The organism is Micromonospora sp. NPDC000207, from assembly GCF_040300925.1.
Lineage (GTDB): Bacteria > Actinomycetota > Actinomycetes > Mycobacteriales > Micromonosporaceae > Micromonospora.
On the sequence record NZ_JBEPEQ010000023.1, the window covers coordinates 1 to 57,671 of the forward strand.

Here is a 57,671-nt window from a genome sequence, read left to right on the forward strand (position 1 = left end):
ATCAGGAGGAGAGTGAGCAGGAGCGCCAGTGATCGGGTGAGGCGTAGCCGGAACAGGATCCAGGTGACCGTGGGCAGACCGGCCCTGGCCAGTGCTGCGATCAGCAGGACTCCACCGATCAGTGCGATCAGCTCCGTACTCATGATGGGGTCCCCCGCGCAGTCGGAGGTCGTGGCCTTCTGAGGGAGGGCGTTTCCTGGAGCGAGCCCGCGTCACTGCTTCGAGGGCGTGGACGAATTTCCGTGATCGAAATTGGGATCCGTGGTCGGTGTGCAGCACGCACCCGGCGATGTCACCACGGCGGGCTACGGCGTTGTGTAAGGCGTTGACGGCCAGCCTCGACTTCATCCGGGAGTCGATGGAGTAGCCGACGATCCGGTGGGACCACACGTCCTTGATCGCGCACAGGTAGAGCTTGCCCTCGGCGGTGCGGTGTTCGGTGATGTCGGCCAACCACAGCCGGTTCGGCCCGTCAGCGGTGAAGTCGCGGCGGACCAGATCGTCGTGCACCGGCGGACCGACCTTGCCGCCCTTGCCCCGACGCTTGCGCTTGCCGAAGGTGCTCCACCAGCCCATGCCGGAGCAGATCCGCCACGCGGTGCGCTCGCCCATCGGGTGTCCGGCGGCGCGGGCCTCGTCGGCCAGGAACCGGTAGCCGAACTCCGGATCATCCCGGTGCGCGTCGAACAACGCGTCCGCCCGATACGCCGCCACCAGGTCAGCGTCGGTGACACGGCGGGCGAGCCACCGGTAGTAGGGCTGACGAGCGATCCTCAACACCCGGCACGTCACCGCCACGGGGATCCCGTCGGCGGCCAGCTCGCTCACGAGCGGGTAGAGCCTTTTCCCGGCAGATGCGCCTGCGACAAGTACGCCGCAGCCCGACGCAGGACCTCGTTCTCCTGCTCCAGGAGCCTGATCCGCTTCCGGGCCTCCCGCAACTCGGCCGATTCGCTGCCACTGACGCCAGGCTTGGTCCCGCCGTCAACGTCGGCCTGGCGCAACCACTTGAACAAGGTCATCGGGTGGACACCGAAGTCCTTCGCGATCTGCTCGACCGTCACACCAGGGTCCCGATCACGGGCCACCCGCACGACGTCGTCGCGGAACTCTCGGGGGTAGGGCTTGGGCACAGCGACATCCTTCCAGCTCACCGCCGGGGCAAGCCATCTCAGATGTCACCTATCGGTGCAGCAGACCCATCCGATGCCGGCCTCATTCCTTACACCCTCGGCGAGGTCCGACGTCTGCTGGCACACCTGATCACCGCCGCCCGACCGTTCGACCACATCCATCGATGGTCACGATGGCGACGCCGACACCAGTACCGCGCCCGAACAGCCCACTACCAGCAAGACACCGACTCCACCAGGTGCGGCTGGAGTACTAACCCTGCGAACACAGGCGAGGGCGTCTTTCGGGTTCAGTAACCCCAGCGGCGCCGGAGGCGGAATTCCGGCACCGAAGCCCGGCGCAGGCTGCCCAGCGACCGGAGGCGAGCGCACCACCGCACCGGCGACCACCGGCGGACCCAGTTCGACAAACAGCGTTCCGTCAATGGGCCTTACGCTGCCATTGCCGCGTAGGGCGTTGGGGGTGGGTGAGGGTGTCACTGACCGGCACGGTACGTGCCGACCTGCAGGCGATGGCCGCAGGTGTGGCCCGCGCGCAGCAGGTGGCCACTACGGTCGATCAGCGTGTCGAGCAGACCGCCGCCCGCGCGGTGGCCTCCGGTTTCGCCGGCGTCGCGGCCGGTCTCGCCAGGATGCGACAGGTACTCGGGCACGCCCGCTCCCGGCTGGTCGAGGCCGCGGATGTCCTGGGCGCGGCCTGCCGGTTCGTCGACGCGGTGGCGCACCAGCCGGCGCCGCAGGAGATCATCGCCGCGCTCACACCTGTGGCGATGGCGGTGACTGCGGTACAGGGTCGGGTGACCGGCGCGGGATCGGCGGTCAACGAGGCGCGGCGGCTCGTCACAGCGGTGCTGCACGGAGGGCAGCCGGGCCCGATGCTGGCGGGCCTGGAACAGGTACTGGAACTCCTGGCAGCCGTTCTCAGGCGGAGCACCGAGGCCCGGGAGCACGTCGAGGAAGCGCTGGCACGGGCTCGTCAGATCGGCGGTACGGAGGGGCCGGTGACGGGAGGTGGAAGCCACATCAGCCGACCGCCCATCCCAGGCGACGCGCCCACGACCACGACCGATGGACCGGCATCCTCCGAGCCGCTACCCGCCTGGCTGCCGGAGGCCGCTCGTGACCTGCCTCGACGAGAGGCGAAGGACCCCACCTCCGGTGTCGCCTTGATCGACGGCCAACAGATAACGATGAGATCCGGCCGCGACCCGGCTGCCGCCGCCGACCTCAAACCGGCCTACCAGCTCATCGCCACCACGACCGACCACCTGGAGGCCAAGCTCGCCGCCCGGATGCGCCGCGAACACCTCACCGACGCGGCCGTCGTGACCAACAACCCGCCCTGCGACTACACCCCCTACGGCTGCGAGAAGATCCTCTCCCGGCTCCTCCCCGCCGGCGCACGACTGACCGTCTACGTACGCGACGATGACGGACAGGTACGCCACTGGCGCACCTACACCGGCAACGGAAAGGCGATCGCATGAAGGTGACCTGGACCTACGACCGAGGCGACCACCGCGACAACCACGAAGCCGACGTGACCGAACCCGCCGCCCTGGATACCCTCCTGGGCAAGATCCACCAGGCTGGCGAGCCCGTCGTGGTCACCATCTTCTCCGACACCACCGACGATCCCGACGACCTGCCGCCTGGCCTCCAGGTGGGGCTCGGCCATCCCACCCACGCCTTCGCGGTCCACATCGCCGACACCGGCGGCTACCTCACCGACCCCACCGCCACCGCTCCACAACAAGGTCTCCACTTCGACTTCGGCGGAGTACCCACCGAGTACCCCGCAGCACACCTCCGGCTACGTCCCGAGACTGCCATTCAGATCGCGGCCACCTTCGTCAGGAGTGGCGGTGCACCGCCACGCGTGCCCGCCACCAGCGAATAGCCATGGGCTCTACCAAGGCTGTTGGGGCGGTATTCGGCGGAGTCTCACAACCGGTACGGCATCAAGTTCTCGGGTCTTGATGGGCCGTGTCGTCCCGGGACAGATTCGTCCTCGGCTCAGAAAGGTGGTCGACATGGTTCGGGCTGCGATCATGCGGCGGATCGGTGCCGCCCGCACCACTGGGAGCACGGGGACCTGGGGGGCGGCGGCCTCCGCCGTCGGCGTACTGACCGCAGTGTTGATGCTGGGCATCCAGACCCGCCCGGTCGTGGCGGCGGCCGTCTGGTCCTGGCGCTTCGCCGAGCACGCCCCGACCACCGTCATCGGGGCGACCGGCTGGGCCCGCCTGGCCGGCTGGGCACTGGTGGTCGCAGCCCTGGCAGCCGGCTGGCGCAGGGCGGCCACGGGTGCGGCGTGCGCGGTAGCGGTGGCCGACCTGGCGGTACTGGCCATCGGCATCGGCACCCCCGACCCCGGGTGGCAGCTGCTCCTCGGCGTGGTCGTCGCGATCTTACTGGCCGGGTCGGCCCCGTCGCAGGGACGCCGGGGCCGGTTTCCCGGCCGAGTCTGGGTCCTGCTGTTCGCGATGGGGGCCAGCACGGCACTCGCCGCAGCGGGGGCACCGTTGGTCGCACACCGGTCCGGCAACATCCTGGCCGTGGACACCGGCACCCTGGCCGGCATCGGGCTCGGCACCATAGCGCTGGTGGCGCTACTCAGCGTCTCGGCCATGCTGCTCCTGCCCACGGCCGGCCGCCACCGGGTGCTGGTCCTCCTGGCCACGGTGGCGGTCCTCCTGGCCACCATGCAACTCGGCTACGACAACGCCTTCGCCTCCGCCGTACCCGGGCCCGCCTTGATCGGCTCACCCGCCCTGGCCCTGGTGATGGCCACGACGACGGCGACAACGGTGCTCACGATCGGTGCGTTCGCCATCCGCCACGAAGCACGGACCCGGGAATGAGACCCAGCCGGCCGCCAGCCCTACCTGAGCAGGTCCGCGGGGTCGATCCGCTCTCCCGTGTCCAAGGGCTTCAGGTAGGAGATGGCGGCAACGTCGGACCGTGTCTGCGGACGATTGCATATAGGGGCAGTAGAGATGGAACAGCCGCCTCGCTCTCGCAGCTTCAGTGGCGGGAAACTGAGCGGGGCTGACCGTCCCCCGACGGTCAGCCCCGGCCCCGAGAACGCCACGGGTTCTGCGGACCCGCGTTCCAACGCCGGTCGCACCGGTTCCACCACCAGCGCGGGGAGCATGCGATGGTCACGGCGTCCCACCGGTACACCGGGTGGAAAGCCCACCGGGTCCCGGACCAGGATCCGACCCTCCGCAGACGCCGCAGTGCAGCGGGCCCTGCAATTGGAGAACGAGTGCGCGGACACGCTTGCCGACGCGGCGTACCAGGTGCACCAGAACCCGACCCGTAAGGAGATCGGCCAGGCTCGGCACGACACCGGTGATACCGGAGAGCCGGACAAAGACCCGGACTACCTGGTCGAGGGACACGTCTTCGACTGCTACTCACCGACGGCCACCAGGGCCGTGCGCGGGGTCTGGACGGCCGTCGAGGAGAAGATCGTCCGGAAGCAGACCCAGCGAGTGGTGATCAACCTCCAGGACTGGACTGGCGACCTCGCCGCCTTGCGCAAGCAGTTCGACGACTGGCCCATCCCCAACCTCAAGGAGGTCGCGGCGGTGACCAGGAACGGTGAGATCATTCAAATCCTGCGGCGAGACTGAGAGCGAGCAGCACATGGGCATCGACTACCGACTGACACTGGCCGGGGACATCCCGCTGGAACAGGTGGCGGCGCTCGTCGTACCGGACGGCTTCCGGGACTCCACCGGAGCCGGCGGCCCCCGCCTGCTCACCGCCGACCTGACCACCCAGCGGGGCTTCAGCGTCAGCGTCTTCGCGGGCAGCAACGGCTACCTCGACGCCGAGGGCGACGACGGCACCCACTGGGAGTGGGAACCCGACAGGTACGTCAACGTCATCTTCGACATGGTCAAGAACGACCAGCCGGACACCGCCACCGCAGACATGGTGGCCGCCGTGGCCCGGGTCCTCGCCGACCGGCCGGAGGACGCCGCCCTGGTCCTGGGCAACAACTGGCTCCTGCTCACCCGAACCGCCGGCCGGCTACGCACACACCGACCACAATGGTGGGACAACTACGGGCTCGCCGAAACCTTCACCCAACAGCACTGTCCGACTGGCATTGTCGAGCATCGAAGAGATCACCGGTGAGCTGCGTACGCTCGCGGCCGGGGTCGAGCGGGCGCAGAGCCAGGGCAGGCCCCCGACACCGTGTTCCCGCCCTGGAGCAGGACACCCACGGGGGCCGGCAACGGCAGACCGACCGGGCCGCGTACCAGAATCGGACCCAAGACCGACGACAGCACGAGGCGAGCCCTCGAGTTGGAGAACGAGTGCGCCGACACGGTCGCTGACAACGGCTACCGGGTACACCAGAACCCCACCCGACAGGAAGTCGGCACCTCCCGGGAGCGCACCGGTGACAGCGGGTCCCCGGACAAGGACCCCGACTATCTCATCGAAGGCCACGTCTTCGACTGCTACTCCCCGCAGGCCACCACGTCGGCACGCAACATCTGGGCACAGGTCCAGGAGAAGATCGACGACGGGCAGACCCAACGCGTCACGCTGAACCTCACCGACTGGCGAGGCGACCCGACGGCCCTACACCGCCAGTTCGACAGCTGGCCCATCGACGGACTGAAGGAACTGGTCGCGGTGAGGGGCGACGGTACGACCGTCCAGATCCTCCGGCGAGACCGAGAAGGGAAGGCCTGATGGCCGTGGAATTCCGCCTGGTCCTGGCCGGTGATCCTCCCGTCGGCGAGGTCGCCGCGCTGACCGCCGCCGAACCCGCCGAGACGCCACAGCCGGCGTTCAAGCCGGGCCTGTTCACCGCCCGACTGTACGACCAACGCGGCTACGCCATCGCCGTCCGCTCCGGTGCCCACGGCTACTACGAGGCCGAGACAGACGGCGACGCCCGCTGGGAATGGGAACCGGACACCTACGTCAACGTCACCTTCTCCATGCGCGCCGACGACATCGTGGACAAGGGAATCCCCAACATGGTGACGGCCGTCGGCAGGATCCTGGCCGGCCGGGGCGAGGACGCCGCACTGATCCAAGACGGCAACTACCTCTACCTGACCCGCACCGACGGTGTCATCCGCAAACACCGCCCCAGCTGGTGGAACCACTACCACCTGGACCACCTCATCACCGGCTGACAGCTTTCGTCACGGGTCTGCTGCGCCCGATAGGTGATATCTGAGTTGGCTTGCCTGCGTGGCGGCACCCGGCAAGGATCTCGCCGAGGTCCACGACTATCACGACCCGGCCACACCCATCCTCGCCGCCTCACTTCCTCGCCGCATGCCCGGATACCGGGCCCTCGGCTTCACCAGAACATGTTCCATGTGACAGCTCGCGGGTCGGTCCTCGGTGACGGCACAGACCTTCGCCCGGCGCAGGACAGCGCCCTGCCTCCTTCGTTCGTTCAGGAGAAGGTGAGGCGGTCGGCGTGGTCGGGGATCCATGGGCTCGGCTCGACCATCCAGCCGGGGTCGTACCCGCGCACCGCGTCGATGAAGTCGGCCGGAGGCCGGTAGGAGTGGACGCTGACGTAGTGCGCAACGAGGGTCGGGACGGCGAACATCCCCCCGGGCCGCGAGGGGATCCGCAGCTCGGTACCCCCGGCCCACCGTCCAATCCAGGCACCCGAGGCGGGGTACGGCGTCGACCCGGTTCACCGGCCTCAGCCTGCGCGCCACGGCCACACGATGCACAGCAGCCGTACGACGACTGCGCCAGGTACCCCTCGGTGGACCCCTTCCATAGACACCTTGAGGGCCCGCAGTTCGAACACCTGACACCCCTCATTCAGAACATGACCGCCCCTCGGTGTCGGGGATGCTAACGGGGTAGGCCCTGGTAGTCGGCGGGTCCGGCGATCTGCCCGCCGTCGCCGGCCACTTCGCTGCCCGTGACGAAGGCAGAGTCGTCGCTGGCGAAGAAGAGGACGATCCGGGCGATGTCGTCGGGCTCGCCGACCCGGCCGAGTGCGACGTTGCTGGTGTCGAAGACGACGCCGTCGGTCATGGGGGTCCGGATCTGACCGGGGTGGACGGCGTTCACGCGGATCCCGTGCACGCCCAACTCCAGCGCGGCGGTCTTGGTCAGGCCGCGTACGCCCCACTTCGCCACCACGTATCCGGCCATTCTCGGCACTCCCTGGAGGGCGCCGACGGAGCCGATGTTGACGATCGATCCGCCACCGACGCGCTTCATCGCCGGGACCACTGCCTGGATGCCGTTGAAGACTCCGATCAGGTTGACGTCCAGCGTGCGCTGCAGCCGCGCGGCGTCCCACTGCTCCAGCGGGGCCGGGTCGGCGATGCCGGCGTTGTTGACCAGGATGTCCAGGGTGCCGAACCGCTCCTCGGTCCGTCCGACGAGGGTGGCCCACTCGTCGGCCGACCGGACGTCGAGCTGCTCGGCGACGGCCGACGGCCCGAGTTCGGCGGCGATCGCCGCTGCCTTCGGGAGGTTCACGTCGGCGACGACCACGTTCGCGCCCTCGGTCACGAACCGGCGCACGGTCGCGGCGCCCATTCCCATGGCGCCGCCGGTGACCAACGCCGTTTTTCCCGGTAACCGTGCCATGTCGTGGTTCCCTCCTGGCGTGCCGCCGCCCAGCCCGGGACTGACGACGAACCGGAGGGGCTACGGCGTGGGTGTCTCGAAGTCGAACAGGGGATCCAGGCTCAGCCAGTTCTCCCGGGCCGCCGCCGCGGCCCGGTCCGCGTCGCCGGCCGCGCAGAGTTCGATGATGCGTTCGTGCAGTGCCACGGAGTCGCGCCCGCTCAGGGAGGAGAAGCGGAGTCGTTCGAGCCGGCGCAGAAGCGGAGTGAACTGTTCCAGCACCGAGCGGATCGCCGGGTTGGCGGCGGCCGTCACCGTAACGCCGTGGAACTCGTCGTCGGAGGCGATCGCGGCGTCGACGTCGCCTGCTTGCAGGGCCGCCGCGAACCGCCGGTTGGCGACCCGCATGGCCTCGATCTCGTCTGCCGACAGGCGGGGGACCGCCTGGCGTACTGCCAGCTCGTGCATTGCTGCGGTGACCGACTGGGCCGCCCGGGCGGCCTGGACGTCCAGTGGGGTGACCATTGTGTACCGACCGGGCTTGGTCTGGACGAGGCCGGCCTCTTCCAGCCGGGCCAGCGCCTCACGCACGGGGGTTCGGCTGACCCCCAGCCACTGGGCGAGGTCGACGTCGTTGAGTCGCTCCCCCGGCACCAGGGTGCCGTCGACGATGGCGTCGCGGATCGACCGGTACGCGTTCTCCCGGAGCAGGGCCCGCGGAATCACACCCTGACGCTCGGGGATCGGCATGCAATATATTTCACCCTGCGTCAGCGCACCTGTCAACGCGTCACACGCCGCCGCCGAGGGCGCTCCGGGCAGCGGTGACGATCACGTCGGAGACGACGCCGGGCTGGGTCATGAACAGGGCGTGGCTGGCCGGGACGGTGGTGACCGTGGCGTTGCTCCGCTTGGCCATGTGGTGCAGCATCGCCTGGTCGAAGGCCCGGTCCTCGGTGGCGATCACGGCCCAGCTCGGCTTGTCGCGCCAGGCCGCGTGCTGCACCGGGGTCGCGAAGACCGCCATGTTGACGGGTACCTGCGAGTCACGGAGGAAGGCGGCGTCGGCGTCGCTGGTGTCCGCCGCGAACCCGGCCTTGAACGTGTCGGGGGCGAGGTGGCCGTACCCCTCGACGACGTCGATGACGAACTCCGGTGTGGGGGCGAACCCCTCGTACTGCTGGGCGGAGGTCTCGCCGACGTCGGGCACCAGCGCCGACACGTAGACCAGCCCGGCGACCTTCGGGTGCACTCCCGCCTCAGTGATCACGGTGCCGCCCCAGGAGTGGCCGACGAGGACGGTCGGGCCGTCCTGCCGGTCGAGCACCCGCCGGGTCGCCGCGACGTCGTCCGCCAGCGAGGTGAGCGGGTTCTGCACGACGGTGACCCGGTATCCCCGGGAGGTCAGGTTCTCGTACACGCCGCGCCAGCCGGAGCCGTCGGCGAACGCGCCGTGCACCAGTACGACGTTCTGGATCTCTCGATCGGCAGTGCTCATGGACTTGGTCCTTCCCTCGCCGCATCGGCTTCCCGGACGGATCCTCGGCGAGCCGACGATCCCACATCCAGAGTGCAGAATATTGCACGCACCATTATGGAGCAAGGGTCGAGCGCCCTCGGATCATCGAGCGACCCCAATGTCGCCACGACTCGGGGTGGTGCCCACCGGGGTGGGCGGGGGTGCTACGCCGGGGTGGGCGGGGGTGCTACGCCGGGGTGGTGGCGGCCGACTCGCCGTACGGGGCGAGGAAAACCTTGTCGGCGGTGCCGGAGCGCTGCTCGGCCAGGGCCGCCGGCAGCTCGTCGAGCCCGAAGAAGGCCGGGGTCAGCTGCTCCAGGGGCAGCGCGGAGAGCAGGCCCACCGCCCGGTGGTGGGTGTACGGGTTGATCAGGGCCCCGATGATGGTCAGCTCCCGGGAGAAGATCTCGTTCGGCCGGATGCTCGCCTCGTCCTCGGGGTGCGCGACCCCGAAGACCAGGATCCGTCCACCCCGCGACGCCATCGCCACCGCGTCGCGCAGGATCGACGACGATCCGACGGCGTCCACGACGTACGGGAAACCGAGGCCGCCGGTCAGCGCCCGGGCCGCCGACTCCGTCGCCGGGTCGGTCGGGTCGAGGGCCGCGTGCGCCCCCATCGCCAGGGCCAGGGTGCGTCGGTGCGGACGGGGGTCCATCGCCACGACCGGGGCGCAGCCGGCGGACCGGGCCAGCGCCACCATCATCGCGCCGGCCGGTCCGGTGCCGTAGACCAACGCCGGGAGGCCGGAGACCGGGGCCAACCGGTCCATCCCGTGGACGCAGCAGGCCAGCGGCTCGGTCAGCGCGCCGATCCAGGGTGGTGTCCCGGTCGGCAGCCGGTACGCGATCCGCGCCGGGACGACCTGCCGTCGGGTCATCCCGCCGTCGAGCCGTACCCCGTAGCCACGTCGGTGGTCGCAGAGGTGTTCCTGGCCGAGCCGACAGTACGTACAGGCGGTGCAGTAGTGGTGAGGCTCGACGGTGACCAGGTCCCCGACGTCGAGCCCGTCGACCTCCGCCCCCAGCTCGGTGACCCGGCCGCAGACCTCGTGGCCGAGCACGACCGGTGGGGCGGCGGGGAAGGAGCCCGCCACGATGTGCCCGTCGGTGCCGCAGACCCCGACAGCCAGCGGGGCGAGAGCCACCTCGTGCGGCATCAGGTCCCGGGCGGGCACCTGCTCCAACCGGACGTCGCCCGGCCCGTGGAACCGGACGGCGGCCGTACTCCCGGGACCGGTCGGCGGGCCGGGGTCAGCGGCCGGCATGGAGTTTCTCCTTGAGGCGGCGGATGTGCGCCAACGCCGCCTCGGCCGCGGCGTCCGGGTCACCGGCGCAGATGGCCTCGAAGATGGCCTGGTGCTCGTCGACGGCGAGCAGCATGCCCCCCTGCACGCTGGTGGAGCGCATCGCCAGCCGGACCCGCCCCTGCACCCCGTCGAGCATCTGGGCGAGCACCGGGCTCTGGGCGGCCAGCCGGATCTCCCGGTGGAACGCCGCGTCCAGCTCCAGGTGCTGGGCCAGGTCGCCGGCCTCGGCGGCGGCCCGGTGCGCTGTCAACAGCCCGAGCAGGGTACGCCGCAGGGCCGGGGTGTACCGCTGGGCGGCGAGCCGGGCGGCCGCCCACTCCAGCGCCTCCCGCGCCTCGTAGAGGCTGACCAGCTCGGCCCCGGAGATCCGGGCGACGACCGCGCCCCGGTTCATGTTCTCGCTGGCCAGGCCCTCCTGCACCAACCGGATGACGGCGTCCCGCACGGGGCTGCGGCTGACCGAGAACTCCTCGGCCAGCGCCGGGATGCTGAGTCGGGCCCCGGGCCGCAGCTCGCCGGAGATGATCCGGTCGCGGACCGCCTGGTAGATGGTCTCCCCGGCCCGGACCGCCTCCTCGGCGCGGGGCCGGACCGCGTCCCCGGCCCGGACCGCCTCCTCGGCGGGGGGCCGGGCGGACTCCTCGGTCGCGGTCCGCTGCTGCTGGGGGCTGATCGACGTGGGCGGCACAGGTGACCTCACTCGACAGACGTGCCGGCCGACCCGGTGCCGGCTGCGGCGGTGGACGCGGCGGCGAGGAAGCCGGTGGCGAACCTGCGGTAGGTGGCCGCCACCGAGGCGACCGCCTCCGGGCGGGTGACCTCGCCGGAGAGCAGTCCGCGCAGCGCGTCCCACCAGATGCTACGGCCGATGGCGAAGCCGGTGAAGCCACCGGCTGCCGCGGCGCGCAGCCGTCGGTCCACCGTCTCCGCCGGGGCGTTGGCGCCCAGCAGGATGCACTCACCGCCGGTGGCGGCGGCCAGGTCGGTGGCGGCCCGGTGGTGGTCGACCTCGGCGAGGTGCTCCAGCTTCCACACGTCGACGGGGAACGCCTGGGACAGCTCCGTCATCCCGCGCAGGATGAGTTCGGGGCGCAGCGTCCGGTCGAACGCGTCGGTGTCCCCGTCGACCGCCGCGAGCTGCCCAGGGGTCGGCGGTACCAGGAGTTCGACGAGGAACCGGCCGCCGCTGTCGCGGACCGCCGTGGCCACCTCGGCAAGCCGGTCCCGCTGCACGGCGTTGCCCGCCTGGTCGCCGTCCACGTTGTACCGGATGAGCACCTTCGGCAGTGCGGGCCCGTGGTGGCGCAGGAAGCCGGGCAGGTCGGCGGGCTCGGTCTCGTAGACGTCGAGGCCCCCGCGCTCCACCGGCATGCTCAGTGTGACCCGGTGGGCGTGGGCCCGCTCCGGCACCCCCGGCCCGAGCAGGTCGTCGACCAGTACGGCGGCATGTTCCCGCAGCTCGGGGGCGTCCGCCAGGGCGGCGAGGAGCCCGTCGAGGACCATGTGCTTGCCGTCGGCGATCGCGGCCCGCTCGGCGACGGCGGCGGTGCCGGTGTGCCCGTACAGGGCCTTGGTCAGCCAGGGGCGCTGGTCCATGGCGAGGATCAGCAGACTCATCGGGCTTCCTCCGTGACGATGCAGGGCTTGACGTGGTCTCCGGCGACGAACCGGGCGAACGCCCCGGGCAGCTCGGCCAGGGGCAGGGGGTGGGTCAGGGTGTCGCGCAGGGTGGTGCCGACCGCCCGGAGCAGGGCCCAGTTCTCCGGCACCTCGCTGATCGGGAAGTAGAAGGAGCGCACCGTGAAGCAGTCGGTGCGCCGCCACCGTGGGGTCGCGGGCATCGTGTACGGCTCGTTCGACTCGCCGAGCGCCACCACGGTGCCGCCGGGGGTGACCACCCGCTGGGCGGTCTCCCGGGCGGCGGTCGCCCCGGAGACCTCGACGACCAGGTCGTACCGGTTCTCCCGGGTCAGCTCCTCGGCGGTGACGGCGGCGGCGCCGAGCCGTGTGGCGGTGTCCAGCCGACCGGGGTGCGGGTCGTAGGCGTGCACCTCGCCGACCCCCAGCAGCGGGGCGACGGCGACGACGCCGAGCCCCAGCGGACCGGCCCCCACCACCAGGGCCCGGTCGACGTCGCCGGCCCGGGTGCGCCGGGCCAGCCGCAGCGCGTGCGCGGCGGTCCCGACGGTGTCCAGGCCGAGCACGGCGACGTCCAGCGGTACGTCGTCGGGGACCGGCAGCACGCAGCGGGCCGGTACGTCGACGTGCTCGGCGAACCCGCCGTCGCGTTGCCAGCCGATCAGCTCCCCCAGGGCCAGGCACTGGTTTGTCGCCCCGGACCGGCAGCGCACACACTCGCCGCAGTAGACGGGGATGTAGACGATGGCCCGGGTGCCGGTCGGCACTGTGACGCCCGCCCCCACCTCGACGACGGTGCCGCCGATCTCGTGACCGGGTACCACCGGCGAACCGGCGGCGAGCAACCGCTTGTCCGACCCGCAGAGGGCGCAGACGTCGACCCGCAGCCGGACCTCGCCCGGGGCGACCGGGCCGAGTGGCACCTGTTCGAAGTCGATCCGCCCGGCGCCGGGGAACCTGGCCCGGGAACTGGTCGTGCTCACTTGACCGCACCTCCGGTGATGCCCCGGACCAGCCAGCGCTGCGCGAAGACGGTGAGCAGCAGCGCGGGGGCCGAGATCAGTGTGCTGGCGGCCATCAGGCCACCGAAGTCGTTCGATCCCTGACCGATGAAGTTGAACGCGATGACCGTCAGGGGCAGCGTCTCGTTGTTCGCCAGGGCGAGCGCGAACAGGAAGTAGTTCCAGGAGAAGACGAAGCTGAGGGTCGTCGCCACCGACAGCCCCGGCAGGGCCAGCGGCAGGGCGATCCGGGTGAACCGCTGCCAGGCGTTCGCCCCGTCGATGAGGGTCGACTCCTCGATGCTGATCGGGATCTCCTCGAAGAAGGGGATCAGCAGCCAGATGCAGAGCGGCATCGTGATGATGAGGTGGGCGACGATCAGCAGGGCGTAGTTCAGCGCGGTGCTCGACGGGGCGTCGATGCGTACCGAGAGGACGAAGAGCGGCAGGACGAAGAGCACCCCGGGGGCCATCCGGGCCAGCAGGGTGAGGAAGCCCAGGCCGGGCAGGTTGCGGCGGACCACGACGTACGCCGCGGGTACCCCCAGCAGCAGGCCGAGCAGCGTCGAGCCGCCGGCCACGACGAAGCTGTTGAGGATGTACCGGCCGAAGTCGAACCGCTCGAAGAGGGCGGTGTAGTTCTCCAGGGTCAGCGCCGAGGTGACGGCGAAGATCGAGCCGGTGATGTCCACGTTGCGCCGCAGCGAGGACCAGAGCATGAACAGCACCGGGGCGAAGAAGATCACCGTGAAGACGGCGTACGCCGCGTAGACCCCGAGGCGACGGCGGCGGGACCGCCCTGCGGCGTCGACGCCGGCCGCGGTGCTCACTTCGCCTCCCGGGAGCGCAGCCAGGTGAAGAGCCCGGCGATGCCGATGACCAGGACGAGCAGCGTGATCTGCAACGCCGCCGCGTAGCTGGGGGCCTGGTCGATGAAGGCGGCCCGGTAGCCGTAGACGTTCAGGGTGTTCGTCGCGTTCACCGGACCCCCCTGGGTCATGATGTAGACGGTGTCGAAGAACCGGACCAGGTCGACGGTGCGCAGCAGGATCGCCACGGTCAGCACCGGGCGCAGCAGCGGCAGGCCGATGTGCCAGGCGGTACGCCACCCGCTCGCCCCGTCGATCGCGGCGGCCTCGAAGGGCTCCTCGGGCAGCGCCCGGATGCCCGCCGAGATGATCAGGGCCATGAACGGGGTCCACTGCCAGATGTCGACCAGGGCGATGGACCAGGGGGCGATGCTCGGGTCACCGAGCCAGATCACCGGGTCGATGCCGATCGCCCCGAGCAGCTGGTTGGCCGCGCCGAGGGTCGGATCCATGATGAGCAGCCAGAGCAGGCCGACCGCGACGCTCGCGGTGATCGCCGGGATGAGCATCATCCCCTGGAAGATCCGCCGACCGGGCACGTCGAGGCTCATCACGTACCCGAGCACCAGCCCGAGCAGCGTCTCGACCACGAGACAGACGACGAAGAGGAAGATCGTCACCCGCAGCGAGTTCCAGAACTCGGGGGTGGAGAGCATCTCCCGGTAGTTGCCGAAGCCGAGCAGGCCGGCGTTGGTGCCGTCCGGCCGCCGGTCGGTGATCGACAGCCACAGCGTGTAGAAGATCGGCACCAGCACCAGGGCGCCGGTGGCGAGCAGCGCCGGCAGGACGAACGGCAGGATGCCCCGCGCTGTCGGGTCGACCCGGCGTCGGCGGCGTCGCCGCTGTGCTGGGGGCGGCGCCCCCCGCTCCGGCTGCCCGGAGCGGGAGACGTCCGACTGACTCGTGGTGACCACTACGTCATCCCTCGTTCTTGGCCAACTGCGGGGCGAGACCGTCCTGGATCTGTTTGGCCGCCTCGGCGGCCGAGGCCCGGCCCAGGATCGCCAGGCCCACCGCGTCACCGATGATCTTTCGCATCTCCGGCGCCGCCACCCCGACCGGGCCGACCTCCGTGGAGCCGGTGGTCTGCGCGGAGGTCAGCACCTCGTTCCACTCCTTGAGCAGCTCGGTGTCGAGCGAGGAGGTGTACGCCTCCGACCCGGCCACCGAGGAACGCGGCGGGGCGATGCCCGACTCGGTCAGCTTCTGCTGCACCTCGGCGCCGGTCGCCCACTCGACGAACTTCCAGGCCGCGTCCTTCTTCTGCGAGAACGACGAGATCGCCAGCCCCCAGGAGAGGATCGTGGTGCGGGAACCGGCCTCCCCGGCGGGGAAGGAGACCACGCCCAGGTCGTCGGCGACCTTCGAGCTGCCCGGGTCGGTGAGGCTGCTGACCTCGTTGCTCGACTCCAGCATCATCGCCGCGTTCCCGGCCGCCATCAGGGCCGAGGACTGGGTGAAGGTGTTGTTGACCACGCCGTCCGGGCCGTACTCCCGGGCCAGGGTGGCGTACTGGTCGATCGCCTCGACGGCCCGCGGGTCGTCGAAGTTGGGGGTGACCTTGTCCTCCTTGGTCCACTCCACTCCCCGGGCGTGCAGGAAGGGGCCGAAGGTGAACGGCAGCGCGGTGGACTGCCCGCGCAGCGCGAGCGGGGTGACCTGGCCGTTCGAGCGGTCCTTGATCGCCGCCGCGGTGCTGGTCAGCTCCGCCAGGGTGGTCGGTGGGGTGAGGTTGTACTCCCGGAACAGGTCCTTGCGGTAGTAGAGCACCACGGCCTCGACGTTGATCGGCGCGGCGATCTGCTTGTCGTCGACGGTCATGCCGGTCCGGACCGCCTCGGGGAAGTCCTCGACGTCGTAGTCGGCGGCCCCGGAGACGTACGAGTCCAGCGGCTCGTAGTAGTTCGACCGGGCGAACTGCGGCCCCTCCCGGGAGGGCAGCGCCATGAACACGTCCATGGCGGAGCTACGGGACTGCAGGTTGAGCTGCACCTTGTCACGCATCTGCTGCTCGGCGAAGGTCTGCACCCGTACCTTCACCCCCGATTCCCGTTCGAAGTCGCCGATCAGCGGCTCGATCGCCCGCTGCCAGGGGTGGTTGGACATGATGAGGTTGATCTCGTTGGACGCTCCGGCGGAGTCGCCTCCGCCGCAGCCGACGAGGAGCCCGCCGGCCATGGCCAGAGCGACCCCGGCGGTGAGGTATCTGCGCATGGTTGTGCCCTTCCGTGTTCTCGTCTCAGCCGAGCAGGGGTTCCAGCCAGCGGTGGAAGGATGCGAGCTCGGTGGGGTGGGTGGTGCGCCACTGCTCGGGTACGGCCCGGGTCCGGCCGGCCACCTCGGCCAGCGGCACCGGGTCGTACCCGACGTCGTACGGATCGCCGGGCCGCCGGTGCAGCCCGACCATGACCCCGCCGCCGCCCTCCAGCAGCAGCCGGGCCGCCCGCCGCCCGACCTCGGCGGCCTCGTGCCTGTCGACCTCGGAGGCGAGGGTGGCGGCACTTCGCTGCGCCATCCCGAGGACCTCGCCCCGGGCGGCGACGCCGAGTCGGGTGCCGACGGTACGGGCGAGGACCCGGGAGACGCCGCCGAGCAGGATGCGGGTGTGGTTGGCCGCCTCGAACGGCTCGTCGGTCAACTCCGGTGCGGCCCCCTCGCTGACCACGACGAAGGCCCGGCCGTCGGTGGCCAGGGCGTCGGCGACCCGGTCCAGGAAGTCCGTCGTGTCGAAGGGGACCTCCGGCAGCAGCACGAGGTGGGGCGCGTGGGTCGGGTCGTCGGCGTGCCAGGTGGCGGCCAGCGCCAGCCAGCCCACCGAGCGGCCCAGGGTCTCCACGATCCGTACCGGCTCCACACCGGCCATCGCCGCGTGGTCGCGGGCCAGGTCCGGGACGATCCGGGTCAGGTACCGGGCGGCCGAGGCGTACCCGGGGCTGTGGTCGACCCCGACCAGGTCGTTGTCGACGGTCTTCGGGATGCCGACGGTGACCAGGGGGCGTCCCCGTGCGGCGGCCCGCTCGCCGAGGGCGTGCAGCAGGGCCATGGTGCCGTTCCCGCCGATCAGGGAGACCCCGTCGACCCGGTGCCGGTCGAGGGAGTCCAGCGCGGCGTCGAGGTCGGCGGGGGTCACCGCCCGGCGGCCACCGCCGAGCCAGGAACCACCCCGACGGGTCACCGCCACCGGCACGTCGGCCGTGCCGACCGGGGTGAACGCGCCGGACACCAGGGCGTCCGGTCCACCCCGCAGGGCCAGCACCGGGTGCCCGTCGGCGGCCTCCAGGAAGCCCCGGAGACTGGCGTTGACCACTGTGGTCGGCGCTCCGGTCTGTCCGATGAGCAGACGCATGGTCAGCCCTCGACCGGCCGGGAGGCCACGCTCTGGAAGCTCTGGAACGCCTCCAGGCCGGGCCGTCCGCCCTCGTAGCCGAGGCCGGAGTGGCCGAGCCCGCCGAAGGGTACCCAGGGGGTGTTCGGCGTACCGGTGTTGATGCCGACGATCCCGGCCCGCAGCCGGCCGGCCACCGCACGGGCGGCGTCGAGGTCGGTGCCGCAGACGTAGCCGGCCAGGCCGTACCCGGTGGCGTGGTGCAGGCGCAGCACCTCGGCGAGGTCCCGGTAGACGTGCACCGGGGCGACCGGGCCGAAGATCTCCTCGGTCATCGCCCGGCTGTCGGCGGGGGCGTCGAGCAGCACCGTCGGGGCGGCGAAGTGCCCCGACGCGGGGACCGCGGCCTCGCTGGTGACCACCCGGGCGCCCCGGGCGGCGGCGTCGGCGACGATCCCGGCCATCCGGGCCGGGTCCTCGGCCGGGGCGAGCGGCCCCACGTCGGTCGCCGGGTCGGTGGGGTCACCGACCCGCAACGCCCGGGTGGCGGCGACGAAGGCCTCGGTGAACTCCCCTGCCACCTCGGCGGCGACGAAGACCTGGTTGGCGGCGATGCAGGACTGGCCGTTGTTGCGGTACTTGGCGACCACCAGGGTCTCGGCCGCCGCCGCCGGGTCGGCGTCGGGGAGCACCACGAAGGGGGCGCAGCCACCCAGCTCCAGCACGGTACGCAGGAAGTGCGGGGCGGCCTGGGCGGCGACCAGCCGCCCGACCCGGGTGGAGCCGGTAAAGGAGACCACCCGGACCGCAGGGTCGGTCAGCCAGGGGGTCACCACCTCCTCGGGGGTGCCGAGGACGGTGGAGAGCAGCCCCTCGGGCAGGTGCCGTGCACACACCTCGGCCAGTACCAACGACGACAGGGGAGCGAGTTCACTCGGCTTGAACAGCACCGGCGCCCCGGCCGCCACCGCAGGGGCGATCTTGCGGGCGGGGATGGAGACCGGGAAGTTCCACGGGGTGAGCACGGCGGCCACCCCGAGAGGTCGGGTCGTCACCTCGTGGCGGGTCCCGGGCACCACGTCGAACCGCTCGGGCGACTGCCCTTCCAGCAGCTCGGCGGTGATCCGCAGGTACGCCACGGTGAGCCCCAGCTCGGCCCGGGCCTCGGCGAGTCGCTTGCCGGTCTCCCTGGTGATCAGGGCCGGCCACTCGTCCTCCCCGGCGAGCTGCTCGACGGTGTCGGCGATGGCCCGCAGTGCGGCGGTCCGCTCGGCGACGGTGCTCCCTGCCCAGCCGGGGGCGGAGCGCCGGGCGGCGGCGAGGGCGGCGGCGGCCTCGGCCGCCGAGCCGGTGGCCACCTCGGCGAAGGCGGTGCCGGTGGTCGGGTCGTGCACCGCCAACCGGGCGCCACCGGCGTCGCGGTGGCCGGCGATCCGCACGGCGGTGTCGGCGGCGAGGACCTGCGAGACGATGGGGTCGGTCACGATAGCTGCTCCTCGTAGCGGTCGAACTGGTCGGGGTCGAGGTCGATGCCGAGGCCGGGCCGGTCCGGCACCCGGACGGTGCCGTGGTCGGTGAGCAGCGCGTCGGCGGCAGCGCGCAGCGGATTGGAGCGGATGTCCCACTCGACGAGTCGGGTGGCCCGGCTGGCGGCGGCGGCGCAGACCGTCGCGGCGGTGGCGACGGCGCCGTTGTACAGGTGCGGGTTGACGGTGTGCCCGGTGGCGGCGGCGGCGCTACGGACGGCGAGGAACTCGGTGATCCCACCGACCTTGCTCAGGTCCGGTTGCACGATCCGCACCGCGTCCTGACGCAGGTACGGCGTGAAGGCCGCCGCCCCGTACAGGTTCTCCCCGGTTGCCAGGGGCATCCCGGTACGGCGGGCCAGCTCGGCCAGCTCGTCCGGTCGGTCACCGGCGAGCGGCTCCTCCAGCCAGGCCACCCCCAGCTCGGCCAGGGCGGGGGTGACCTCCAGCGCCTCGTCGAGGGACCACGCCTGGTTGGCGTCGGCGAAGAGCTGCGCGTCGTCACCGAGGACCCGGCGGGCGGTGCGGAGGTTGGCCAGATCGGTGTCGGTACCGAACCCGACCTTCACCTTCACGGCGGTCAGGCCGAGGTCGGCGCAGCGTTCGGCGGTTTCGGCGACCCCGGTCGGGCCGAGGCTGGAGCCGTAGACCGGGACCTCGGCGGGCGGCTCGGGGTGGTCGGCGAGGAGTCGGGTCAGTCCCACCCCGGCGTGGCGGGCGGCGAGGTCCCACAGGGCCAGGTCGACGCCACTGACGGCCTGGTGGATCGGGCCGGGTGCGCCCCACTGCCGACCCAGCGGCCGCAGTCGGCGCAGCAGGGTCCGGTGGGCCTCGGCGGTGTCGGTGAAGCGCCGACCGACCAGGAGGGGGGCGACCCCCTCGCGGATCGTGGCGACCCGCTCCCGCCACGCCCAGGAGGGGTAGTTGGCCCAGGTCTCCCCCACGCCCACCGACCCGTCGGCGAGCTCGACCTCGACCAGGATCATCACCCGGTGGGTCAGCGGGGCGAAGGACATGGCGATCTGCTCGTCGGGGCGGGCCCGCAGCACCCGGCACCGCACGGCGGCCACGGGGACGTCCGGCAGCCCCGCCGGCGTCGACGCGGTGTCCGGCGGCGCGGAGGTGGGCTGCCCCACGGCTGCGGAGGTCCGGAGCATTGTTTCCTCTCTCACAACTTAGGCCGAGATGCATGCAATCTTGGGGGCACGTGAAGTCCTCGTCAAGGGGCAGTAACAAATGTGTTGCCTGCTGAGCGGGCCGACCGGGGAAATTCCGCCCCGCGACGCGGTGGCGCGACGGGGCAACGGGGGCGCGGTGACCCGGCGCGGCCCGGTGCGGCGTGCGGCGGAGCGGGGCCGGTCGGCGGGACGCGCGGGCACGACGGGCCGGTGCGGCGGGGTGGTGCGGTGACGTACGGCCGAGGTCAGGCGCGGACGAGCCGGGTCCCGGTACGCCGGGCGGCGTCGGCCACGGCCGGGGGCAGGTCGACGTCGGTGACCAGGGTGTCGATCCGGTCGAAGGCGCAGACCCGAACCGGGGCGCTGGCGTCGAACTTGCTGCCGTCCGCGACCAGGACCACCTCGTCGGCGATCTCCATCACCGCGTGCTTGGCGGTGAGCTCCACCTCGGAACGGACGTAGACACCCCGGGCGTCGACAGCGCTGGCGCCCAGGAAGAGCATCCGCACCCGCATCCGTTTCAGCAGGTCCAGTGCGGCGAAGCCGACCATCGCCTGGTTCTCGTGCAGCATCTCGCCGCCGAGGCCGATCACCCGGACGCGGGGTCGGTCCAGCATCTGCGCCAGCACGGGAACGGAGTGGGTGACCAGGCAGCCGTCGAAGTCGTCGGGCAGACAGTGCGCCACCGCGGCTGCTGTCGTACCGCTGTCCACGCCGATCGTGTCGCCCGGCGCGACCAGGGCGGCGGCGGCGCGGCCGACGACGAGCTTGGCCTCGGGGTTGACCTGCGCCCGGTGCAGGTAGCTGGGGCCGGCGGCACCACCTGGGGGCAGGCTGACCCCGCCGTGGACCAGCACCGCCTCGCCCCGCTCGGCGAGCCGGCGCAGGTCCCGCCGGACGGTCATCGGGGAGACGCCGAGCTGGTCGGCGAGGTCCGTGACGGCGAGAAAGCCCGACCGGCGCAGCGCGGCCATGATCTGGGTCCGGCGCTGTGGAGCGCCGTCGTAGCGCAGGGACTCCAAGGTCACGCCGGGCGCCTTCCTGTCGGACGGTCGGGTGGAAGTCTAGAGCACCGACCCATCTGGTTAATTTCTAACAACGGATGTTAACTTCTACCATCTGTTGTTCTGTCTGCTCGGGAGGATGAGCCGTGACCGACTTCCCCACCTCCAGCCTGGCCCGCCCCTCCGGCGGGTACGCGATGCTCGCCGTCGACCAGCGCGAGGCCCTCCGGGCCATGTTCGCCGCCCACCAGTCCACCCCCGTCACCGACCAGCAGCTGACCGACTTCAAGGTCGCCGTCGCCCGGGTGCTCAGCCCGTACGCCTCCGCCCTGCTGGTGGACAAGCAGTTCGGCTGGGACGCCGTGGTGGCAAGCGGTGAGGTGGCCGAGAACTGCACCCTGATCGCCGCCGCGGACGCCTTCACCGGCAGCGCCACCGAGTTCGTCGCCGACGTGGCGATCGACCCCGCCGTCGACCCGGCCACCGTCCGCGCCGAGGGCGCCAAGGCCCTCAAGCTGCTCCTGCTCTGGCGTCCCGACGAGGACCCCGAGGGCCGGATCGCCCTCGCCACCGACTTCATCCAGCGGTGCCGCCAGCACGGCCTGACCAGCATCATCGAGCCGGTCAGCCGGGGCCCCCGCGACGGCGGGGCGTACGACCACGAGGCCGGCATCCACGCCGCCGCCCGGGAACTCGGCGCCCTCGGTGCCGACCTCTACAAGGCCGAGGTCCCCACCCACGGCAAGGGCAGCGAGGAGGAGATCCTCGCCGGCTGCCACCGGATCACCGAGGTCGTCGACAGCCCCTGGGTCGTCCTCTCCTCCGGGGTGCCGGCGGAGCGCTTCGGCCTGGCAGTGCAGACCGCCTGCCGGGGCGGGGCCTCCGGGTTCCTGGCCGGACGGGCCGTCTGGGCCTCCGTGGTCGGCAGCCCCACGCTGGAGGCCGACCTCGCCTCCGTCTCCGTCGACCGGCTGCGCCGACTCGCCGACCTCGTCGACGACGCCGTCACCCGCTGAGCCGTGCCGGTCGGCGATCTGCTCGCGGTGGCCGCCGTGGCGCTCGGCGCCACGGCGCAGCGCCTCACCGGACTGGGGTTCGCCCTGGTGGCGGCCCCCTTCCTGGTGGTCCTGCTGGGGCCACGCACCGGAGTCACCCTCGCCAACCTCCTCTCCATCGCGATCTGCGCGATCGTGCTCGCCAGCACCTTCCGACACCTGCAACGCCGCCTCGCCGTGGCCCTGGTCGCCGGGGCGGCGCTCGCCGTGCCGGTGGGCGCGCTGGTGGTCCGGACCCTGCCCACCCCGGCGCTGCTGATCGGGGTGGGCACGCTGACCGCCGGTTCGGTGCTCTGGGTGGTCGCCGGGCGGGAACTTCCGCTGCTGCGCCGCCGTGGCGGGGCCCTCGTCGCCGGCGTCGCCTCGGGCTTCTGCAACACCACCGCCGCCACCGGCGGCCCGCCCCTGGCCGTCTACGCAGCCAGCACCGCCTGGCCGCAGCGGGCCTTCGTGCCGAGCGTGCAACTCGTCGGACTGGTCAGCAACGGGCTCTCGGTGGCCGTCAAGGGACCCCCGGCGGTCTCCCTGCCCCTGGTCGTCGCCTGTGCGGTGGCGATGGCGGTCGGGCTGCTCGGCGGGCAGTTCCTCACCCGGCGCGTCAGTGAAGCCCACGCCCGCCGGATGATGCTCCTGCTCGCCCTCGCGGGCAGTCTGCTCGCTGTGGGCAAGGGGGTGACCTCGCTGTGACCGGACGCCACGACGCGGGTTCCACCGCCCCACCGCCCGACCGGTCGACGACCGACCCGGACGACACACCCGGTGTCGGCTCGGTCCGCCGGCCCGGGCGGCTCTTCGCCGTCGGCAGCGACCCTGATCCCCGGTTCACGCTGGCCAACGAACGCACCTTCCTCGCCTGGATCCGTACGTCCCTGGCGCTCTTCGCGGCCGGGATCGCCCTGGAGGGCCTGAACCTGCCCATCCACGCCGGGTACCGGCTGGCCGCCGCCGTGCTCCTGATCGCACTCGGCACCCTCACCCCGGCCCACGCCTGGTACAGCTGGTTGCGCACCGAGCGGGCACTGCGGCTGAGCCGGGGACTACCACCGCCGACCAGCATGGCGGTGCCCCTCGCAGTCGGACTGCTGACCGTCGGGGTCCTGCTCACCCTCGGCCTCCTCTGGTGAGCGGGGCGGGTCTGCACGTCGAGCGGACCAGACTGGCGTGGCGTCGTACCGCCGCCGCCTACGCGTTGGCCGCGCTCGTGGTCGGACGGATCCTGGCGTTCGACCTGGGGCACGTCGCGCTGGCGGTCGCGATTCCGTTCGCTGCCGTGGCGCTGCTCGTGGTGATCGGGCCGCTGCCCGGCCGGGCCTCTGCGGCCCGGGACGTCCACCGGGCCCCGGGCGACCCGTCGGCCGGGGACGCACCGCCGACAGCTCCGGCACCCGCGCTACTCGCCCTGGTAGCGGCGGTGACCGCCCTCGCGGGACTGACGGGGGCGGTCACAGTGCTCCTGGCCTGACCACTGCCGAACCAACGGCGAACGATCAGCGGTACCCCAAGTACCGGTCACGATCAGTGGGATCGGCCCCCGGGACGGCCGGATCAGCACGATTCCTGGGATTCCCGTAAGTCGGATTGTGGACCGAAGACAAAACCTCTCCTCGGCTTAGCATGAACCGCAACATTCATCGACGGACGCCCACGGCCTGACATCGGTGGTGGGCGCGTGGAGAGGAGCCTGATGCGCAGACAATCGCTGCGGCAGCGTCTGACCCGGTCCATCATGGTCGTCACTCTGGTGACCAGTGGTCTGGGCGTGACGGCCGGAGCCGCCCAAGCCGCCCCGGTCCCCGCCGTGACCGGGGCTGTGAGTGCGGCACCGGTCACGCTGGCAGCGGGTGGGTGGGGACTCCAGGGCGTCTTCCCCGACCCGGTCACCTGCCACATCGCCGGGATCGCCTCCGGACGCGAGTACGTCTGCGTCTGGTACGTCCTGGCCTGGGCCCTGAACGTCTGGCAGGACTAGCCGACTGGTCCCGAACCCAGGGGCCCACGTCGAGGCGTGAAGATCGACCCCGGTCTCGCACACCCCGCCGACGAGGCAGGCCACCACAGATCGCCGATTCCGGACTGGTCTGCCTCGCCGTGGCACGATCCCTGCCCGGCGCACGTCAGGGATCCCACTGGACCTGCGCCCTGGTGGCCCGGCCTCCTACTCGCAGCCGATGCCGTCGCCGTCGCGATCCAGGCGTCGGGAGCATCCCGGATCACCGCGCCGGGACGGTGCCCCGGTTCACCGTCGGTCGGCGACGAACTGCCGGGCCAGGGCGACCGGTGAAATGTCGTACTCCTCCTCGACTGTGCGGGCCACCAGGTGGCAGAGCAGATAGCGTTGGGTCGGCACGATGCCGATCCGGCTCAGGTGGGAGTAGAGCTGGTTGATCGCCAGCCGGTGGCAGCGGAACCACACCTGCGACAGCACCTCCCTGTGGTGGTCGGGCGTCTCCCGGAGGACGTCGTGGAACTCGATGCGGTGTCGTAGCTCCATGTCCTGCTGGTCGAGGTGGTCGAGGTCGATCTCGCCGGTCGTGAACAACGGCTCGGCCAGCGCCTTCTGCCGTCGGACGATGTCCAGCCAGGCTGCGACGAGGGGTTCCGGTCGAGTTCCCGCCACGACAGCCTCGGTGGCGTGCAGCCGGTCGCGCAGCGCCGGACGGTGGCTGTCGTACCGCTCGTCGAAGGCGCTGCGTACGGCGTCGGGATCGGCGGTGTAACCCAGCAGCGACTCGACGTGCGAGCGGAACGACATGTACCCCCGGGAGATCGGCGGGACGCTGAGGTGACCGAAGGCGAACATCAGGTCCAGGGCGTGTCCGACCCGGTCCACCCCGTCGCTGCGGACGGCGGCCAGGGTGTCGAAGGTCAGGGCGGTGCTGTCGGCGTACCCGTCGGCGAGCAGGTTCGCCAGGGCGGTGCTGCCCAGGACGTGCCGGCGGTCCTCGTAGGGCTCGAACTGGATGGTGTTGTCCGGGTACCAGGGGGTGAGCGGGCCCGGATCGGCCTCGCGGACGGCGAGCCGCCGGTGCGCCGCCAGGTGGTCGGCCTCCCGCAACGCGGCCGTCGAGGGTTTGTCGTCGAGGTACGCGGTGAGGTGGCGGTGGGCGGTGGGACGCACCACCTCCGCCCAGAGTTGCGGGGTGGTCCGCAGGTTGATGCGCAGGTGAGGGCCACGACGCCAGTGTCGGAGCAGGTGGGGTCGGTCGACGGCCTCGGCGAGTGTGGCCAGCAGGGGGCGTACGCCGTCCAGGATCAGGTCGTCCTTCTCCTGGGCGTGGTAACGAATCTGGATGCTGTACCAGCCGGGATCCTCTTGGGACGGGCGGATGTGCGTCATGCGTCCTCCTGTTCACGGGCCGGATCACCGACGTCGACGCAGGTCGCGTGGACGAGGTAGTGCAGTTGGGTCTCCTGGTCGACACCGATTCCGAGCCGGTTGCAGAGCAGGTGCACGCAGCGGAGCAGGACGACGAGAAGTCGCTGCTCGTCGCGGTCCGGACCGGTGTCGGCGGCGAAGCGGGCGGCCACTGCCCGCAGGTCGGGGTGGAACTCCCCGGCCCGGTGCAGTTCCACGAGCTCCGCGTGGAGCCGGTGGATGGACCCGGACCAGGCGGCGGCGTGGGGTTCCGGATTCCCCGACGGCGGCGACTCCCGCTCGGGGGGCCAGCAGCCGGACACCAGTCGTCGGAGCGCGGCGCGTTGCCGCTGGTAACTGCTTCGCCGCCGGCCCCGGTCGTCGGGAGGGGTCCAGCCGGACCGGGTTCGGGCCAGCAGGTGGGCCAGGCGGTGTCGGTCGGGTTGCCACGCGGCCAGCGCCGAGGCCAACGCGACGACCGCCAGGCGGGAACGGTGGTTCGGGGCCGTCGGGCGGGCCAGGGCCGACAGGGCCACCCGACTGGATTCGGTGAAGTGGCGTTCGACGGCGCGGGTCGCCGTGGGGCCGCCGAAGACGGCGTACTCGGGGTGGTAGGGCAGGGCCTCCACCACGTCGGGTGGGCGGATCCGCCGGTCGTGGTCGGCCCGGTCCTCGATGCGGGCGTACCGCTCGGCGAGGGCCGACCACTGTTCGACGGAGCCGGACCGTGGGGTGGGGAACCGGGCCAGGTGCCCTTCCAGGGCCGACCGGGCCCGGTCGGCGACCTCGGCCGCCAGGTCCGGCCGGGTCGGCAGCAGTCGGAGCCGCAGGTGCGGCCCGCCCTCCCAGTACCTGATGAAGAAGAACTGGGCGAGTCGGCCGTCGGCCTGCAACGAGGTGACCAGCGGTGCGACGGTCTCGGTGAGCAGCCGGTCGTGGTCACCGCTGTGGAAGGCGTGCAGCGACAGCCAGGGCGGCGCTGTCACGTCGGGCCGATCTCGACGACGTACTCGGTCACGTGTCGGCCTTCGTCGCCGAAGCTGGGGGCGGCGGCGAGCTGTGGCAGGGCCTCCCGGAAGACCAGCACCGCGTCGGGCTCGCGGAGGAGACGCTCGAAGAGGCGTACGAGGAACAGGTTGGCCAGGTCGAGGTAGACCGGCTTGACCGGTCCGGGTGGCCGGTCCGGCCCGGTGGCCGTGACGTACGACCGGTGGGGGATCCGGTGGTCGGCGAACCAGCCGGCCAGGGTCAGCAGGTACTCGGAGTCGTCGACCCCCTTGGCGCGGGTCGGCACGAGGTCGGCGGGGACCCGCCAGGAGGCCCGGGAGACTGTCACCCGACCGATCGACAGTCGGGGGCTGCGCCACACCGCCCGGGGTGGGTGATCCGGTGGTCGGTCGAAGATCTGGGTGGTCGGGGCGGCGGCGTTCGGCACGTCACCGAAGAGCTGGACGAGGAGGCGGGCCAGTCTGGGCAGCCGGGCCCCGGCCATCATGCCGGTGTACGCGATACGGACCGCTTCCTCGTCACCGCGCCGTAGCAGGTGCAGCGTCGGGGTCGCCTCGTCGGCGACGACGACCAGTTCGCCGAGGGGGATCCGCTGTCGCGGCGGCCGGGCGCTGACCGTACCCGGGTAGGAGATCTCGTGGCCGACGGCCGGGGAGCGCAGGTTGACGTTGCTGCCGAAGAGTCCGGTGAGCTCGGCGAGGCAGCCTGACCTGTCGGGGGGTGACGACGCGGTCGACGGTTCGACGGTGTCGGTCCCGTCCGGTGTGGCCTTGGCCAGGAGCCGGCGTATCCGGCTGCGGACCGCGCCGTGGCCGGCGCCGACGCCGTTGAGCACGAGCCGGAGCCCGTCGGTGGCGGGTACCTGTTGGACGAAGCAGGCCAGCGCCGGGGCGGGCCGCACCCACGCGGGCCACTCGTCCACCGCCTTGCGGACCTGCGACGGGTCGACTGTGACTCCGTTCGGCGTGGTCTCCGGGCCTGCCCACAGGGCGGTGAGGGCCTGCTGCCGGAGCCGGTGCAGCCACCGCACCTCGGCGATGGTGCTGCGGGCCGGGTCGGCGGGCTCCCCCGGGCCCAGCAGCACGGCGAGTTCGGCCACAGCCGTTCCCGGATCGGGGTCGGCTGTCATCCGGGACAGTTCCCGGTGCAGTTCGAGCAGCCCGATCCGGGCCCCCGCTCCGAACCGGTCGACGAGGACCCGGTGGGCCACCAGCCGGACGACTGTCGAGTGCTGGAAGAGGGCCAGGAACCGGTGGATCACGTGCAGGTCGGCCACCGTCGGACCCCACCCGGCCCCGCCGAGACGGACCGGTTCGGCGGTGAAGACGGCGTTCTCCCGGAAGAGGTTGCGGGCCGGCAGGGGTACGCCTGCGACCTGGCCGCTCACCGCCTCGAACCCGGCGCGGATCCGGTGGTGCAGCTCTCGGCGGCGGGTGATCCCGGCCTCGGGGGTCGGATAGGCGTCGAGGGCGTCCGCGAGTTCCCGCAGTGGACCGGCGGCCGGCGATTCGTCGCCGATCCAGGCATGCAGGTCACGCAGGTGGTCGGCCGACTGGTCGGCGAAGGGCGGTTGGACCTCGAAGAGACCGACCTCCACCAGCCGGTCGAAGATCCGGGTGACGGCTTCGCCACCGAGGCGGCGACCGACCTCCGCGAGGGGCGCCCCGGCACCGACGGCGTCGATCGCCCTGCGGACCGGCGGGGTGAGCAGCACCCCCTGGATCCGCTCGCGTCGCGGGTGGCCGAACCAGATGCGTCCCTCGGCCACCTCGGCGTCCGGGGCGGTGACCACCGTCAACCGTCCGGCGGCCTCGTCGTCGGCGGCGAGGCCCCGGGCGAGCGCACGAAGCAGGGGTACGTTCGGCTCGACGACGCTGCTCCAGGCCCACCGGCCGGTGGGTTCGACGGCGGTCGGTGCGTCTGACCACCGGCACAGTCCGCTCATCATGAAGGTGGCCTGCGGGCTGGTCTTGGCGACCGTCCGGGCCAGGTACTTGGCCAACCGCAGGGCCACCTGGGCCCGGGGTGGGCTGCCCTCGGGCTGGTCTCGCCATCTCAGCAGCGCGCCGAACAGGTCCTCGCTGGACTGCAGGAGCCCGAACTCGAAGACCTCGGTGGCGCTCCACCGCCGCAGGGCCCGCAGGCTGCGGGTCCGTTCGGTGTCGAGGAGTTCGGGCAGTTCCCGGGTCAGGGTGGCCAGGCGGGCCAGCTCGGCCGTCCAGTCGGCCAACTCGGACCGGAAACGTGCGGGGAGCAGCTCGGCGTGGTTGCCGGGCCAGGCCCGGGGCCCGGGTGTACGGCGGTTGTGCAGGGCCCGCCGCAGGGCCACCAGTTCGGGCCGGACTCCGGCGAGGGCCGGGTCCCCGATGAACCCGTGCACCTCCTGGGCCAGCCTGTCGCCGACCTCGGTCACCCGACGGCGACCGGCGAGGACGGCCTGCACGGACGCCCAGGTCTCCGGTGTGGCGGTCTCGTCGAGGGCCTGGATGGGGAGGGCGGCGACCCGTACGACGACGACGGGGCCGGTGGAGCGGGTCGGTGGAGCGGGCACGCTGAACCTCGCACAGGGGGACGTGTCGGTGTCGGGCCGGCCGTCTTTCGGAGGGGTAGGTCGTGGTGACAGTGGGATCGGCTCCGGCGTACCGGGGTGGCACGCCGGAGCCGCCCTCGGTTCAGATCAGCCAGCTTCCGAGCCATCCGGAGGCGCCGACCTCGGTGTTGCCCAGCCCACCGACGTTCACGGCGGCCAGTTCCTCGTCCGTCGCGAGGTCGAGGTCGACGATGTCGAGATCGGCGAACTCGGTCGCCTGCACTGCCACGTCGTCCATGACGTACTCCCTTCCCGGACCACCCACCCTGGGTGGTTCCACAGTCGTCGGAGGTGCTCCGGTCAGATCAGGTAGCTCCGACCCCAGTGGCCGGACGCGCCGACCTCGGTGTTGCCCAGCCCACCGACGGTCACCGCGGCGAGCTCCTCGTCCTGCGGAAGGTCGAGGTTCACGATGTCGAGGTCGACGAACTCCGCCGCCTGCACTGCCACGTCCTCCATGACGAACTCCTCCCCGGACCACCCACTGTGGGTGGTCCTGTCGTTGCCGAAAACGGTCGGCCGATGACGATGGCCGATGTGGTGCCGGATACGGACGGGTGTCGCCCGGACCACCGACCGTCGGTCGGGGTCTCCTCCCCGTGACGGGTCACGCGGAGTCGGTCCGCCAGGGCTGGTCGGTCCGGGCATGGTCGAGGGCCCATTCCAGGGCGAGGTCGGCGACGGCCTCCCAGCCGGGTGCGCCGCAGGTCCAGTGGTCGCGCCCGGCCAGCTCCCGGTACTCGGTGACAGCGGGAGAACGGTGGTAGCGCCGGGCGTTGGACCTGTTCACCGACGGCGGCATGATGTGGTCCTTCTCGCCGGCGATGAACAACAGCGGGGCCCGGTCGGCGTCGTAGTCGACCCAGGTGTCCTGGTGGCCGGGCTTGAAGTTGGCGAGCAGGCCGTACTCGAAGATCCAGTGCCCGGGGGCGGGGATCGCGTACCGCTCCCAGATCCGCTGCGACTCCTGCTCGGTGAGGGTGTTGGTGAAGGCGTAGTGGAACTCCTTCGGGGTGAATCCGACGGCCTTCCTCCGGTTGGCGGGGTTCCTGAGGGCCGGGAACAGGGATCTCGCCTGGGAGAACGGCTGGACCCGGACCCCCTCGGTGGGTGCGGAGTCGACGACCACACCGGCTGCCCCGAGGCCCCGGGCGAGCAGGAGTTGGGTCAGGGTGCCGCCGAAGGAGTGCCCGATGATGACCGGTGGGGTGTCGAGGGACTCGACGACCCGCGCCAGGTGGTCCACCGTCTCGGGCACCGTCAGGTTCGCGATGATCTCGGGTCGGTCGCGCAGCGCCTCGACCTCGATCTCGAAGCCCGGGTAGGCGGGTGCCAGCACCGTGAAGCCCTTGGCCTCGTAGTGGGCGACCCAGTCGGCCCAGCTTCGGGGGGTGACCCACAGCCCGTGGACGAGGACGACGCTGTCGGGACGGCGATTCGTCTCGGTCATGTCCGGTGCTCCTCTGTGGTCCGGGAAGACGGGAACAAGGGCAGGTGGGTCCGGTCGCCGGTCGAGCTGATCCACGGGGCGGTCGACCTGCTCGGCGGCGCTGCGGTCCGGTGTCAGCCTGCCCCTGCGGGTGGGCCTCCCGGACCACGTGGGACACGTAGTCTTCTCAGGCCTGGCCGCGCCGGAGCCGATCCGCGAGCTGCCGTCGCGAGGAGACGCCCAACTTCTGGAAGACCTTGCGGAGGTGGTAGTCGACGGTGTTCACGCTGAGGAACATGGCAGCCCCGATCTCGGCGTTGGTGTGGCCCGCCGCGGCGAGTTCTGCGGCGGTGAGTTCCTGGGAGGTCAGCCCGGCGGGACGGGCCGGTGTCGCCTCCTCCCAGGTGTCACCCAGGGCCCGCAGCTCACGCCCCGCCCGACCGGTGAACGCGTCGGCACCCGCCGACCCGAAGATCTCCGCTGCCCGACGCAGGTGGGGTCGGGCGGCGGCACGCCGCCTGGTGCGGCGCAGCCACTCCCCGTAGGCGAGGTGGGCCCGGCCCTCCTCGACCCGCGCCCGGCAGCCGTCGAGGACGGTCACCGCCGCCCGGAAGTGCCGTTCCACGTCGACGCCGGAGGCTGCGGCCTCGACCACCGCACGGGACCGCGCGGCCAGCCCAAGGGCCAACGGTGTCCGGCAGGCCTCGGCCCGTTCGTCGAGCTTCGCGACGACGGCCCGCGCCTCGGCGAGGTGGCCGGTACGGGCGGCCGCCTCGGCGAAGTCCGGCCAGGTCGTGGCGGTGACGTGCAGGAACGGGTCGTCGATGAAGGGTTTCAGGGTCGCGTACGCCTCCGCGTCCCGCCCCTCGGCGAGGTCGATCCTGGCGAGCACCGCCAACGCGGAGGCCTGCACCCCGCCGAACCCCATCCGGTACGTCGCCTCGGCCATGGCCAGGACCTGGTCACGGGCGGCTGCCGACCAGGCCAGCACTGCCACGTTCACCACGTGCTCGGCGTCGTAGCCGATCGCCCGCCGCAGCTCGCGTACCTGCTCCATGTACTGGACCGCCCGGTACGGGGTGCCACCCGTCGCCTCGGTCAGGGACAGCACCCACAGCGCGTTGTCGAGCATCTGCAACGCGCCGACGTCCCGGGCCGCCTCGGCCCACCTGGTCAGGAACCGGTGTATGGCGTCGACGTCCCACACCGCCGTGGCCAGGGCCACACAGCTGTGACCGAACTGGAGAATCTCGGCGGCCCCCATCCGGTCGTACGCCGCCAGGGCGGCCCTGACCGGCGGCACCGCCGCTGCGTAGGGTTCGAGAATCAGGGCGCTGACGGCCCGCAGGATCGTCGCCGCGTCCCCCTGCTTGACCCGGGCCCCCTCGGCGAGCCGGCGGCCGAGGTCGGTCCAGTCCAGGCCGGTGTTCAGCCGTTCCGCCGGCAGGGCGCACTCCCAGGCCCGGATCAGTGCGGCCTGCTCCAGGTCGGGGTCCTCGCCGTGGAAGAACGCGGCGGCGGCGAGCATGTCGGCGGCGGCGTGGGTCAGCGCGGGTGCGGCGACGAAGAGCGAGTGGGCGGCCCGGACGGCTACCAGCCGGCCCCGGGACACCGGTTCGAGCGAGTCCTCGTCGATCTCGTCGACGAGGTCCTTCGTCAGTTGGCCGACGCCCGCCGTCAACGCGGCCTCGGCGGCACCCACCAGCCGCGCGGACCTGCGTCGGCCGGGCAGGGTGAGGGCGGACGCCTCGATCAGGACCCGGGCACGTGAGGCGAACCCGCCGCGCCTGGCCGCCAGGTCGGCGACGAGTTCGAGGCGCTGCGCGACGTCCTCGTCGACGCCGAGGGTCGCCTTGGCCGCGTGCCAGGCGGCCCGTTCGACGAGGTCGAGCTTCTCGGCGACGGCGGAGAGGGCGCGGTGGGCCCGGCGACGTTGTCTGCCCTCGGCTGCGTTGTAGGCCGCTGATCGCACGAGGGGGTGGCGGAAACGCAGGGCACGACCCAGCTCGACGAGTCCGGCGGCCTCGGCGGCTTCCGCGACGTCGGCAGGTAGCCCCAGCTCCTGCGAGGCCAGGGTGATCAGATCCAGGTTGCCTGTGGAGTCGGCCGCCGCCACGAGCAGCCAGAGGCGTACCTCCTCCCCGAGCTGGCACACCTGTCTCAGGTAGTGCTGTTCGAGGTGGCGTCCGATGGGCAGCGGTTCGTCACCGAAACTGGACTCGGTGAGCTGCTGGATCGTCAGCTCGGCGGCCAGGTCGACGAGCGCGAGCGGGTTGCCGTCGGTGGCGGCGACCACCCTGGCGGCGACCAGTGGGTCGATCGGGCCGGGCAACGACCGGGTGAGCAGCCGCCTCGCCGCCTCCTGCGGCAGGCCGGTCAGGGCCACCGTGGCGATACCCGCCGCCCGGCTCGGGAACGCCGCCGTCGTACGGGCGGCGAGCAGCAGCGTCACCGGTTCCGCCGCCAGGCGGCGCCCCACGAAGGCGAGGACGTCGAGGGACTCCGCGTCCAGCAGGTGCGCGTCGTCGACAGAGCACACCACCGGGGTCGACCCGCCCGCCGCGCCCAGCAGACCCAGCACGCCGAGGCCGACCAGGAAGCGGTCGGGTGCGGGGCCGGCGACCTCACCTGCGGCGACGAGCAGGGCCTGCCGGTGCCCGTCGGGTACGGCGTCGAGGTGTCGACGCAGCGGTCGGATGAGCCGCTGCACGGCGGCGAAGGGCATCGTGATCTCGGCCTCGAACCCGTCGACTTCGAGCAGCTGCCGGCCGGTCAGACCGCCGGTGGCGGCCTTGAGCAGAGTCGTCTTGCCGATGCCCGGGTCACCCAGGAGGAGCAGGGAGCCACCTCGGCCGTCCCGCCCGTTGCCGAGCAGCGTGCTGATTCTTTCCAGTTCCGGATCGCGACCGAGTAGCTCCACGACTCCCCCACCGAGTGACTCCCGCCGATGGGTAGGACCATACGAAAACCAACACGCATACCGATACACACATTGTTACGTTGTGTTTACCCCTTGTGTGGAGACCGCGTCGTCTCGAACTCGTCCCGTAGCAATGACACCAGCTCCGCCCAGCCCAACCGGTTGCCTTCGGCCAGCCCATCCCGGAACCGGTCCTCGCCCAGCGCCTCACGGACGGCCCGGGTGTCACGCGGGGCGTCGAAGGGATCCATCCGCTCCGGGTGGTAGCCGATGCGGGTGCCGAGGGTTTGTACCGCCCCGAGCAGCACCGCCCCCGTCGGCGCTCGCCCGGTTCGGGCCAGCGCCCCGGCCAGCGAGTGGACGATCGCCAACCAACTCGCCCGGTCGTTGCCGGGGTCGGTCTCCACAGCCAACCGGTGAAGGGTCCTCACCGCCTGTTCCGGCTCTCCCTGGTCGATGCTGACCTTGCTGTCCGCCCAGGCCGAGGAGAGCACCGCCCACCAGTGTCCGGCTGTCCGGGCCAGCCGGTTGGCCTCGACCAGTTCCCGGTGCGCCCGGTCCGGGTCTCCGCAGACCCGGCTGACCTGCCCGCGTACGGTCAGTGCCTCTGCGCGCAGGCCCGGCTGGTCGACCGCCTCCGCCAACGCGACCGCCTGGTCGGCCAGGGTCAGCGAGCCGGCCACGTCCCCACCCATCATGGTCATCGACGCCAGGTAGATGGTGGCGACGGCCTGGGTGTCCCGCGCACCGACCTGCTGGCTGAGCTGTGCCGAGGTACGGAAGGCGTCCGCAGCGGCGACGTGCTCCCCCGTCAGGTAGGCGACCCCGCCGACGGCCAACAGCAGCCGGGCCCTCGCAAGGGTCAGGTTCTCTTGCGCCGGGGTCCCATCGCAGATCCGGTCGAGCAGGGCCGCATCGGCGGCCTGCGCCCAGCGGGTTCCCTCGGTGATCTGCCCGGTGCGGAACCAGAACCACGCCAACGCGCCGCAGATCCGGGCCGCACCGAGGGCGTCTCCGGCCTCCAGGGCCGACTCGACGGCTGCGGCGATGTTGTCCCGCTCGCATCGCAGGCGCTGCATCCAGTGCGCCCCGTCGGCGGTCAGCAGCCGCTGCTCGGCCTCCTCGACCAGCCCCGACAGCCACGTCCGGTGCCGCGAGCGGGCTATCGCGCGCTCCTGGACGGACATCGACCTGTCCGCGTAGTGGCGGATCGAGTCCAGCATCCGGTATCGGCGAGGACTGGTCCCGGGGTCGACCGCGACGAGCGACTTGCGGACCAGACCGAGCAGCACGGGCAGAGTGTGAGACATCTCCGGTCCGACACCCACCTGCGCTACGGCGTCCAGGTCGAACCCGCCGTCGAAGACGCTGAGTCGCCGGAACAGCCACCGCTCGGGTTCGGTGAGCAGGTGGTGACTCCACTCGATGGTCTGCTCAAGGGTCGCGTGGCGGTGCCCGTCGGGCCGCCCGCTGTCCAGCAGGACGAACCGGTCGTCGAGTTGGGCTGCTATCTCCCGCAGGGAGAGTGCCCGGACCTGCGCCGCGGCCAGTTCGATGGCCAGGGGAAGACCGTCCAGTTCCCGGCAGAGCCGCCGGGCGACAGGCCGGTCGGCCTCGGTCATCGGGCTGTTTGGCGACACCACCGCCATCCTGGCGGCGAGCAGCGCCACCGCGTCCTCCGGTGGAAGCGACGCCAGTTCCAGCAGGCCCTCGCCCGCGACGCCCAGCGGCTGCCGACTGGTGACCAGCACCCGTACCTCCGGGCCTGCGGCCACCAGGGCGGTGGCCACCTCGGTCACCGCACCCGGCAGGTGCTCGGCGTTGTCCAGCACTATCAGGATCCGCCGGTCGGCGACGATCGCAGCCAACTCGGTCGCTCCCGGCGGGACCGGCAGTCCGAGGGCGTCGGCGACGGTGCCGGCCACCGACGAGCCGTCACGGACTCCGGCCAACTCGACGAACCACGGGCCGTCCGGGTCGGGGCGGTTCCGGGCCGCCTCCAGGGCCAGCCGGGTCTTTCCCACACCCCCGGGGCCGACCACTGTCACCAGGCGGTGCTCGGCGAGCAGGCCGACCAGCCGGTCCAGTTCGGTGCGTCTGCCCACGAAGGAGGAGAGGGCAGCGGGCAGGCTACGGCTTGACGGCGAAAGGTGGGCGACCGGTGCCGTAGCCGAGGGTGGGGCCAGCGTGTCCTCCTGGTTGAGGATGGCCTGCTGCACCCGGAGCAGGCCCGGCCCGGGGTCGGTGCCCAGCTCGGCGGCGAGGCGGTTGCGGGCCTCCCGCAGTACACCCAACGCATCGCCCTGTCGACCGGCTCGGTACAGGGCCAACGCCAGCAACTCCCATCCGCGTTCCCGCAGCGGATGTTCGATGACCAGGGCTTCCAGCTCGCCGATGGCAGTGTGGTGGTCGCCGACCGCCAGCATGGCGGCCAGCCGCAGCTCCCGTGCCACGGCGTGTAGCGCATCCAAGCGGGCCACCTTCGAGACGGCGAACGGTGCGTCGGCGAAGTCGCCGTACGCCTGGCCACGCCAGAGCGCGAGCCCGTCGTCGAGCAGGCGCAGGGCGGTGGTGGGCTCGGCACCTTCCAGGTGGCGCCCGGCCTCGGCGACCAAGCGGGTGAACCGCTCGGCGTCGACCGCGTCCGGGGCGGCCCGTAGGGCGTACCCGGGGCCTTCCCGGACCAGCAGTCGGGCGGGGGCGCGGGCCAGCCGTTCCGGCTCCAGCACCCGCCGCAACGTCGCCACGTACCCGAACAGGGTGGCCATCGACGGCGGTTCGGTGTCGTTCCAGACCTGCCCTCGGAGACGTTCGGCGGAGACGATGCTCCCACGCGCGGCCAGCAGCGCGGCCAGGACGGCCCGCTGGCGACGTCCCCCGAGGTCGACGCCGCAGCCGTCGACCTCCGCCACCAGCGGACCGAGAACCCGGAACTGGACCTGCATCTTTCCTCCAACCCGTTCCGGTGGGGTCCCCTCGCCCCGGTACCGGCTTCGGCTGAAGATCAGATCAAACCTCCGCAGGTTGTTCCAGTCCGAATCCGGCCGGTGGGTCCGGCCCCGGTCCGGGGCCGGACCCACCGCCGTCACGGAGCTGACATCTGCTTCGCGATGCGGTTCGCGGTATCGATGCTGCGGATCACCAGGTCCACCGCCGGCAACCCTTCGACGTACTCGTTGTCGTCGAGTTTCTTCGACCAGAAGTCGAGCCGCTTGTACATCTCGTCCGTCCGGTAGTAGGTTAGCCACTCGGCACAGTAGGCGATCGGGTCGGTGTTGACCGGGTTGTGGCAGTCGATCATCGTCTGTCCGGCCTTCGGCCCCTCGATCTCCTGCTTCAGGGTGCACGGCGACTTCTGGTCCGCGCAGTAGTTCGCACGGGCCTTCTCGAACGACGCCGTGATCATGTTCCGGCCGTCAAGGTCCGACGGGAAACGTTCGGTCCCGAGCACGTTCAGGGCGAGGACGTCGTCCTGGGCCAGCGCGGTGCCGAACCCCAGCTTCAGGTACGCCCGCATCAGTCGGGACTCCGAGGTCAACTGCTTGTTGAGACTGTGCAGGGTCTGCACGGCCGGGTTGCTCGGGTTCGGGTTGGTCAGCTCGCCGGTGACCCTGGTGTAGTAGGCGGCAGCCTGCCCCCGGAACCAGTTTCGGGACCGCTGTTGGGCCTCGGCCGTGTTGTCGACGGAGGTGGCGGACTGCTCGAACTGCGACCGGTAGGTGCTGTTCCACCTGGCCAACTCCTGGTCGGCGAAGCGGCACTCGCTGCCGGGCAGGGTCTCGTGCACCCGGCAGACGACGCCCTGCGGGAAGACCTTGCTCCACTCCCGCACCGTACGGGTGCCACCGTCCCACCGCTGCCGGACCACGAACTTGAACTCCAGGTCGGCGGTGGTCACCTCCCAACCGCCCATGTGCCTCGTCAGCTGGTTGATCCAGCCGGACTCGTGGCAGAGGGTGATGGCCGCGTCGGGCTTGCCGTACTGGGCCACCCACAGTTCCTGGGGCAGGTCGGCGTACTTGACCTGGGTCGGTCGGGTGAGTGCAGCCGAGTGACCCGAGCAGGAGGGGACGGTCGCCGGGTCCGCGGTCGGCTTCTGGCCCGTCGGCACCGCCTGGGTGGGGCTGCCGAACATGTCGTGCTCGCGCCCCTGCCGGATCTCGTCGCGGATCACCGCCATCCGCTGGGCCATGTGGAAGGCGGTCCACCGGTAGGCCATCACGACGTCGTAGATGAAGTTGTTCAGGTATCGCGGGTTGTCCCCGGTCGGCTTCCGTGGCTTGCTGAGCGTACGCACCGCGTTCTGGATGTCCTCACCGCTCTCGATCACCGCCTCGGCTTGGCCGTCGACCCGGGCGGCGTGCTGCGGATTCTGGGCCAGCAGCATCTGGTAGCCGGTCGCCCCGAGCAGCCACGCCTCGACGTCCGCCGGCCGGTCGACGTTCGGTGCGGTCAGCCCCAGGTTGTCCCGGGCGTACTTGTGCAGGTACCCGATCGAGCCGTAGACGCCCTTCATGTCGAGGGCGGTGTTCGGGTCGGTCTCGGTGAGCGGGGCGGTGAAGACCGTGGCCTTGGCCTCGTCCGTGATGTCGAACTGCAGTGCGTTGGAGACCGGGAGGTAGTCGCGCTGGTAGTCCATCTCGATGCCGGACCGGGCCGTGTACCCGACGTGGCTGTTGATCAGCTCCTTGGTCTCGTTGATCTTGTCCTCACGCTGGTTGGTGAAGATGGCGTTGCCCCAGAGGTCGATCCGCTCGGTGATCCGGGCGAGCTGGGTGTTGATCTGCCGGAGCTGGGCGTTCGTCGCGTTCTGCAGCTGGATGACCGTCTCGAACTGGGTCATCATGTCGGCGTAGATGGTGGTCAACGAGGTCTCGATCCGGTCGAACCGGCTGTGCATGTTCTGCTCGAACTTGACCACCTGCCCGCGCAGCGCGGCCAACTCCTCCAGGATCTGCTGCTCCGGGGTGGCCCCGCCAGCGAAGACCGGCAGCAGCGCGGAGATCGCTCCCAGCACGTTCCCGGTGAGCGCCAGGGTGCTCATCGAGGTGAGCGCCTGAGCGAGCCCCTTCGCCGCGATCGTCGGCAGGTACTGGTTGATCGCCGAGGCGATCTGCACCGCCGCACCACCGACCCCGGCGACGACCTCGCCGGCCCGCTTGTCGGCGAAACCGACAAGGGTCGACAGGATCTGCACGGCGCTTGCCGCACCGCTGATCCACTCCTGGGCGGCGGCGGCCTGCTGCACCGCTGCCTGGTGGGCTGCCGCGTCCGGTTTCGGACCGTCGTTGCTCAGCGGAAAGCGTGCGGCCAGGAACCGCAGCGCCTCGTTGTAGTCGGCGACCTCCCCGTTGACGTCGCCGAGCAGCTTCTTCAGCTGCGCCATCGCCTCCCGCAGGTAGAGCGTCTGGTTCTGCTGGTTGTCGAGGATGGCACCGATGTTCATCCAGTTCGCCATGTGCGGGTCGGCGGCGAGGGTGTCGGTCAACGCTGCCGCGTCCACGTTGTAGCGAACCCCGAACGCGGCGTTCCACGCGTTCTTGAAGGTGGGATCGACCAGGGCGATGTTGTGGACGTACTGCCAGACCTCGTCCTGGGCGGTGTACTGCTGCAGGAACCAGGAGTGCTGGAACTGGGCGGCGGTGATCTGGTCGACCATGCTGCCGTAGTTGCGCAGCTGGGTCCCGACTGTCGACTCCAGGAGTTCCTTCATGAGGGGGGAGGCCACCGCCCCACCGGGCGCGAGAGCGGTCAGCTCCAGCAGCTTGATCGCGAACTGGTAGGCCGGACGTTCCAGGTCGGCGTCGGTGAGGCTCTCGGTGTAGTGCTGCCGCAGGACCGTGACGTGTTGCAGGAGCTGCTGGTAGGTCGCGCCGGGATTCTGCTGCCGGTAGCCGACCATCGACGCGCTGAGCATGAGGTCCTTGAAACCCGAGGCCCCGTCCATCCGAGCCCGCATGTGATTCATGAACAACCGCTTGCGCAGCAGGGGATCCTGGACGGTGACCTCGACGGTCCCGTTCGCGGCGGCCGGGCCGACGGACACGAATCCACCGCCGCCCAGCACCACCGCCGCCAGCAGGGCCGCCAGCACCCTGCGCAGTCGTCCCTCGAACCCACCAGCTCGAACCAGATAGCGTCTCAGCTCCTGGCTCGGATCCGAGTCAGGCCGGTCGGCCACTCGTCTTCTCATTGCCGTTCCCCAATCTTCCCGGTCACTGACGACCGTCGCCCCACCTTCGATCACGGCGTTGGGAAGCCACTGGGATCCGGATGGGAAGGCCGCGACGCCGTGAGTACGTCGTCCTGCGGCGGGTACTCAGGAACATGGCGCGATACACGAAGCCCGAGCTGCGGGAACAACTCAAGGACGAGATCCGGGCCGGCGACCGGGGCGGCAAGCCGGGTCAGTGGTCGGCGCGCAAGTCGCAGCTGCTCACCAGGGAGTACGAGAAGCGCGGCGGCGGTTTCGAGGGTCCGAAGGACGAGCGCCAGAAGTCCCTGCAGCGCTGGGGCGACCAGAAGTGGCGTACCCGGCAGGGCACCACCCGGGCGCGGCACGACGGTGAGACCGACCGTTACCTGCCGGACAAGGCGTGGAAGCAGCTCTCCCCCGAGCAGCAACGGGCGACCGACGCCCGCAAGCGCCGGGCGTCGACCTCCGGCAGGCAGTACGTCCCCAACACCGAGCCGGCCAAACGGGCGCGCCGCGAGGCGGCGAGCGTGCCGCTCACGGAACTCCCGGTGGCCGAGGCGACCCGGCGCGTCCGTGACCTCGACACCGGCCAGTTGAAGGCGGCGTTGCGCGCGGAACGGGCCGGAAAGGGGCGCAAGACCCTCATCCAACGGCTCGAATCGGCGCTCGCCCGCCGCTGAGCCGGTCTCCGCCGCCTGCCACTCGGCGAACGCCCGTCATTCGGCGACGGCGCGGAACACCACCGTCACGCTGAACGTCGCACCGTCGACCTGGTACGCGTAGCAGCCCGGGCCGTCGACTGTGGTGCTGGCCGGAAGGTCGTTGTCGGGACGGGTCAGGACGGCGTGGTACCCGCCGTCGCGCGGCTCCCCGAGGTAGGAGAACTCCACGCCGGCCCGGCCCGGCCCGTCGATCCGCCCCGCCCGCACCAGCACCGGACCGGTGTAGCCGGATCCGATCCACCGGACCTTCTTCGTGTACGTGCCGTCCGGTCGCCGGTCGAGGTCACGTAGTCGCAGGACCCCGTCGTCGAAGTAGTCGGCGACGGGGTGGAGCGGACCGGGGCCGAGCACCCGGCTCGCCTGGTCGGGGCGGGGCCAGGGGCTCGGCTCGGCGACCGGGCACGTGCCCTCGGGTGACACGGCGGGCAGCCGCAGCGGCGGGGCCACGAAGCCGGCGGGCGACGCCGACGACGGCCCGGACGACGCCGACGGGGAGTCCACTGGGGTGCCGTCGGAGGTGCCGTCGCAGGCCGCCACCGTCACCAGGAGCACCGTGACCACTAGTGCCCGAACCGCTCTCGTCACCGTCGCATTATCGGGTGATGACGATGGATTCCGCAGCCCCGTCGGCGGTCGTCCGCAGTGGAGGCCGACGTGGGGTCAGTGACCCCAGTCCTGGCGGGGTACCACCGCCTCGCTGATCCTGAAGTGCCCCGCCTCGTTGGTGGTGGTGGTGGTGTCACGGGTCTCGGACCTGTCGATCACGACGTGCCGTCCGAAGTGGGGCACCAGGGGCCGACCGACGTCCCGCTTGAGCCAGAGCCGCAACAGGTGACGTCGGCGCTCCGGTTCCGGGTGGTCGACGAACTCGGTCCGGGAGTGCAGGGCGGCATAGTTCAGCAGCCACTGGGTGTCCCCCGGCTGGAAGTCCATGTCCAGGGCGACCCCGGGCTCCTGGCTGATCTCGTCGAGCAGGTCCAGGACCTCGATCTGCTCAGGGGTGAGTCGGGGCACGTCGCCGTAGTTCTGGGCGGCTTTGATCATGCCGGTGCCGGCGTACATGCTGAAGACTCCCGACGTCCAACTGACGATGGGCGAGGTGTACCAGTCGGCGGGGGCGTCCGGATCCTGCTTGCGCCAGTCGAAGTACCACGGCTCCAGCAGGAGGGGAGCCAGCTCGGGACGGCGGCGCAGCACCTCGTTGAAGAGGGTGGCTCCACTGACCAGGCTGCTCGCGCCCCCCTCCTTCGCCGGGCGCAGGCACAGCAGGGCGACCACGTCGGAGCTGTCGGAGTGGAAGGGCAGCCGGTCCCGGACCCGCGAGGGTACGGCCGAGCGGTCCCGCAGTGTCTTGCCGCTGGTGGCGATCACGTGGTCGACCAGGTCACCGAGTTCGTTCTGCCGCATCGGGACTCCCAGGTGGAGTCCCATCAGGTAGAAGACGGCACCGGCGAGGGCGTCGTCGTACCGGTGGGTGGGCAGCCCTCGGACGAGGACGAACCCTCGGCCGGAGTCCATCTCCCGGCCGATCTCGGCGATCGCCGCCGCGCAGACCGGCACCGGGTACTCCGCCGGGGTGACGGTACGCAGGTCCGGGTCGTCGGCGACGAACCGGCGGCCGACCTGTTCCAGCTCGTCGACCTGCTCGGGGGTCAGGTGGTGGATCCAGCCCCCGTCGGCGGCGAGCTGGTCGCCGCGCCAGACGAAGGGACCGGTGACGGGGTGGAGAACGGAGGCAGCAGTCATCTGGGATACGTGCTTTCTGGTTTTTCGCCCGCAGACCGGCTCACGAGAACGGGGTGACCCGGGCGCTGGGGTACAAGTGCCCACCCACCCGCCCGACTGGGGTACGGGAGGGGGTGGACGCTCGTGCGTCGGGTTGCCGGTGCGGGGCGAGGACTGACCGGGATCCACGACCGGCCGTACGGCCGCTCCGTCCGACAGGACGGTGACCGGCGACGACGGGTCGGGGTGACGGTTCGGGCGCCGGGGTCGACGGGCGCCTGCACACCGGTGACCACCGACGACGGGCCGACTCACAGGCAGGCGAGTGGCGCGTCGTACTGGGGTTCGGTGATCCCGTGGTGTTTCGGGCAGGCGGGGACTACCTGGCGCGGAGCGTCCTAGAAGGGGACGAGGGCCTTGCCGGCGCCGGTACCGGGACGGATAGCGGGGAACTCGGGGCCCTTCCAGTGACCGATCGGTGCCCGGGTGATGGCTGGAAGGCCCGCGACGGGCTTCTCCATGCTCATGTTCACCCCCGGGGATCGGTGCCGTGGCGCTATCTGTGAGAGAGAAGGTAACCGTCCCCACTCGTCGCGTCAACAGAGAGCCCGTATCGCAGTGCGAATCGCCCTCATCGGCGGACGAATCCCGGAGACCCCACCTGAGCAGGCGATTCGCTCCGGTGGCCACTCACGTAACAACCTGGTTTCGACGAGATGCGAGACACCATTTCGCATCTTGACATGGGTGGGGGTGGCCCGTACGTTCTGCTCCAAGCCGGCGAGGCTGACAGGGTGCTGCTGGGGTGCAGCCCGACCGACTCGCGACGATCGGCGACACAATCAGCTTCACGGTGCACAGCACCTTTCTGCCGCTTTCCTCCGGAGTGGGCCACGGGCCTCCCGGATCACCTCATTGTCAGCGAGCACTGCTTCCGACACCTGCCTCCACCGCCGAACGGTCTCGGCGGTGGTCGTCGAGGGCACCTGCGCAGGGACCAGGAGACGACATGAACAACCGACGCTTGGGCGCGACAGCGGCCATCTCCGCAATGCTCCTCGTCACCGCCTGCGGCGGTGGCGACGACGCCTCCGCCGACGGCACCACCAAGGTCTCGGTCACCACGTTCGGGTGCGAGATCTGGAACACCTGGGCGACCAGCAAGGGGATCTACGCCAAGCACGGCCTGGAGGTCGAGCTGGTCCGGTCCGGTGGCGGGTCCGCAGCGGTGGCCGCAGTGCTCTCCGGTGCTGCGGACTTCGGCTACGTCAACGGGTACACCGCCATCAACGCCTACAACACCGGGTTCCCGATCCAGATGGTGTCGGGGGCGAACGTCAACGCACTCCCCCCGGCCGCACCCGCCCAGGGTGTCTTCGTCGGCAAGGACTCGCCCATCACCGCCCCCGCCGACCTGGCCGGGAAGAAGATCGCGGTGAACGAGGCGAACGGCATCAACCAGATCGTCACCGCGAGCTGGTTGAAGGCCAACGGCGTGGAGCCGGAGAGCGTCAGCTTCGTGGCCCTGCCCTTCGCCGAGCAGATCCCCGCCGTCCTCGGCGGCAGGGTCGACGCGGCCCAGCTCGGCTACTCCCTGCTCGGTGACCACAACGACAGCGTCCGCAGCCTGGCCGACCCCTTCGTCGCCAGCGAGAAGGTCTACATCGCCACCTACGTGGCGTCGAAGAGCTTCGTGGCCGACGGGGACGCCGCCGAGCGGTTCCACGAGGCGCTGAAGGAGACCACCGAGCAGCTCGAAGACCCCGCGAACACCGACGAGTCTTTCCAGCTGCTCTCCGAGTGCCAGAAGGTGCCGGCCGAGACCCTCGCCGCCCAGCCGCAGAACGCGTTGGAGCCCAGCCTGGACATGGCGAGCCTGGACCGGATGTCCCAGCAGATGGTGGACCTGAAGCTCATCCAGGAGAAGCCGGACCTCGGTCCCTTCGTCGCCGAGTTCGCCCGGTCCTGACCGGAGTCGGCACGGGTGACCAAACGATCTGTGAGGGAGAGGACGCCAGATGGCCTCCGGGGTTCCAGCGACTCGAACACCTGAGTCTCCAGTGCGGCCTGCGCCCGCCTCCGACGTGCCCACCCGGGCACGTCGGAGGCGCCCGGTACCCGACTGGGTGATCGGGGTGGCGGGGGTCGTGACCATGTTTCTGCTCTGGGACCTGGTGGTCCGGACCGGTGCCGTGTCCCAGGACTCCCTGCCCTATCCGGCGACGACGATGCTGCGGGTCGGTGAGCTCCTGGTCGATCCGGGCTTCCTGTCCGAAGTGGCCCAGACGCTCTGGGCCTGGCTGGTCGCCATGGTCGTCGCCAGTGTCGTCGGCATCCCGCTCGGGCTGCTCCTCGGCTACTTCACGTCCCTGTACCGACCCGCCTCCTCACTGATCCACGCGGGTCGGTCGGTGCCCTCGTCGGCGTTCCTCCCGGTCGCCATCCTGCTGTTCGGGCTGGGCTCGCAGATGAAGGTGGCGCTGGCGATCTACGCGATCTTCTGGCCGATCCTGCTGAACTCCATGTACGGCGTCCGCGACACCGAGCCCCTCATGCTGGCCACCGGGCGGACCATGGGGTGGGGCCGGATGCGGTTGCTGCGGCGGGTGGTCCTGCCCTCGGCGGCCCCCTCCATCGCCACCGGGCTGCGGGTGGCCAGCTCCACGGCGCTCATCGTGGTCCTCTCCGCCGAACTCCTCGGCGCGACGAGCGGGGTCGGCACCGTGATCACCACCTATCAGCAGGCTCAACGACCCGACTTCGTCTACGCCGGGATCCTGCTGGTGGGGCTGCTCGGCATGCTGCTGTACTACGGCTTCAACCTCGCCGAGCGGGTCGCGGTGCCGTGGGGTCACGCCCAGCGGGGGAGCACACGATGACAGACCACGGTGCCACTCGTACGACCTTCGTCGACCTGACCCTGCGGACGGGCCGGTTCGTCCAGTCGCTCTGGCTGCTCGCCCTGGTCCTGCTGGTGTGGGAGGTGGTGGGCCGATGGGTCGGCTCCCTCTTCGTACCCCCGGTGTCGCAGATCTTCGTCGCCTTCGTCGACACCTGGCTGGCCACGACGCCCTCCACCCTCTTCCTCAGTGAGCAGTTCCTGACCGACGTCCTGCCCAGCCTGGCCCGGCTCGGCCTCGGGTACGGGGCGGCGGCGGCGATCGGGATCTGCGCCGGCATCCTGATCGGGGTGTGGCGTCCGGCGGGGGCCTTCTTCAACCCGCTGATCCGACTCGGCATGTCGGTGCCGGTCACCGCCCTCCTGCCCATCGCCATCGTGATCTTCGGCATCACCAGCGGCATGAACGTCTTCCTGATCGCCCTGGGCTGCCTGTGGCCGATCCTCATCAACACCTACGACGGTGTCCGGGGCATCGACCGGACGATGGTCACCGCCGCGAAGAGCCTGCGGCTGACCCGACGTCGCTACTTCCTCCAGGTGCTGTTGCCCGGTGCCAGTCCCGCCATCTTCGCCGGACTGCGGATCAGCATCGGGATCGCCCTGGTCCTCATGGTGATCTCCGAGCTGTACGCCGCCACCGCCGGTCTGGGCTTCTACATCGTCAACCAGCAGCGGTTGTTCCGGTTCCCGGAGCTGTGGTCGGCGATCGTCCTCCTGGCCCTCCTGGGCATCGCGTTCAACGCGCTCTTCGCGCTCGTCGAACGGGTGCTGCTCGGATGGCACCGCAGTGCGAAACCAAACGACGCGGACCGTCACTAGCCGGCACACGCCACGAACCCCGAGGAGAACGAGATGGACCCCGTGACGATCCAGCACGACCGGCCCGGCCCGGCGGGGACGCCGGTGCTCGACGTCCGTCAACTCAGCAAGTCGTACCCCTCCCGCAAGGGAGACGTCCTGGCGGTACGCAGCATCGACTTCGCCGTGCACTCCGGCGAGTTCGTCTCGGTCGTCGGCCCTTCCGGCTGCGGTAAGACCACCCTGATGATGTGCATCGCGGGACTGCTCCCCATCACCGGGGGGAAGGTGGACTTCCAGGGGGAGACCATGTCGGGTCCCCGTGAGGGCGTCGCCGTCGTCTTCCAGGACTACAGCCGTTCCCTGTTCCCCTGGTTGACTGTGGAGAAGAACGTCACCCTGCCGCTGCGGGACCGTGGTCTGCCCCGTACCGAGATCCGGGACCGGGTCCGGGAGGCGCTGGACATGGTGAACCTGGCGCACGCCGCCGCCCTGTATCCGTGGCAGTTGTCCGGCGGCATGCAGCAGCGGGTGGCGATCGCCCGGGGACTCGCCGTCCGACCCCAGATGTTGATCATGGACGAGCCGTTCGCCTCGGTGGACGCCCAGACCCGGGCGAGCCTGGAGGACCTGCTCCTCAAGGTGTGGGCCGAGACCGGCACCACAGTGCTCTTCGTGACCCACGACATCGACGAGGCCGTCTACCTGTCCGACCGGGTGGTCGTGCTCTCGCAGGGCCCCTCGGTGGTGGTCTCGGACCTGGCAGTGGCCATCGAACGCCCCCGACACCAGATCGCCACCAAGCAGCTACCCCTGTTCGGTGAGCTTCGCGAGGAGGTCTACTCCCTGGTCATGGCCGCCCAACGGCGGACGTCACTCTCGGGCGAGCCGGCCTGACCGGGCCACCGGGGCGGTCCCACCGGTCCGCCCCGGTGACCTCCGGCCTCAGGCCTCGACCCAGCCGTGGGCGCGGGCCCGCTCGGTCAACGCCTGCCTGATGGTCGAGATCTGCCCGGCGGTCAACGCCGGTGCCCGCTCGATGAGCAACTCGGTCACCTCGGTCATGAACTCCCGCGAGGAGAGCACGTCGCAGAGCCCGTCGTCGTCACCCGGGGCCACCCGCGCGGGTGCCCGCTCACCGGCGGGACGCTCCACCCGGGTCACCGGGGCGTCGAGGATGCTGACGCTCGCCACCTTGAGGCCCCGGTCACCCTCCTCGACCTCGTACTCCACCTTCATGCCCGGGTGGACCTCGTGCCGCCGCTCCCCGAAGTCGTTGGCGTGGACGAACACGTCCTCGCCCCCGGCCGACGGGGCGATGAACCCGTAGCCGCGCACCTCGTCGAAGCGGATGACCCTACCTACCAACGCCACAGCAACCACCTGTTTCCCGACAACTCGCCACCACCAACAACGCGCACCGGCCCGGCCGGTACGGGGTGTCGCGCCCGGCCGGCACCGGTCCGGCCCGAAGAAGGCCCGGCACCGCACCTCACCGACCCACGATCACCGGCTCCCATTGGACCACGTTCCAGCGGAACCGCACAGGCGACTCCACCTCACGCAGGGCCGCCACCCTCGACCCCGTCGATGAGGAACTCGCCGCGTCCGACGACGACGGCGGCGCCGGCCACCTCCACGGCGTCGAACCGATCACCCTGCCCCCAGGCGGTGGCCGTCATCGTCGAGGGACGCCCCATCTCGACGCCCTGCCGGATCTCGATCTGTCTGCCGTGGTCGGTCCGGCCGTGTCGAGCCAGGTGCACGGCGAGGGGTCCGGCTGCCGAGCCGGTCGCGGCGTCCTCGACCACCCCGTAGGCCGGAGAGAACATCCTGGCGCGCCAGTGGGTGCCGACGCCGACGAAGCAGAAGGCACTCATGTCCGGCAGTGTCGACAGGACTCGCAGATCGGGCCGGAGCCCCGACAGCTCCTCGATGTCGCGTACCGGGAAGAGGACGTGTCGGGGGCCGTTGCGGTACGCGTACACGACCGGCTCCGCCGGTGCGACCCCGAGGCCCTCGGCGAGCGTGGCGGCGTGCTCGTACGGCTCCCACGTCGGGACGGGCTGCCGCATCCGGGCCGTCAGCGCCCGCCCCCCGTCGCGCTGGAAGGTGAACTCCACGTCCCCCATCATCGTCTCCATGACCAGGGTCCGACGTTCCCTGAGGTGGGCCAGGGCGACGGCCGTACCCAGTGTGGGGTGCCCGGCGAACGGCAGTTCACGGGTCGGCGTGAAGATGCGGACCCGGACGTCGGCTGTCCCCTGTGGAGGAAGCACGAACGTGGTCTCCGACAGATTCGTCTCTACGGCGAGTGACTGCATCTGGTCGGTCGACAGCCCGGTCGCGTCGAGGAGGACAGCGACCGGATTGCCTGCCAACGGGGTGTCGGTGAAGACGTCCACGATCATGTACTGGTACATGATCGGAACGATAGGGTGGCCGACCTACCCCCTCCGACCTGGGCTTGCGAGGTAGGACGCGGTGGGTGACCATCGTCCTGCACCCCACCCCTCCGACTCATCCAAGGATACCGACATGTCGGACAAGAGCCTTGCCGAGCGTGACTTCGAAGCCGACCGCGAGTTGCGGCGACAGAACCGGGCTGTGGTGGAGGAGTATCTCCGCGTGACCGAGGGACCGCCCCGGTTGCAACGGCACCGGCTGCTCGCCGAGGACGCCCACGGTGGACTGTGGACCACCGACACCGGAGAACCCGCTGCCGTACGCGGCCGGGAGAAGCTCGCCGAGATGGCCGCCTGGTCGCTGGACTGCTTCCCGGACTGGAAGTGGTTCAACATCGAGGTCTTCGAGACACAGGATCCGAACCACTTCTGGGTCGAGTGCGACGGCGAGGGCCGGATCCTCTTCCCGGATTACGAGCCCGGCTTCTACCGCAACCACTTCATCCACTCCTTCAAGCTGGCCGATGGGAAGATCACCGAGATCCGCGAGTTCATGAACCCGTGCGAGCAGATGCGGGCGCTCGGCATCGAGGTTCCCGTCGTCAAGCGGGGCGGCATCCCCAGGTAGGGCAGGAGACATGTCAGTCCCGGTGATCGTGATCGGTTCGGGGGCGGCCGGTCTGGGCGCGGCACTGGCCGCTCGGGCGGCCGGTGCCGAGGTGACACTGGTCGAGGCGACCTCGACGGTCGGCGGCACCACCGCGTTGTCCAGCGGCGCCGTGTGGGTGCCCGACAACCACGTCGCCGAGCCCGGAACGGACGGTGCGGAACCGGCCACCCGGTACCTGGACTCCCTGGGCGGGGGCGACGTCACGCCCGCTCTGCTGAGGCGGTACGTCGTCGAGGCACCGCAGGTCGCCCGATGGCTGGAGCAGCACACGGCGCTGCGCTGGCAGGCTCTGCCGTACCCGGACTGCCATCCCGAACGGCCCGGCGGCAGGGGTGCGGGGGTACGGTCGCTGGAACCCCACCCGTTGGCGGTCTCCGAGGCGGTGCTGACGCGGATCCGCCCCCCGCTACCCTGGCGACCCCCGTTCACGTTGAACGAGTTGACTGCGGGGCGCACGGCCGGTGAGGTGGCAGCGCAGCGGCGCAGCACCCGGACGGTGGTCGGTGGGCAGGCGATGGTCGCCGCCCTCCTCGCCGCCGCGTTGGACGCGGGTGTCGTGGTCCGGTCCTCGACCAGGGTCACCGAACTGTCGCCGGACGGCGTGGTCGTCGAGGGCCGTCCCCGGCTCGGGCGGGTGGTGCTCGCCACCGGTGGTTTCGAACGTGATCCCGCTCTGCTGCGGACGTTCCTGCGCGCTCCGGTCCGCGGCCTGGTCGGCGCTCCGGGAGCCGCCGGGGACGGACTCCGGCTGGCGATGGCGGCCGGTGCCGCGCTGGGGAACATGTCCGAGGCGTGGTGGTGTCCCACGATCCGGGTACCCGGGGACGAGGTGGACGGGTTCCCGGTGTACCGGATGTTGTTCGCCGAGCGGGCCCGCCCCGGGTTCATCATGGTGGGCAGGCATGGCCGGCGGTTCACGAACGAGGCGCAGAACTACAACGACGTCGGTCGAGCCATGCACAGCTTCTCGGCGGCGGACTTCCGCTTCGACACCGACCCGTCGTGGCTGGTGTTCGACGCCTCGGCGCGTGGGCGTTACCCGATCGGCCCGGTGCGGCCGGGTGATCCGACGCCGCAGTGGTTGCTGTCGGCGGCGAGCATCGCCGAACTCGCCGACCTTGTCGACGTTCCCGGGGAGGCACTCGTCGACACCGTCGACAGGTTCAACCGGGCCGCCACCTCCGGAAGGGATCCCGACTTCGGCCGGGGGGTCGGGGCGTACGATCGTGCGCTCGGTGACTCCGGTGCCGAGCACGTGACCCTGCGCCCGCTCACCGAGCCGCCGTACTTCGCCGTCGCGGTGCACGCCGGTCTGGGCGGCACCAAGGGCGGACCCCGCACCGACGGGGACGGCCGCGTGATCCGGGTCGACGGTTCGGTGATCCCCGGTCTGTACGCGGCCGGCAACGCTGCGGCCAGTCCGTTCGGGCTCGCCTATCCGGGGACGGGGGCGACCCTCGGCCAGGCGCTCACCTTCGGTGTCCTGGCCGGGAGGGCCGCCGCGACGGACTGAGGATCACCGGAGAGTCGCCTCGGCAGTCGCGGGGACCGGGTCGCCGAGCAGCGACACCAGGGTTTCCCCGAGGATCGCCAGGCCGTCCAGGGACAGCACCGACTCCGGGTGGAACTGCAGGGAGGTGAAACCGGGGCCGCGCAGCGCGTGCACCTCACCGCTGTCCGGGTCCCGGCAGACGGTCACCGGGGCGGACAGGCCGGTCGGGTACAGCCGGTCCTGGTCGGTCACCGCCGCGAACGTGTTGTAGAACCCCACGGTCCGCCTGGTCCCGAAGAGGCTTATCTCCACCTGCCGACCCTGGTTGGGCACGGGCTTGCGGACGATGTGCATCCCGAGCAGTGAGGCCAGGATCTGGTGGCTGAGGCAGACCGACAGCAGGGGGGTACCCGAGTCGAGGACCCGTCCGGTGAGCCGGCGCAGCCCGGCGATCCTGGGGTTGCCGTGGTCGAGCGGGTCACCCGGCCCGGGGCCCAGGACCACCAGGTCGTGATCGGCGATGTCGAGGCTGTCGGTGTGCCGCCGGATCGTCGGGACCAGGCCGAATGCCGAAAGCTGGATGGCCAGCATCGCGGTGAAGCCGTCCTCGGCGTCCACGACGAGCGCCCGTCTCCCGGCCAGCAGGGGGTCGGCCACCTGTCTGCTGTGTGGGTCCCGACGCCAGAACGACGCGAGTCGGCGCTCCCTGCGCGCCAGGACGGTGTGGACCGTCGGATCCTCGGCCATCGGGCTGCGAGGAGGTACCACCCGGCCCGGGGAGTCGCCGGTCGCGTCGATGGCCGCCAACAGTCCCGAGATCTTCGCGTGGGTCTCGGCGACCTCCGATCCGGGGTCGGAATGGCGCACCAACGTGGCTCCGACGCCCACCTCCAGCCGACCGGCGGCGTCGATCTCGGCGGTACGGATGAGGATCGCGGAATCCATCTCGGGGGCGCCGGACTCGTCCCTGCCGATCAGCGCCACGACGCCCGCGTAGTAGCGACGACCTGTCGGTTCGTACCTGGAAACCACCTCGCACGCGCTCTTGAGGGGGCTACCCACGACCGTCGGCGCGAACATCGTCTCGCGCAGCACTCCACGCGGGTCGAGCGGGGTGCGGCCGGTCAGCAGGTACTCGGTGTGCGCGAGCCGGGCCATCTCCCGCAGCGTGGGGCCGGTCAGACGGCCACCGAGCGGGCAGATGGCGGCCATGGTCTTCAGCTCCTCGTCCAGGACCATGTTCAGCTCGTCGGTCTCCTTGGGGTCGGCGAGGAAGGCGAGCAGGTCGGGCAGGTCGGGTCCGTGCGGCGGATACCTGTGGGTGCCGCTGATCGGGTTCATCACGACGGTGCCCGAGGTGAGGCCGGCGTGCAGCTCCGGGCTGGCACCCACGAACGTACGCCCCTCGGCGTGGACCAGGAACGTCCAGTAGGAGCCCTGTTCGGCAGTGAGCAGGCGGGCGAAGACAGCCAGTGCCGACCTGACCGAGTAGTTCGGGATCTCGGCGACGAATCTGCGACTGACGACGAAGTTCGACCCCTGGCCCCTTCCGATTTCTTCGGCCAGGAGGGTCGCTACGGTCTCTGCGTACTCCCGGTCGTCGACATCGAATTCGCCACCCTTGAGGGAGACCCGTTCCCGAGGCAGGGAGAGCAGCGCGTCGGACAAATTAACGCGCTCACTACGACGGATTCTCAAAACAATTATCGGCACGTCGTCGTCAACGCAGGCGAAACCTCTCTCGACGATCTGCCGATACGGAACGACCACGAGAGAGTCGCTACCGGGACCGGAGTCCGTCTCGGCGACGACCGGCACGTCCTCAAGGGAGCGACGAATCTCGGAGTCTCCGGTCAGGACTTCGACGAACGACCCACGTCCAGGCCGGTGAATCAGTGCGAAGGAGGGATCGTCCATTGCGGGCAGATTGTCGATGATTTCCACAGCGGACACCGGGTCAGGCGCATCCACATCTTCTCCAAACTGCGGGTCGATGGCGACGCGCAGGAGTGTATGCTGCCGATGAGTAACAGCCGAGAAGTGTGGTTCGGATCAACCCACGGAATTGTCGACATCACACTGAGGCACCAATACTGCTGCAGAGCGAGACAGCATGGGCATCCCCGCGATCACTCCGTACCCTATGCCTGAGAAGTCCGAACTGCCCGATGAGGTGGTCCCCTGGCGCGCTTCACCCCGCCGGGCGGCCCTCCTGATCCACGACATGCAGAACTACTTCGTCGACTTCTTCCCGCCAGGCGAACCACCTCGGACCACCCTCGTCGACAACGTGGCCCGCCTGCGGCGACGGTGCGTGGAGTTGGGCGTCCCGGTGCTGTACACCGCCCAACCGGGTCGCATGACCGACGAGCAGCGCGGCCTCCTCAAGGATGTCTGGGGCGCCGGGATGACCGACTCGCCGGAGCACACAGCCATCGTGGCCGAGTTGACCCCCGGTCCGACCGACCAGGTGTTCACCAAATGGCGCTACAGCGCCTTCCACCGATCGGCGCTCGGAGACGAGCTGGCCGAACGGGGACGCGACCAACTGATCATCTGCGGGATCTACGCCCACATCGGCTGTCTCGCGACCGCCTCCGACGCATTCAGTCACGACATCCAGCCGTTCCTCGTCGCCGACGCGATCGCGGACTTCACACCGGAGCAGCACCTGCTCGCACTGGACTACGCGGGGCGGCTGTGCGCAGCCACCCCCGACACGGCCACGGTCCTGGCGGACCTGTCGCACGGCCTCGTCGGAGGCTAGGTCCCCGACCTCACCCGCTGCTGCTCACCGGCCCGCCGGCACCGCCCGACGCGCCCCGTCGGGGCGTACCCCGGTCTGCGGCACGACCGGCTCGGGGCCGGACGGGTCCGGGGTACGCCGACCGGCCCGGTGCACCAGCAACCCGGCGAGGCATCCACCGGCGAGGACGGCCACCGCGCCGACGGTCTGCCCCACCACCACGGCGTCGTTGAACGCCGAGGCGACCTCCTCGCGTTCGGCGGCGGTGCCGGCGGCGGCCACCGCGGCGGGGAAGGACCCGGCACCGGCCAGGGCCACCGGGAGGGCGGCGGTGAACCGGGCGTTGAGGACCGCCCCGAGGACGGCGATGCCGAGGCTGCCGCCCACCTCGGACATGGTCCCGTCGATCCCGGCCCCGGTGCCGGCCCGCTCGGGCGGGATGGAGCTGAGCACCGCCTCCACGATCGCCGGGTTGGCCACCGCGCAACCCGCCCCCATCAGCAGCAGACCGACGAGCAGGACCTGGTAGCTGTCGGGCGGGGCGTACGCGGCGACGACCAGCCCGACGGCGAGGGTGGTCATCCCGGCGGCGATGGCCAGCGGGATCCCGAGTCGTCGGATCAGCAGGGCCGCGATGCCGCAGACGTTGAGCAGCACCACTGTGAGCGCGAAGGGGGCCATCCGGGCGCCGGCCTCCCAGGCGGGGTACTCCCTGACGAACTGAAGCTGCTGGGCGAGCAGGAACAGCGCCCCGGCGCTGCCGAAGGTGATCAACACGACCCCGGAGATCGCGCCGACGAAGCGCCGGTTCCGGAAGAAGTGCACGTCGAGCATTGGCGCGGGGGTGTGTCGTTCCCAGGCGACGAAGGCGGCGATCAGCAGCGCTGCGCCCACCGCCGCTCCGAGCACCGGGCGGGACGTCCAGCCCTGCTCAGGTCCCTGGATGATGGCGAAGACGGCGGTGCCCAGGCCGACTGTGGACAGCAGCGCGCCGACCAGGTCGAGGCGGCCGGCGCGGTGCCGGGACTCGGGGATCAGGACCAGGGCGGCGACCAGGCAGATCGCCACGACGGGCAGGTTGACCAGGAAGATGGCCGGCCACCGGTAGTGGGCCAGGAGGAGACCCCCGACGGGTGGCCCGGCGGCGAAACCGAGGGCGTTGACCGCCGCCCAGATCCCGATGGCCCGGGGGCGTTCGGCGGGGCCGAACACCTGCATCGCGACAGCGAGGGTGGCGGTGGTCAGCAGCGCACCGCCGAGCCCGAGCAGGCCCCGGGCGGCGACCAGGTGGGCGGAGGTCTGGGCGGCGGCTGCGGCGGCCGAGGCCAGCCCGAACACCACCAGTCCGACAAGCAGCATCCGGCGGCGACCGCACCTGTCGACGACGCTCCCGGCGGTGAGCAGGAGACCCGCCATCACCAGGGCGTACGCGTTGATGACCCACTGGATGTCGGCGGTGGTGGCACCGAGGTCGCGGGTCAGCGACGGCACCGCCACGGTGAGGATGGTGTTGTCGAGCACCACGACGAGTTGGACGAGGCAGAGCACGGCCAGGATGAACCACCGGGACCGCAGCGCGACGGTGCCGGTGGGGCCGGCGGTCACCTGGCGTTCCAGTATCCGAGGGCGGATATCTGGTGGCGGGGCACACCGAGGCCCCGGCGCAGGTGGCGGGCGACGGCCCGGGTGGTCCCCGCCTCACAGGCCACCCAGTGGTACGCCCCGTCGACGGCGACGGGCAGGGCCGCCTGGACGGTCTCGACGAGGTGTCGTCCATCGTCGAGCCGGGGCACCCACACCACCTCCTGACCGGCCCGGGTCCGGTGGGTGAGGCCCTTCTCGTCGTCGGTGGCGTACTCCAGCCAGATGGTGGCGGGGAGGTCGCCGGCGGCGTCGAGGAGGCTGTTGACGGCGGGGAGGGACGACGAGTCGCCGACCAGGTAGAGGTGGCTCGGGGTGGGGTCGGGCAGGGTGAAGGCGCTGCCCTGGAGGGTCGCGTGGATGGTGTCCCCCGGTACGGCGGCACCGGCCCAGCGGGCGGCGCACCCGTCGTGCAGGGCGAACTCCAGGTGGAACCGGCCGGTGGTCGGGTCCGGGTCGACGAGCGTGTACGCGCGCTGGTGCGGACGGCCACCGTCGTCGAACCAGAGCCGGATCCACATCGTCGGGTGGACGTCGACGGCGGTGAGCAGTCCTCCGCCGTCGACGTGCAGCCGGTGGAGGGTGTTGCTGACCCGCTCGGAGTCGAGCACCGTCAGCCGGAAGTCCCGGCCCCCCATGGCCTTGAGCACGAGTGCTCCCCAGCTCCGCTTCACGTCCGCCTCCCACTTCACTCCGGGTTAGGTTAGGTTAACCTAACCGTTCGCGTATGGGGAGGGGTCGATCACCCTCGGGTGACGCTCCACCCCCGTCTGCGGCACCCACGACCCGGTGCGCCGAGGCGGGCACCACGGCGGCAGGATGACCCTGGTGAACGATCGTCCCTCGACGGCCGTCCTGGACGCGGTCCTGGAACGGCTGACCTACGTCAACGAGGAGACCGGCTACACAGTCGCCAGGGTGGCCACCGAACGCGGCACCGACCTGCTGACAGTGGTCGGGGCGCTGCTCGGTGCCCAGTGCGGGGAGAGCCTGCGGCTGCGGGGCCGCTGGTCGTCGCATCCGCGCTACGGCCGACAGTTCGAGGTGGACTCGTACACCACAGTGCTGCCGGCCACCGTCCAGGGCATCCAGCGGTATCTCGGCTCCGGCCTGGTCAAGGGGATCGGGCCGGTCTTCGCCGAGCGGATCGTGGCCCACTTCGGGCTGGACACCCTGCGCGTGATCGAGGAGGAGTCGGCCCGACTCGTCGAGGTACCCGGGCTCGGGCCGAAGCGGACCGCGAAGATCACCGCCGCCTGGGAGGAACAGAAGTCGATCAAGGAGGTGATGGTCTTCCTCCAGGGGGTCGGCGTCTCCACCTCGCTGGCCGTACGGATCTACAAGCAGTACGGCGACACCGCCGTCGACGTGGTGACCGCCGAGCCGTACCGGCTGGCCGCCGACGTGTGGGGAATCGGGTTCAAGACCGCCGACACGATCGCGCGGTCGGTCGGCATTCCGCACGACAGCCCGGAACGGGTCAAGGCCGGATTGGCGTACACCCTCTCCGAGGCGACCGACGACGGACACTGCTACCTGCCGGTCCCCCAGCTCGTCACGGAGGCGGTGAAGATCCTCGACGTCCCGGCCGACCTGGTCGCCACCTGCCTGGACGACCTCGTCGACGAGGAGGGAGTGGTCCGGGAAACCCTTCCCGCCGAGGCGGCCCCCGCCGGTCGGGCGACCGACGGGGCACCGATCGAGGCGGTGTACCTGGTCCCGTTCCACAGGGCGGAGCAGTCCCTCGCCGGGTCGCTGCTGCGGCTGCTGCAGGGCACCGCCGACCGGATGCCGCACTTCGGCACCGTCGACTGGACGAAGGCGTTGGCCTGGCTGCGGGCCCGCACCGGCGCGGAGCTGGCCCCCGAGCAGGAGCAGGCGGTACGCCTCGCGCTGACCTCGAAGGTCGCGGTCCTGACCGGCGGCCCCGGGTGCGGCAAGAGCTTCACGGTCCGCTCGATCGTGGAACTCGCCGCCGCCAAACAGGCCAGGGTGACACTCGTCGCGCCGACCGGGCGGGCCGCGAAACGCCTCGCCGAGCTGACCGGGCACCCGGCCGCCACAGTGCACCGGCTGCTGCAACTGCGTCCCGGTGGGGACGCCGCGCACGACCGGGACAACCCCCTCGACGTGGACCTCCTGGTCGTCGACGAGGCGAGCATGCTCGACCTGGTCCTGGCCAACAAGCTGGTGAAGGCGGTCCCGCCGGGGGCACACCTGCTGCTCGTCGGTGACGTCGACCAGCTCCCCTCGGTCGGTGCCGGGGAGGTGCTGCGGGACCTGCTCGCCGCCGAGGCGGTCCCCCGGGTCCGGCTGACCCGGATCTTCCGCCAGGCCGCTGAGTCGGGGGTGGTGACGAACGCCCACCGGATCAACGCCGGTCGCCCACCGCTGTTCGACCGGATGACCGACTTCTTCCTCTTCGCCTGCGACGACACCGAGGCCACCGCCGCGCTCACCGTCGACGTGGCGTACGACCGGATCCCGGCGAGGTTCGGCCTGGACCCCCGCCGCGACGTGCAGGTCCTCACCCCGATGCACAGGGGCCCGGCCGGGGCGGGGGCGCTCAACACCCTGCTCCAGCAGCGGCTCACACCGGCCCGGGAGGGGCAGCCGGAGCGGCGGATGGGCGGACGGGTCTTCCGGGTCGGCGACAAGGTCACCCAGATCCGCAACAACTACGACAAGGGGCAGGCCGGGGTCTTCAACGGCACCGTCGGGGTGGTCGTCGCGCTCTCCACTGAGGAGCAGACGCTCACCGTCCGCACCGACGAGGACGAGACCATCGAGTACGACTTCGACGAACTCGACGAGCTGACCCACGCGTACGCGGTGACGATCCACAGGTCGCAGGGCTCGGAGTATCCGGCGGTGGTGGTGCCGCTGACCACCAGCGCGTGGATGATGCTGCAACGCAACCTGCTCTACAC

At 71.0% G+C, this 57,671-nt stretch carries 52 protein-coding genes and 2 pseudogenes (1 of these 54 running past the window's edge); 21 read left to right on the forward strand and 33 right to left on the reverse strand.

What is annotated here, in order from left to right; translation table 11 throughout:
• Nucleotides 1-222 precede the first annotated feature (222 nt).
• Nucleotides 223-1,133 (reverse strand): annotated as a pseudogene (locus tag ABT336_RS08165) (IS3 family transposase); the annotation flags it as partial.
• Nucleotides 1,134-1,606: 473 nt separating this feature from the next.
• Between ABT336_RS08165 and ABT336_RS08170 the strand changes: the two are divergent.
• From ABT336_RS08170 to ABT336_RS08200, 7 genes are all read left to right on the forward strand, one after another.
• Nucleotides 1,607-2,620 carry a DUF6244 family protein gene (locus ABT336_RS08170; RefSeq protein ID WP_350895812.1) on the forward strand — a complete coding sequence of 338 codons (1,014 nt, stop codon included), beginning with the start codon at nt 1,607-1,609 and terminating at the stop codon, nt 2,618-2,620.
• On the forward strand, nt 2,617-3,033 hold the full coding sequence (locus tag ABT336_RS08175; RefSeq protein ID WP_350895813.1) for an Imm1 family immunity protein: 417 nt from the start codon (nt 2,617-2,619) through the stop codon (nt 3,031-3,033). Before ABT336_RS08170 ends, ABT336_RS08175 begins: the two co-directional genes overlap by 4 nt.
• Before the next feature lie 133 nt (nt 3,034-3,166).
• Nucleotides 3,167-3,997: a hypothetical protein gene (locus tag ABT336_RS08180; protein ID WP_350895814.1), complete on the forward strand. Its 831-nt coding sequence runs from the start codon at nt 3,167-3,169 to the stop codon at nt 3,995-3,997.
• Nucleotides 3,998-4,375: 378 nt separating this feature from the next.
• Nucleotides 4,376-4,774: a CdiA C-terminal domain-containing protein gene (locus ABT336_RS08185; RefSeq protein ID WP_350895815.1), complete on the forward strand. Its 399-nt coding sequence runs from the start codon at nt 4,376-4,378 to the stop codon at nt 4,772-4,774.
• A 13-nt stretch (nt 4,775-4,787) separates the two neighbouring features.
• Nucleotides 4,788-5,285, forward strand: coding sequence for a SitI3 family protein (locus tag ABT336_RS08190; RefSeq protein WP_350895816.1), 498 nt, complete (start codon nt 4,788-4,790; stop codon nt 5,283-5,285).
• 171 nt (nt 5,286-5,456) lie between these two features.
• Nucleotides 5,457-5,852 carry a CdiA C-terminal domain-containing protein gene (locus tag ABT336_RS08195; RefSeq protein WP_350895817.1) on the forward strand — a complete coding sequence of 132 codons (396 nt, stop codon included), beginning with the start codon at nt 5,457-5,459 and terminating at the stop codon, nt 5,850-5,852.
• Nucleotides 5,852-6,304 carry a SitI3 family protein gene (locus ABT336_RS08200; RefSeq protein ID WP_350895818.1) on the forward strand — a complete coding sequence of 151 codons (453 nt, stop codon included), beginning with the start codon at nt 5,852-5,854 and terminating at the stop codon, nt 6,302-6,304. The genes ABT336_RS08195 and ABT336_RS08200 overlap by 1 nt, the downstream gene beginning before the upstream one ends.
• A gap of 269 nt (nt 6,305-6,573) precedes the next feature.
• Here ABT336_RS08200 and ABT336_RS08205 read toward each other — a convergent pair whose 3' ends face one another.
• From ABT336_RS08205 to ABT336_RS08275, 15 genes are all read right to left on the reverse strand, one after another.
• Entirely contained in the window at nt 6,574-6,786 is a 213-nt protein-coding gene (locus tag ABT336_RS08205; RefSeq protein WP_502891136.1) for a DUF7919 family protein, read from the reverse strand.
• A gap of 203 nt (nt 6,787-6,989) precedes the next feature.
• On the reverse strand, nt 6,990-7,739 hold the full coding sequence (locus ABT336_RS08210) for an SDR family NAD(P)-dependent oxidoreductase (protein WP_350895820.1): 750 nt from the start codon (nt 7,737-7,739) through the stop codon (nt 6,990-6,992).
• Between the two features lie 60 nt (nt 7,740-7,799).
• Nucleotides 7,800-8,444: a GntR family transcriptional regulator gene (locus ABT336_RS08215; RefSeq protein ID WP_350895821.1), complete on the reverse strand. Its 645-nt coding sequence runs from the start codon at nt 8,442-8,444 to the stop codon at nt 7,800-7,802.
• Nucleotides 8,445-8,508: 64 nt separating this feature from the next.
• Nucleotides 8,509-9,216, reverse strand: coding sequence for an alpha/beta fold hydrolase (locus tag ABT336_RS08220; protein ID WP_350895822.1), 708 nt, complete (start codon nt 9,214-9,216; stop codon nt 8,509-8,511).
• Between the two features lie 208 nt (nt 9,217-9,424).
• Nucleotides 9,425-10,504 (reverse strand): alcohol dehydrogenase catalytic domain-containing protein, encoded by a 1,080-nt coding sequence (locus ABT336_RS08225; protein WP_350895823.1) that lies wholly within the window; start codon nt 10,502-10,504, stop codon nt 9,425-9,427.
• Complete coding sequence (locus tag ABT336_RS08230; RefSeq protein ID WP_350895824.1) at nt 10,491-11,234, reverse strand: GntR family transcriptional regulator; 744 nt, start codon at nt 11,232-11,234, stop codon at nt 10,491-10,493. Before ABT336_RS08230 ends, ABT336_RS08225 begins: the two co-directional genes overlap by 14 nt.
• A gap of 8 nt (nt 11,235-11,242) precedes the next feature.
• Nucleotides 11,243-12,163, reverse strand: coding sequence for a 2-deoxy-5-keto-D-gluconate 6-phosphate aldolase domain-containing protein (locus ABT336_RS08235; protein WP_350895825.1), 921 nt, complete (start codon nt 12,161-12,163; stop codon nt 11,243-11,245).
• The gene (locus ABT336_RS08240; protein ID WP_350895826.1) at nt 12,160-13,167 is read right to left on the reverse strand and encodes an alcohol dehydrogenase catalytic domain-containing protein; all 1,008 of its coding nucleotides are present in this window, start codon (nt 13,165-13,167) and stop codon (nt 12,160-12,162) included. The genes ABT336_RS08235 and ABT336_RS08240 overlap by 4 nt, the downstream gene beginning before the upstream one ends.
• The gene (locus ABT336_RS08245; RefSeq protein ID WP_350895827.1) at nt 13,164-14,015 is read right to left on the reverse strand and encodes a carbohydrate ABC transporter permease; all 852 of its coding nucleotides are present in this window, start codon (nt 14,013-14,015) and stop codon (nt 13,164-13,166) included. Before ABT336_RS08245 ends, ABT336_RS08240 begins: the two co-directional genes overlap by 4 nt.
• Nucleotides 14,012-14,968 (reverse strand): carbohydrate ABC transporter permease, encoded by a 957-nt coding sequence (locus tag ABT336_RS08250; protein WP_350895828.1) that lies wholly within the window; start codon nt 14,966-14,968, stop codon nt 14,012-14,014. The genes ABT336_RS08245 and ABT336_RS08250 overlap by 4 nt, the downstream gene beginning before the upstream one ends.
• Before the next feature lie 4 nt (nt 14,969-14,972).
• Nucleotides 14,973-16,268, reverse strand: a complete 1,296-nt coding sequence (locus tag ABT336_RS08255; protein ID WP_350895829.1) for an ABC transporter substrate-binding protein — start codon at nt 16,266-16,268, stop codon at nt 14,973-14,975.
• A 25-nt stretch (nt 16,269-16,293) separates the two neighbouring features.
• Nucleotides 16,294-17,400: a 6-phosphofructokinase gene (locus ABT336_RS08260; RefSeq protein WP_350895831.1), complete on the reverse strand. Its 1,107-nt coding sequence runs from the start codon at nt 17,398-17,400 to the stop codon at nt 16,294-16,296.
• Between the two features lie 2 nt (nt 17,401-17,402).
• Entirely contained in the window at nt 17,403-18,863 is a 1,461-nt protein-coding gene (locus ABT336_RS08265) for an aldehyde dehydrogenase family protein (RefSeq protein WP_350895832.1), read from the reverse strand.
• A complete protein-coding gene (locus tag ABT336_RS08270; RefSeq protein WP_350895833.1) occupies nt 18,860-20,062 on the reverse strand; it encodes a mandelate racemase/muconate lactonizing enzyme family protein in 1,203 nt (400 codons plus the stop codon). The genes ABT336_RS08265 and ABT336_RS08270 overlap by 4 nt, the downstream gene beginning before the upstream one ends.
• Nucleotides 20,063-20,328: 266 nt before the next feature.
• Complete coding sequence (locus tag ABT336_RS08275; RefSeq protein WP_350895834.1) at nt 20,329-21,111, reverse strand: DeoR/GlpR family DNA-binding transcription regulator; 783 nt, start codon at nt 21,109-21,111, stop codon at nt 20,329-20,331.
• A gap of 122 nt (nt 21,112-21,233) precedes the next feature.
• On the opposite strand from ABT336_RS08275, the gene ABT336_RS08280 reads away from it, so the two are divergent.
• The 5 genes from ABT336_RS08280 to ABT336_RS08300 all read left to right on the forward strand — a co-directional run bounded on the left by ABT336_RS08280 (nt 21,234) and on the right by ABT336_RS08300 (nt 24,111).
• Nucleotides 21,234-22,103, forward strand: coding sequence for a hypothetical protein (locus ABT336_RS08280; RefSeq protein WP_350895835.1), 870 nt, complete (start codon nt 21,234-21,236; stop codon nt 22,101-22,103).
• 3 nt (nt 22,104-22,106) lie between these two features.
• Nucleotides 22,107-22,829, forward strand: a complete 723-nt coding sequence (locus tag ABT336_RS08285) for a TSUP family transporter (RefSeq protein ID WP_350895836.1) — start codon at nt 22,107-22,109, stop codon at nt 22,827-22,829.
• On the forward strand, nt 22,826-23,266 hold the full coding sequence (locus tag ABT336_RS08290) for a YidH family protein (protein ID WP_350895837.1): 441 nt from the start codon (nt 22,826-22,828) through the stop codon (nt 23,264-23,266). The genes ABT336_RS08285 and ABT336_RS08290 overlap by 4 nt, the downstream gene beginning before the upstream one ends.
• Complete coding sequence (locus ABT336_RS08295; protein ID WP_350895838.1) at nt 23,263-23,604, forward strand: DUF202 domain-containing protein; 342 nt, start codon at nt 23,263-23,265, stop codon at nt 23,602-23,604. Before ABT336_RS08290 ends, ABT336_RS08295 begins: the two co-directional genes overlap by 4 nt.
• Before the next feature lie 222 nt (nt 23,605-23,826).
• On the forward strand, nt 23,827-24,111 hold the full coding sequence (locus ABT336_RS08300) for a hypothetical protein (RefSeq protein WP_350895839.1): 285 nt from the start codon (nt 23,827-23,829) through the stop codon (nt 24,109-24,111).
• A gap of 186 nt (nt 24,112-24,297) precedes the next feature.
• On the opposite strand, the pseudogene ABT336_RS08305 reads toward ABT336_RS08300, so the two are convergent.
• The 10 genes and pseudogenes from ABT336_RS08305 to ABT336_RS08350 form a co-directional block, all read right to left on the reverse strand.
• Nucleotides 24,298-24,363, reverse strand: a pseudogene (locus ABT336_RS08305) (excalibur calcium-binding domain-containing protein); the annotation flags it as partial.
• Between the two features lie 15 nt (nt 24,364-24,378).
• Nucleotides 24,379-25,479: a thiopeptide maturation pyridine synthase gene (locus ABT336_RS08310; protein WP_350895840.1), complete on the reverse strand. Its 1,101-nt coding sequence runs from the start codon at nt 25,477-25,479 to the stop codon at nt 24,379-24,381.
• On the reverse strand, nt 25,476-26,483 hold the full coding sequence (locus tag ABT336_RS08315) for a thiopeptide-type bacteriocin biosynthesis protein (protein WP_350895841.1): 1,008 nt from the start codon (nt 26,481-26,483) through the stop codon (nt 25,476-25,478). Before ABT336_RS08315 ends, ABT336_RS08310 begins: the two co-directional genes overlap by 4 nt.
• Entirely contained in the window at nt 26,480-29,056 is a 2,577-nt protein-coding gene (locus ABT336_RS08320) for a lantibiotic dehydratase family protein (RefSeq protein WP_350895842.1), read from the reverse strand. The genes ABT336_RS08315 and ABT336_RS08320 overlap by 4 nt, the downstream gene beginning before the upstream one ends.
• Before the next feature lie 121 nt (nt 29,057-29,177).
• Entirely contained in the window at nt 29,178-29,333 is a 156-nt protein-coding gene (locus ABT336_RS08325) for a hypothetical protein (protein WP_350895843.1), read from the reverse strand.
• Nucleotides 29,334-29,395: 62 nt separating this feature from the next.
• Entirely contained in the window at nt 29,396-29,554 is a 159-nt protein-coding gene (locus ABT336_RS08330) for a hypothetical protein (RefSeq protein ID WP_350895844.1), read from the reverse strand.
• A gap of 148 nt (nt 29,555-29,702) precedes the next feature.
• Complete coding sequence (locus ABT336_RS08335) at nt 29,703-30,545, reverse strand: alpha/beta hydrolase (RefSeq protein WP_350895845.1); 843 nt, start codon at nt 30,543-30,545, stop codon at nt 29,703-29,705.
• 166 nt (nt 30,546-30,711) lie between these two features.
• Nucleotides 30,712-33,444 carry a helix-turn-helix transcriptional regulator gene (locus ABT336_RS08340; protein WP_350895846.1) on the reverse strand — a complete coding sequence of 911 codons (2,733 nt, stop codon included), beginning with the start codon at nt 33,442-33,444 and terminating at the stop codon, nt 30,712-30,714.
• 86 nt (nt 33,445-33,530) lie between these two features.
• Nucleotides 33,531-36,389, reverse strand: coding sequence for an ATP-binding protein (locus ABT336_RS08345; RefSeq protein WP_350895847.1), 2,859 nt, complete (start codon nt 36,387-36,389; stop codon nt 33,531-33,533).
• Nucleotides 36,390-36,529: 140 nt separating this feature from the next.
• Nucleotides 36,530-39,637, reverse strand: a complete 3,108-nt coding sequence (locus ABT336_RS08350) for a hypothetical protein (protein WP_350895848.1) — start codon at nt 39,635-39,637, stop codon at nt 36,530-36,532.
• 134 nt (nt 39,638-39,771) lie between these two features.
• On the opposite strand from ABT336_RS08350, the gene ABT336_RS08355 reads away from it, so the two are divergent.
• Nucleotides 39,772-40,320 carry a hypothetical protein gene (locus tag ABT336_RS08355; protein WP_350895849.1) on the forward strand — a complete coding sequence of 183 codons (549 nt, stop codon included), beginning with the start codon at nt 39,772-39,774 and terminating at the stop codon, nt 40,318-40,320.
• 36 nt (nt 40,321-40,356) lie between these two features.
• Here the strand turns inward: ABT336_RS08355 and ABT336_RS08360 are convergent, their stop codons facing one another.
• Both ABT336_RS08360 and ABT336_RS08365 read right to left on the reverse strand, forming a co-directional pair.
• A complete protein-coding gene (locus ABT336_RS08360) occupies nt 40,357-40,947 on the reverse strand; it encodes a hypothetical protein (protein ID WP_350895850.1) in 591 nt (196 codons plus the stop codon).
• A 75-nt stretch (nt 40,948-41,022) separates the two neighbouring features.
• Nucleotides 41,023-42,108 (reverse strand): TauD/TfdA family dioxygenase, encoded by a 1,086-nt coding sequence (locus tag ABT336_RS08365; protein ID WP_350895851.1) that lies wholly within the window; start codon nt 42,106-42,108, stop codon nt 41,023-41,025.
• Between the two features lie 988 nt (nt 42,109-43,096).
• On the opposite strand from ABT336_RS08365, the gene ABT336_RS08370 reads away from it, so the two are divergent.
• The 4 genes from ABT336_RS08370 to ABT336_RS08385 all read left to right on the forward strand — a co-directional run bounded on the left by ABT336_RS08370 (nt 43,097) and on the right by ABT336_RS08385 (nt 46,684).
• A complete protein-coding gene (locus ABT336_RS08370) occupies nt 43,097-44,056 on the forward strand; it encodes an ABC transporter substrate-binding protein (RefSeq protein ID WP_350895852.1) in 960 nt (319 codons plus the stop codon).
• A gap of 184 nt (nt 44,057-44,240) precedes the next feature.
• A complete protein-coding gene (locus ABT336_RS08375) occupies nt 44,241-44,966 on the forward strand; it encodes an ABC transporter permease (RefSeq protein ID WP_350895865.1) in 726 nt (241 codons plus the stop codon).
• Nucleotides 44,963-45,808: an ABC transporter permease gene (locus ABT336_RS08380; RefSeq protein ID WP_350895853.1), complete on the forward strand. Its 846-nt coding sequence runs from the start codon at nt 44,963-44,965 to the stop codon at nt 45,806-45,808. Before ABT336_RS08375 ends, ABT336_RS08380 begins: the two co-directional genes overlap by 4 nt.
• A 33-nt stretch (nt 45,809-45,841) precedes the next feature.
• Entirely contained in the window at nt 45,842-46,684 is an 843-nt protein-coding gene (locus ABT336_RS08385; protein ID WP_350895854.1) for an ABC transporter ATP-binding protein, read from the forward strand.
• 48 nt (nt 46,685-46,732) lie between these two features.
• Here the strand turns inward: ABT336_RS08385 and ABT336_RS08390 are convergent, their stop codons facing one another.
• Nucleotides 46,733-47,161 (reverse strand): cold shock domain-containing protein, encoded by a 429-nt coding sequence (locus ABT336_RS08390; RefSeq protein ID WP_350895855.1) that lies wholly within the window; start codon nt 47,159-47,161, stop codon nt 46,733-46,735.
• A 185-nt stretch (nt 47,162-47,346) separates the two neighbouring features.
• Nucleotides 47,347-48,210, reverse strand: coding sequence for a PhzF family phenazine biosynthesis protein (locus tag ABT336_RS08395; RefSeq protein WP_350895856.1), 864 nt, complete (start codon nt 48,208-48,210; stop codon nt 47,347-47,349).
• 115 nt (nt 48,211-48,325) lie between these two features.
• On the opposite strand from ABT336_RS08395, the gene ABT336_RS08400 reads away from it, so the two are divergent.
• Both ABT336_RS08400 and ABT336_RS08405 read left to right on the forward strand, forming a co-directional pair.
• Entirely contained in the window at nt 48,326-48,820 is a 495-nt protein-coding gene (locus ABT336_RS08400) for a PhzA/PhzB family protein (protein WP_350895857.1), read from the forward strand.
• Between the two features lie 10 nt (nt 48,821-48,830).
• Entirely contained in the window at nt 48,831-50,375 is a 1,545-nt protein-coding gene (locus ABT336_RS08405; RefSeq protein WP_350895858.1) for an FAD-dependent oxidoreductase, read from the forward strand.
• A 3-nt stretch (nt 50,376-50,378) separates the two neighbouring features.
• Here ABT336_RS08405 and ABT336_RS08410 read toward each other — a convergent pair whose 3' ends face one another.
• A complete protein-coding gene (locus tag ABT336_RS08410) occupies nt 50,379-52,124 on the reverse strand; it encodes an anthranilate synthase family protein (protein ID WP_350895859.1) in 1,746 nt (581 codons plus the stop codon).
• Between the two features lie 373 nt (nt 52,125-52,497).
• On the opposite strand from ABT336_RS08410, the gene ABT336_RS08415 reads away from it, so the two are divergent.
• Complete coding sequence (locus ABT336_RS08415; protein ID WP_350895860.1) at nt 52,498-53,121, forward strand: isochorismatase family protein; 624 nt, start codon at nt 52,498-52,500, stop codon at nt 53,119-53,121.
• 24 nt (nt 53,122-53,145) lie between these two features.
• Here ABT336_RS08415 and ABT336_RS08420 read toward each other — a convergent pair whose 3' ends face one another.
• On the reverse strand, nt 53,146-54,705 hold the full coding sequence (locus ABT336_RS08420; RefSeq protein WP_350895861.1) for an MFS transporter: 1,560 nt from the start codon (nt 54,703-54,705) through the stop codon (nt 53,146-53,148).
• Nucleotides 54,702-55,415 carry a siderophore-interacting protein gene (locus ABT336_RS08425; RefSeq protein WP_350895866.1) on the reverse strand — a complete coding sequence of 238 codons (714 nt, stop codon included), beginning with the start codon at nt 55,413-55,415 and terminating at the stop codon, nt 54,702-54,704. The genes ABT336_RS08420 and ABT336_RS08425 overlap by 4 nt, the downstream gene beginning before the upstream one ends.
• 154 nt (nt 55,416-55,569) lie before the next feature.
• Between ABT336_RS08425 and recD2 the strand changes: the two genes are divergently transcribed.
• Nucleotides 55,570-57,671 carry the 5' portion of an SF1B family DNA helicase RecD2 gene (recD2, locus tag ABT336_RS08430; protein WP_350895862.1) on the forward strand. 166 nt of this gene lie beyond the right edge of the window, so only the first 2,102 of its 2,268 coding nucleotides appear in the window; its start codon is at nt 55,570-55,572; the stop codon falls past the right edge of the window.

Coding starts and splice junctions, on each gene's coding strand:
- ABT336_RS08175 (WP_350895813.1), top strand. CDS start 2,617: ATGAAGGTGACCTGGACCTACGACCGAGGCGACCACCGCGACAACCAC.
- ABT336_RS08180 (WP_350895814.1), top strand. CDS start 3,167: ATGGTTCGGGCTGCGATCATGCGGCGGATCGGTGCCGCCCGCACCACT.
- ABT336_RS08190 (WP_350895816.1), top strand. CDS start 4,788: ATGGGCATCGACTACCGACTGACACTGGCCGGGGACATCCCGCTGGAA.
- ABT336_RS08200 (WP_350895818.1), top strand. CDS start 5,852: ATGGCCGTGGAATTCCGCCTGGTCCTGGCCGGTGATCCTCCCGTCGGC.
- ABT336_RS08210 (WP_350895820.1), bottom strand. CDS start 7,739: ATGGCACGGTTACCGGGAAAAACGGCGTTGGTCACCGGCGGCGCCATG.
- ABT336_RS08220 (WP_350895822.1), bottom strand. CDS start 9,216: ATGAGCACTGCCGATCGAGAGATCCAGAACGTCGTACTGGTGCACGGC.
- ABT336_RS08225 (WP_350895823.1), bottom strand. CDS start 10,504: ATGCCGGCCGCTGACCCCGGCCCGCCGACCGGTCCCGGGAGTACGGCC.
- ABT336_RS08235 (WP_350895825.1), bottom strand. CDS start 12,163: ATGAGTCTGCTGATCCTCGCCATGGACCAGCGCCCCTGGCTGACCAAG.
- ABT336_RS08255 (WP_350895829.1), bottom strand. CDS start 16,268: ATGCGCAGATACCTCACCGCCGGGGTCGCTCTGGCCATGGCCGGCGGG.
- ABT336_RS08260 (WP_350895831.1), bottom strand. CDS start 17,400: ATGCGTCTGCTCATCGGACAGACCGGAGCGCCGACCACAGTGGTCAAC.
- ABT336_RS08270 (WP_350895833.1), bottom strand. CDS start 20,062: ATGCTCCGGACCTCCGCAGCCGTGGGGCAGCCCACCTCCGCGCCGCCG.
- ABT336_RS08300 (WP_350895839.1), top strand. CDS start 23,827: ATGCGCAGACAATCGCTGCGGCAGCGTCTGACCCGGTCCATCATGGTC.
- ABT336_RS08310 (WP_350895840.1), bottom strand. CDS start 25,479: ATGACGCACATCCGCCCGTCCCAAGAGGATCCCGGCTGGTACAGCATC.
- ABT336_RS08325 (WP_350895843.1), bottom strand. CDS start 29,333: ATGGACGACGTGGCAGTGCAGGCGACCGAGTTCGCCGATCTCGACATC.
- ABT336_RS08330 (WP_350895844.1), bottom strand. CDS start 29,554: ATGGAGGACGTGGCAGTGCAGGCGGCGGAGTTCGTCGACCTCGACATC.
- ABT336_RS08335 (WP_350895845.1), bottom strand. CDS start 30,545: ATGACCGAGACGAATCGCCGTCCCGACAGCGTCGTCCTCGTCCACGGG.
- ABT336_RS08345 (WP_350895847.1), bottom strand. CDS start 36,389: ATGCAGGTCCAGTTCCGGGTTCTCGGTCCGCTGGTGGCGGAGGTCGAC.
- ABT336_RS08350 (WP_350895848.1), bottom strand. CDS start 39,637: ATGAGAAGACGAGTGGCCGACCGGCCTGACTCGGATCCGAGCCAGGAG.
- ABT336_RS08355 (WP_350895849.1), top strand. CDS start 39,772: ATGGCGCGATACACGAAGCCCGAGCTGCGGGAACAACTCAAGGACGAG.
- ABT336_RS08365 (WP_350895851.1), bottom strand. CDS start 42,108: ATGACTGCTGCCTCCGTTCTCCACCCCGTCACCGGTCCCTTCGTCTGG.
- ABT336_RS08370 (WP_350895852.1), top strand. CDS start 43,097: ATGAACAACCGACGCTTGGGCGCGACAGCGGCCATCTCCGCAATGCTC.
- ABT336_RS08375 (WP_350895865.1), top strand. CDS start 44,241: ATGTTTCTGCTCTGGGACCTGGTGGTCCGGACCGGTGCCGTGTCCCAG.
- ABT336_RS08380 (WP_350895853.1), top strand. CDS start 44,963: ATGACAGACCACGGTGCCACTCGTACGACCTTCGTCGACCTGACCCTG.
- ABT336_RS08385 (WP_350895854.1), top strand. CDS start 45,842: ATGGACCCCGTGACGATCCAGCACGACCGGCCCGGCCCGGCGGGGACG.
- ABT336_RS08395 (WP_350895856.1), bottom strand. CDS start 48,210: ATGTACCAGTACATGATCGTGGACGTCTTCACCGACACCCCGTTGGCA.
- ABT336_RS08400 (WP_350895857.1), top strand. CDS start 48,326: ATGTCGGACAAGAGCCTTGCCGAGCGTGACTTCGAAGCCGACCGCGAG.
- ABT336_RS08405 (WP_350895858.1), top strand. CDS start 48,831: ATGTCAGTCCCGGTGATCGTGATCGGTTCGGGGGCGGCCGGTCTGGGC.
- ABT336_RS08415 (WP_350895860.1), top strand. CDS start 52,498: ATGCCTGAGAAGTCCGAACTGCCCGATGAGGTGGTCCCCTGGCGCGCT.